General features: G+C 64.5%; 50 protein-coding genes (1 of these 50 only partly in view). 31 read left to right on the top strand and 19 right to left on the bottom strand.

Going from position 1 to position 57,232, the window contains the following annotated elements; genetic code table 11:
- Positions 1–3 precede the first annotated feature (3 nt).
- Positions 4–1,506, bottom strand: coding sequence for an exopolyphosphatase (gene ppx, locus AC0MAZ_RS02520; protein WP_475861380.1), 1,503 nt, complete (start codon positions 1,504–1,506; stop codon positions 4–6).
- Positions 1,507–1,750: 244 nt separating this feature from the next.
- On the opposite strand from ppx, the gene trxA reads away from it, so the two are divergent.
- The 5 genes from trxA (at position 1,751) to AC0MAZ_RS02495 (ending at position 7,283) form a co-directional block, all read left to right on the top strand.
- Positions 1,751–2,080, top strand: coding sequence for a thioredoxin TrxA (gene trxA / locus AC0MAZ_RS02515; RefSeq protein WP_203649511.1), 330 nt, complete (start codon positions 1,751–1,753; stop codon positions 2,078–2,080).
- Between the two features lie 309 nt (positions 2,081–2,389).
- Positions 2,390–3,649 (top strand): transcription termination factor Rho, encoded by a 1,260-nt coding sequence (rho, locus tag AC0MAZ_RS02510; RefSeq protein WP_011536308.1) that lies wholly within the window; start codon positions 2,390–2,392, stop codon positions 3,647–3,649.
- 204 nt (positions 3,650–3,853) lie between these two features.
- A complete protein-coding gene (gene ubiD, locus AC0MAZ_RS02505; protein WP_186660587.1) occupies positions 3,854–5,320 on the top strand; it encodes a 4-hydroxy-3-polyprenylbenzoate decarboxylase in 1,467 nt (488 codons plus the stop codon).
- Positions 5,320–6,288: a CDP-6-deoxy-delta-3,4-glucoseen reductase gene (locus tag AC0MAZ_RS02500; RefSeq protein ID WP_203649512.1), complete on the top strand. Its 969-nt coding sequence runs from the start codon at positions 5,320–5,322 to the stop codon at positions 6,286–6,288. The genes ubiD and AC0MAZ_RS02500 overlap by 1 nt, the downstream gene beginning before the upstream one ends.
- A gap of 344 nt (positions 6,289–6,632) precedes the next feature.
- Positions 6,633–7,283 carry a gamma-glutamylcyclotransferase gene (locus AC0MAZ_RS02495; protein WP_203649520.1) on the top strand — a complete coding sequence of 217 codons (651 nt, stop codon included), beginning with the start codon at positions 6,633–6,635 and terminating at the stop codon, positions 7,281–7,283.
- A gap of 16 nt (positions 7,284–7,299) precedes the next feature.
- Here the strand turns inward: AC0MAZ_RS02495 and tcyN are convergent, their stop codons facing one another.
- From tcyN to tcyJ, 3 genes are read right to left on the bottom strand one after another with little or no spacing between them, the layout of a single operon-like run.
- Positions 7,300–8,061, bottom strand: a complete 762-nt coding sequence (gene tcyN / locus AC0MAZ_RS02490; RefSeq protein WP_203649522.1) for an L-cystine ABC transporter ATP-binding protein TcyN — start codon at positions 8,059–8,061, stop codon at positions 7,300–7,302.
- A 1-nt stretch (position 8,062) separates the two neighbouring features.
- Complete coding sequence (gene tcyL, locus AC0MAZ_RS02485; protein WP_203649523.1) at positions 8,063–8,731, bottom strand: cystine ABC transporter permease; 669 nt, start codon at positions 8,729–8,731, stop codon at positions 8,063–8,065.
- A complete protein-coding gene (gene tcyJ, locus AC0MAZ_RS02480; RefSeq protein ID WP_203649525.1) occupies positions 8,728–9,534 on the bottom strand; it encodes a cystine ABC transporter substrate-binding protein in 807 nt (268 codons plus the stop codon). The genes tcyL and tcyJ overlap by 4 nt, the downstream gene beginning before the upstream one ends.
- Before the next feature lie 346 nt (positions 9,535–9,880).
- On the opposite strand from tcyJ, the gene epsC reads away from it, so the two are divergent.
- A complete protein-coding gene (epsC, locus tag AC0MAZ_RS02475) occupies positions 9,881–10,813 on the top strand; it encodes a serine O-acetyltransferase EpsC (protein WP_475860063.1) in 933 nt (310 codons plus the stop codon).
- A 317-nt stretch (positions 10,814–11,130) separates the two neighbouring features.
- Positions 11,131–13,092 (top strand): choline transporter BetT, encoded by a 1,962-nt coding sequence (gene betT / locus AC0MAZ_RS02470; RefSeq protein ID WP_162232990.1) that lies wholly within the window; start codon positions 11,131–11,133, stop codon positions 13,090–13,092.
- Positions 13,093–13,209: 117 nt separating this feature from the next.
- Here betT and tauD read toward each other — a convergent pair whose 3' ends face one another.
- From tauD to tauA, 4 genes are all read right to left on the bottom strand, one after another.
- Positions 13,210–14,043 carry a taurine dioxygenase gene (gene tauD, locus AC0MAZ_RS02465; RefSeq protein ID WP_203649536.1) on the bottom strand — a complete coding sequence of 278 codons (834 nt, stop codon included), beginning with the start codon at positions 14,041–14,043 and terminating at the stop codon, positions 13,210–13,212.
- A 124-nt stretch (positions 14,044–14,167) separates the two neighbouring features.
- On the bottom strand, positions 14,168–15,007 hold the full coding sequence (gene tauC, locus AC0MAZ_RS02460; RefSeq protein WP_475860060.1) for a taurine ABC transporter permease TauC: 840 nt from the start codon (positions 15,005–15,007) through the stop codon (positions 14,168–14,170).
- Positions 15,004–15,783 carry a taurine ABC transporter ATP-binding subunit gene (gene tauB / locus AC0MAZ_RS02455; RefSeq protein WP_475860058.1) on the bottom strand — a complete coding sequence of 260 codons (780 nt, stop codon included), beginning with the start codon at positions 15,781–15,783 and terminating at the stop codon, positions 15,004–15,006. The genes tauC and tauB overlap by 4 nt, the downstream gene beginning before the upstream one ends.
- 13 nt (positions 15,784–15,796) lie before the next feature.
- Positions 15,797–16,768 (bottom strand): taurine ABC transporter substrate-binding protein, encoded by a 972-nt coding sequence (gene tauA, locus AC0MAZ_RS02450; RefSeq protein ID WP_050707457.1) that lies wholly within the window; start codon positions 16,766–16,768, stop codon positions 15,797–15,799.
- 516 nt (positions 16,769–17,284) lie between these two features.
- Between tauA and AC0MAZ_RS02445 the strand changes: the two genes are divergently transcribed.
- The 8 genes from AC0MAZ_RS02445 to AC0MAZ_RS02410 all read left to right on the top strand — a co-directional run bounded on the left by AC0MAZ_RS02445 (position 17,285) and on the right by AC0MAZ_RS02410 (position 24,527).
- Positions 17,285–18,649, top strand: coding sequence for an OprD family porin (locus tag AC0MAZ_RS02445; RefSeq protein WP_203649544.1), 1,365 nt, complete (start codon positions 17,285–17,287; stop codon positions 18,647–18,649).
- A 164-nt stretch (positions 18,650–18,813) separates the two neighbouring features.
- On the top strand, positions 18,814–19,452 hold the full coding sequence (locus AC0MAZ_RS02440) for a peroxiredoxin (protein WP_028689219.1): 639 nt from the start codon (positions 18,814–18,816) through the stop codon (positions 19,450–19,452).
- A 344-nt stretch (positions 19,453–19,796) separates the two neighbouring features.
- Positions 19,797–20,390: an NADPH-dependent FMN reductase gene (gene ssuE / locus AC0MAZ_RS02435; protein WP_475860056.1), complete on the top strand. Its 594-nt coding sequence runs from the start codon at positions 19,797–19,799 to the stop codon at positions 20,388–20,390.
- A gap of 95 nt (positions 20,391–20,485) precedes the next feature.
- A complete protein-coding gene (locus AC0MAZ_RS02430) occupies positions 20,486–21,451 on the top strand; it encodes a sulfonate ABC transporter substrate-binding protein (protein WP_475860054.1) in 966 nt (321 codons plus the stop codon).
- Positions 21,452–21,511: 60 nt separating this feature from the next.
- Positions 21,512–22,660: an FMNH2-dependent alkanesulfonate monooxygenase gene (gene ssuD / locus AC0MAZ_RS02425; protein WP_203649551.1), complete on the top strand. Its 1,149-nt coding sequence runs from the start codon at positions 21,512–21,514 to the stop codon at positions 22,658–22,660.
- Between the two features lie 11 nt (positions 22,661–22,671).
- Entirely contained in the window at positions 22,672–23,469 is a 798-nt protein-coding gene (gene ssuC / locus AC0MAZ_RS02420) for an aliphatic sulfonate ABC transporter permease SsuC (protein ID WP_232854976.1), read from the top strand.
- The gene (gene ssuB, locus AC0MAZ_RS02415; protein ID WP_203652577.1) at positions 23,469–24,281 is read left to right on the top strand and encodes an aliphatic sulfonates ABC transporter ATP-binding protein; all 813 of its coding nucleotides are present in this window, start codon (positions 23,469–23,471) and stop codon (positions 24,279–24,281) included. The genes ssuC and ssuB overlap by 1 nt, the downstream gene beginning before the upstream one ends.
- Positions 24,282–24,311: 30 nt before the next feature.
- The gene (locus AC0MAZ_RS02410) at positions 24,312–24,527 is read left to right on the top strand and encodes a TOBE domain-containing protein (RefSeq protein WP_008095172.1); all 216 of its coding nucleotides are present in this window, start codon (positions 24,312–24,314) and stop codon (positions 24,525–24,527) included.
- A gap of 124 nt (positions 24,528–24,651) precedes the next feature.
- Here the strand turns inward: AC0MAZ_RS02410 and AC0MAZ_RS02405 are convergent, their stop codons facing one another.
- The 4 genes from AC0MAZ_RS02405 to AC0MAZ_RS02390 form a co-directional block, all read right to left on the bottom strand.
- Positions 24,652–25,284 (bottom strand): TetR/AcrR family transcriptional regulator, encoded by a 633-nt coding sequence (locus AC0MAZ_RS02405; RefSeq protein WP_232854977.1) that lies wholly within the window; start codon positions 25,282–25,284, stop codon positions 24,652–24,654.
- Entirely contained in the window at positions 25,284–26,861 is a 1,578-nt protein-coding gene (gene gshA / locus AC0MAZ_RS02400) for a glutamate--cysteine ligase (protein WP_475860051.1), read from the bottom strand. Before gshA ends, AC0MAZ_RS02405 begins: the two co-directional genes overlap by 1 nt.
- Before the next feature lie 229 nt (positions 26,862–27,090).
- Positions 27,091–27,474, bottom strand: coding sequence for a PaaI family thioesterase (locus tag AC0MAZ_RS02395; protein ID WP_110735521.1), 384 nt, complete (start codon positions 27,472–27,474; stop codon positions 27,091–27,093).
- Positions 27,474–29,801 carry a Tex family protein gene (locus tag AC0MAZ_RS02390; protein WP_475860049.1) on the bottom strand — a complete coding sequence of 776 codons (2,328 nt, stop codon included), beginning with the start codon at positions 29,799–29,801 and terminating at the stop codon, positions 27,474–27,476. Before AC0MAZ_RS02390 ends, AC0MAZ_RS02395 begins: the two co-directional genes overlap by 1 nt.
- Before the next feature lie 226 nt (positions 29,802–30,027).
- Here AC0MAZ_RS02390 and ompR point away from each other — a divergent pair, with 226 nt between their 5' ends.
- Both ompR and AC0MAZ_RS02380 read left to right on the top strand, forming a co-directional pair.
- Complete coding sequence (gene ompR, locus AC0MAZ_RS02385; protein ID WP_028689209.1) at positions 30,028–30,768, top strand: osmolarity response regulator transcription factor OmpR; 741 nt, start codon at positions 30,028–30,030, stop codon at positions 30,766–30,768.
- Between the two features lie 94 nt (positions 30,769–30,862).
- Entirely contained in the window at positions 30,863–32,176 is a 1,314-nt protein-coding gene (locus tag AC0MAZ_RS02380; RefSeq protein WP_232854980.1) for an ATP-binding protein, read from the top strand.
- 107 nt (positions 32,177–32,283) lie between these two features.
- Here the strand turns inward: AC0MAZ_RS02380 and rimK are convergent, their stop codons facing one another.
- Positions 32,284–33,189 (bottom strand): 30S ribosomal protein S6--L-glutamate ligase, encoded by a 906-nt coding sequence (rimK, locus tag AC0MAZ_RS02375; protein WP_203649560.1) that lies wholly within the window; start codon positions 33,187–33,189, stop codon positions 32,284–32,286.
- Positions 33,186–33,668 carry a retropepsin-like aspartic endopeptidase RimB gene (gene rimB, locus AC0MAZ_RS02370; RefSeq protein WP_028689207.1) on the bottom strand — a complete coding sequence of 161 codons (483 nt, stop codon included), beginning with the start codon at positions 33,666–33,668 and terminating at the stop codon, positions 33,186–33,188. Before rimB ends, rimK begins: the two co-directional genes overlap by 4 nt.
- A gap of 109 nt (positions 33,669–33,777) precedes the next feature.
- On the opposite strand from rimB, the gene AC0MAZ_RS02365 reads away from it, so the two are divergent.
- The 6 genes from AC0MAZ_RS02365 (at position 33,778) to gcvP (ending at position 41,777) form a co-directional block, all read left to right on the top strand.
- Entirely contained in the window at positions 33,778–34,179 is a 402-nt protein-coding gene (locus tag AC0MAZ_RS02365) for an RNA-binding S4 domain-containing protein (RefSeq protein WP_203649562.1), read from the top strand.
- Between the two features lie 123 nt (positions 34,180–34,302).
- On the top strand, positions 34,303–35,304 hold the full coding sequence (locus AC0MAZ_RS02360; RefSeq protein ID WP_203649564.1) for an extracellular solute-binding protein: 1,002 nt from the start codon (positions 34,303–34,305) through the stop codon (positions 35,302–35,304).
- A 161-nt stretch (positions 35,305–35,465) separates the two neighbouring features.
- Positions 35,466–37,088: an ABC transporter permease gene (locus AC0MAZ_RS02355; protein ID WP_203649566.1), complete on the top strand. Its 1,623-nt coding sequence runs from the start codon at positions 35,466–35,468 to the stop codon at positions 37,086–37,088.
- 124 nt (positions 37,089–37,212) lie between these two features.
- A complete protein-coding gene (gcvT, locus tag AC0MAZ_RS02350) occupies positions 37,213–38,295 on the top strand; it encodes a glycine cleavage system aminomethyltransferase GcvT (RefSeq protein ID WP_475860045.1) in 1,083 nt (360 codons plus the stop codon).
- A gap of 49 nt (positions 38,296–38,344) precedes the next feature.
- A complete protein-coding gene (gcvH, locus tag AC0MAZ_RS02345) occupies positions 38,345–38,728 on the top strand; it encodes a glycine cleavage system protein GcvH (protein ID WP_203649571.1) in 384 nt (127 codons plus the stop codon).
- Between the two features lie 175 nt (positions 38,729–38,903).
- The gene (gene gcvP / locus AC0MAZ_RS02340; protein WP_475860043.1) at positions 38,904–41,777 is read left to right on the top strand and encodes an aminomethyl-transferring glycine dehydrogenase; all 2,874 of its coding nucleotides are present in this window, start codon (positions 38,904–38,906) and stop codon (positions 41,775–41,777) included.
- A 157-nt stretch (positions 41,778–41,934) separates the two neighbouring features.
- Here the strand turns inward: gcvP and AC0MAZ_RS02335 are convergent, their stop codons facing one another.
- From AC0MAZ_RS02335 to AC0MAZ_RS02325, 3 genes are all read right to left on the bottom strand, one after another.
- Positions 41,935–42,249, bottom strand: a complete 315-nt coding sequence (locus AC0MAZ_RS02335) for a DUF2388 domain-containing protein (RefSeq protein WP_028688550.1) — start codon at positions 42,247–42,249, stop codon at positions 41,935–41,937.
- Between the two features lie 92 nt (positions 42,250–42,341).
- Complete coding sequence (locus AC0MAZ_RS02330; protein ID WP_254464440.1) at positions 42,342–44,024, bottom strand: GspE/PulE family protein; 1,683 nt, start codon at positions 44,022–44,024, stop codon at positions 42,342–42,344.
- Between the two features lie 99 nt (positions 44,025–44,123).
- Complete coding sequence (locus AC0MAZ_RS02325) at positions 44,124–44,438, bottom strand: hypothetical protein (protein WP_203649577.1); 315 nt, start codon at positions 44,436–44,438, stop codon at positions 44,124–44,126.
- Between the two features lie 126 nt (positions 44,439–44,564).
- Between AC0MAZ_RS02325 and AC0MAZ_RS02320 the strand changes: the two genes are divergently transcribed.
- Positions 44,565–45,035: an Lrp/AsnC family transcriptional regulator gene (locus AC0MAZ_RS02320; RefSeq protein ID WP_050707492.1), complete on the top strand. Its 471-nt coding sequence runs from the start codon at positions 44,565–44,567 to the stop codon at positions 45,033–45,035.
- A 57-nt stretch (positions 45,036–45,092) separates the two neighbouring features.
- Here AC0MAZ_RS02320 and AC0MAZ_RS02315 read toward each other — a convergent pair whose 3' ends face one another.
- Positions 45,093–46,472 (bottom strand): CYTH domain-containing protein, encoded by a 1,380-nt coding sequence (locus AC0MAZ_RS02315; protein ID WP_234560605.1) that lies wholly within the window; start codon positions 46,470–46,472, stop codon positions 45,093–45,095.
- A 230-nt stretch (positions 46,473–46,702) separates the two neighbouring features.
- Between AC0MAZ_RS02315 and argE the strand changes: the two genes are divergently transcribed.
- Both argE and argA read left to right on the top strand, forming a co-directional pair.
- Complete coding sequence (gene argE / locus AC0MAZ_RS02310) at positions 46,703–47,848, top strand: acetylornithine deacetylase (protein ID WP_232854988.1); 1,146 nt, start codon at positions 46,703–46,705, stop codon at positions 47,846–47,848.
- Between the two features lie 109 nt (positions 47,849–47,957).
- The gene (gene argA, locus AC0MAZ_RS02305) at positions 47,958–49,256 is read left to right on the top strand and encodes an amino-acid N-acetyltransferase (RefSeq protein ID WP_254464437.1); all 1,299 of its coding nucleotides are present in this window, start codon (positions 47,958–47,960) and stop codon (positions 49,254–49,256) included.
- Between the two features lie 207 nt (positions 49,257–49,463).
- Here the strand turns inward: argA and AC0MAZ_RS02300 are convergent, their stop codons facing one another.
- A complete protein-coding gene (locus AC0MAZ_RS02300) occupies positions 49,464–50,840 on the bottom strand; it encodes a glutamine synthetase family protein (RefSeq protein ID WP_110734219.1) in 1,377 nt (458 codons plus the stop codon).
- A gap of 667 nt (positions 50,841–51,507) precedes the next feature.
- Between AC0MAZ_RS02300 and AC0MAZ_RS02295 the strand changes: the two genes are divergently transcribed.
- From AC0MAZ_RS02295 to potA, 5 genes are all read left to right on the top strand, one after another.
- Positions 51,508–52,866, top strand: a complete 1,359-nt coding sequence (locus tag AC0MAZ_RS02295; protein ID WP_028688542.1) for a glutamine synthetase family protein — start codon at positions 51,508–51,510, stop codon at positions 52,864–52,866.
- A gap of 48 nt (positions 52,867–52,914) precedes the next feature.
- Positions 52,915–54,276, top strand: a complete 1,362-nt coding sequence (locus AC0MAZ_RS02290; protein WP_203649584.1) for an aspartate aminotransferase family protein — start codon at positions 52,915–52,917, stop codon at positions 54,274–54,276.
- A gap of 169 nt (positions 54,277–54,445) precedes the next feature.
- Complete coding sequence (locus tag AC0MAZ_RS02285; RefSeq protein WP_475860038.1) at positions 54,446–55,543, top strand: polyamine ABC transporter substrate-binding protein; 1,098 nt, start codon at positions 54,446–54,448, stop codon at positions 55,541–55,543.
- Between the two features lie 161 nt (positions 55,544–55,704).
- Positions 55,705–56,799, top strand: coding sequence for a polyamine ABC transporter substrate-binding protein (locus AC0MAZ_RS02280; protein ID WP_234560607.1), 1,095 nt, complete (start codon positions 55,705–55,707; stop codon positions 56,797–56,799).
- 57 nt (positions 56,800–56,856) lie between these two features.
- On the top strand, positions 56,857–57,232 hold the start of the coding sequence (gene potA, locus AC0MAZ_RS02275; RefSeq protein ID WP_110734228.1) for a polyamine ABC transporter ATP-binding protein. The gene runs 767 nt beyond the window's last position; only the first 376 of its 1,143 coding nucleotides appear in the window; it begins with the start codon at positions 56,857–56,859; the stop codon falls past the right edge of the window.

Raw genomic sequence — 57,232 nt, 5'->3', positions numbered from 1 at the left:
GGTTTACCGGACGCTGAGAACAAAATTGACCCGCGCCAGCCACTCCGCCTCGTTGGCAAAGTCAGCCTGGGTCAGCTGGTTCTGCTCCAGCCAGCCACTCGGGAATACCACCTCCAGGCTGTTGTCGCCTGCCTGCAACTCCACCTTGGGCATCTGCTGGGTGCCGCGGATATGGTGGAACAGGATGGCGAAGCGCAGCAGCACGCACAGGCGGATCAGCTTGACGCCTTCGTCGCCGAACTCGGCAAACTTGTCCTTGGGAATGTTGCGGCGGTGGCCGCGCACCAGCAGGGCCATCATCTGCTGGTCCTCGCGGGAGAACCCTGACAGGTCGGAGTGCTCGATCAGGTAGGCGCCGTGCTTGTGGTAGTGATAGTGGGCGATATCCAGTCCTATTTCATGGATTTTCGCCGCCCAACCCAGCAGATCGCGCCAATTTCCACCATCCAGATCCCACGCCTTGGCCACCTGGTCGAAGGCATGCAGCGCCTTGCGCTCCACGCGCGCGGCCTGGCCCTGGTCGACGTGGTAGCGCTCCATCAGCGAGTTCAGGGTGCGTTCGCGCACGTCCTCGTGGTGATGGCGGCCCAGCAGGTCGAACAGCACGCCTTCGCGCAGGGCGCCGTCGCAGTGGTCCATGCGCTGCAGCTCCAGGGCGTCGAAGATCGCCTCGAGGATGGCCAGGCCCGCCGGGAAGATGGTCCGCCGATCGGGCTTGACCCCTTCGAAGTCGATCTTGTCGGTCTCGCCGAGCTTGAACAGCTTGCGCTTGACCGCCGCCAGGCCCTCGGCGTTGACCTCGCCGCTGCCCTGGCCGATGGCCTTGATCGCCGCGGCGATGGCGCGGATGGTCCCGGACGAGCCGATGGCCTCGTCCCAGGTCAGGCGGTGCAGGGCGTTCTCGATGCTCATCAGTTCCAGGCGCGCGGCGGTGTAGGCCTGGGCGTAGCGCGCCGGGGTGATCTTGCCGTCACGGAAGTAGCGCTGGGTGAAGCTCACGCAGCCCATCTGCAGGCTTTCGCGCAGCAGCGGCTCGAAACGCTGGCCGATGATGAACTCGGTGCTGCCGCCGCCGATGTCGGCAACCAGGCGCTTGCCGGGGGTGTCGGCCAGGGTGTGGGACACGCCCAGGTAGATCAGGCGCGCCTCTTCACGGCCGGAGATGACCTCGACCGGGTGGCCGAGAATGGCTTCGGCGCGCAGGATGAATTCATTGCGGTTGCGCGCTTCGCGCAGGGCGTTGGTGCCGACGATGCGCACCGAACCCTGGGGCATGCCGTTGATCAGCTGGGCGAAGCGCTTGAGGCATTCCAGGCCGCGCTCCATGGCTTCTTCGCTGAGCTTGCGCTCATCGTCGATACCGGCGGCGAGCTGAACCTTTTCTCCAAGCCTTTCGAGGATGCGGATTTCCGTGTGATGGGCCTTGGCCACGACCATGTGGAAGCTGTTGGAGCCCAGGTCGATGGCGGCGATCAGAGACAGGTTCTTCGCGGTGGTGTGCGGCATGGTCTGGAGGTTCTCGGTCGTTAACCCGGCAATCGTGCCACGATCGCGGGCATACGCCAACGAGCGGCACGGCAAGGCTTGATGCATGGCAATGTCATAGCAATGTTATGACCGTGACATGACGGTTTCGATTCGTGGCGTCTTGCACAACTATAGTTACACTCAATCAGCTGTGGCTTCCTGTCGCGCCAGGGTGCGGCTATGATGGGCAACGTTTTTTTATGCTTACGACCTGGAGATATCCATGAGCAGCGATCTTATCAAACATGTCACCGACGCCAGCTTCGAAGCCGACGTACTCAAGGCTGAAGGCGCGGTGCTGGTCGACTACTGGGCTGAATGGTGCGGCCCATGCAAGATGATCGCTCCGGTGCTGGACGACATCGCCTCTGAATACCAGGGCAAGGTGACCATCGCCAAGCTGAACATCGACGAAAACGCCGAAACCCCCGCCAAGCACGGCGTGCGTGGCATCCCGACGCTGATGCTGTTCAAGAACGGCAACGTCGAGGCCACCAAGGTCGGCGCGCTGTCCAAGTCGCAGCTCAAGGCGTTCCTCGACGCCAACGTGTGATGTGACAAAGCCCCGCAAATGCGGGGCTTTTCTTTATCTGTTGTAGGCATTTTCCCTGAGGGCTGGCGAGCCCCGCTATCGCGCCCATCCAGACGGATAGCCCCGGAAAACGGTGGTCAAAACCACTAGACGTCGAAAAAAGCAAGTGTTACATTCGGCCTCGCACTGCTTCTCCAGTGCCCTCTGCACGCCGTCGCCGAAGCATCCCTAATTCGAATCAGTACGCGATCCTGTCGCCATCTAGCGGCGCGGCCTCATTAAGCCAACGCTTAATTTCTCCCTTCCTTACATGATTACGTCACTCCCCTTATGAACCTGACAGAACTCAAGCAAAAGCCGATTACCGATCTTTTGGAAATGGCCGAACAGATGGGCATCGAAAACATGGCCCGTTCGCGCAAACAGGACGTGATTTTCGCCCTGCTGAAAAAGCATGCGAAAAGCGGCGAAGAGATCTCCGGTGACGGCGTGCTGGAGATTCTCCAGGATGGTTTCGGTTTCCTGCGCTCGGCGGATGCCTCCTACCTGGCCGGCCCTGACGACATCTATGTCTCGCCCAGCCAGATCCGTCGTTTCAACCTGCGCACCGGCGACACCATCGTCGGCAAGATCCGTCCACCGAAGGAAGGCGAGCGTTACTTCGCACTGCTGAAGGTCGACACCATCAACTTCGACCGTCCGGAAAACGCGAAGAACAAGATTCTCTTCGAAAACCTGACGCCGCTGTTCCCCAACAAGCGCCTGAAGATGGAAGCCGGCAACGGTTCCACCGAAGACCTCACCGGTCGCGTCATCGACCTGTGCGCCCCGATCGGCAAGGGCCAGCGCGGCCTGATCGTCGCCCCGCCGAAAGCGGGCAAGACCATCATGCTGCAGAACATCGCGGCCAACATCACCCGTAACAACCCCGAGTGCCACCTGATCGTCCTGCTGATCGACGAGCGCCCGGAAGAAGTGACCGAGATGCAGCGCACCGTGCGCGGCGAAGTGGTTGCCTCGACCTTCGACGAGCCGCCGACCCGCCACGTGCAGGTCGCCGAGATGGTCATCGAGAAGGCCAAGCGCCTGGTCGAGCACAAGAAGGACGTGGTCATCCTGCTCGACTCGATCACCCGTCTGGCCCGTGCCTACAACACCGTGATCCCGAGCTCCGGCAAGGTACTGACCGGTGGTGTCGACGCCCACGCCCTGGAGAAACCGAAGCGTTTCTTCGGTGCCGCGCGTAACATCGAGGAAGGCGGCTCGCTGACCATCATCGCCACCGCGCTGGTCGAGACCGGCTCGAAGATGGACGAAGTGATCTACGAAGAGTTCAAGGGTACCGGCAACATGGAGCTGCCCCTGGACCGTCGTATCGCCGAGAAGCGTGTGTTCCCGGCCATCAACATCAACAAGTCCGGTACCCGCCGCGAAGAGCTGCTGACCGCCGACGACGAACTGCAGCGCATGTGGATCCTGCGCAAGCTGCTGCACCCGATGGACGAGATCGCCGCCATCGAGTTCCTGGTCGACAAGCTCAAGCAGACCAAGACCAACGACGAGTTCTTCCTGTCGATGAAGCGCAAGTAAGCGCTGCCAACCAGGAAGTAATTGGGGCCGCTTCGCGCCCCTTCGCGGGTAAACCCGCTCCCACAGGGATCACTCGAAACCTGTGGGAGCGGGTTTACCCGCGAAGGGGCGCGAAGCGGCCCCAACGTATTTTTGCCCCCAATGAACGGCCGAACGGCGCTACACTCTGCACCCCGACCGATACGCCCAACACGAGGCCCTTGCATGCAGTATCGCGATCTGCGCGACTTCATCCGTGGTCTGGAACAGCGCGGTGAACTCAAGCGCATCCAGGTTCCCATCTCCCCTGTACTGGAAATGACCGAAGTCTGCGACCGCACCCTGCGCGCCAAGGGCCCGGCGTTGCTGTTCGAAAAGCCCACCGGCTTCGACATCCCGGTGCTGGGCAATCTGTTCGGCACTCCCGAGCGGGTGGCCATGGGCATGGGCGCCGAATCGACCGAGGAACTGCGCGAGATCGGCAAGCTGCTGGCGTTCCTCAAGGAGCCCGAGCCGCCGAAGGGGCTGAAGGACGCCTGGTCGAAACTGCCGATCTTCAAGAAGGTCGTGTCCATGGCGCCGAAGGTGGTCAAGGACGCGGTGTGCCAGGAAATCGTGGTCGAAGGCGACGACGTCGACCTGGGCCAGTTGCCCATCCAGCACTGCTGGCCGGGCGACGTGGCGCCGCTGATCACCTGGGGCCTGACCGTCACCCGCGGGCCGAACAAGGACCGCCAGAACCTGGGTATCTATCGCCAGCAGGTGATCGGCCGCAACAAAGTGATCATGCGCTGGCTGAGCCACCGTGGCGGCGCGCTGGACTACCGCGAATGGTGCGAGAAACACCCAGGCCAGCCGTTCCCCGTGGCCGTGGCCCTGGGCGCAGACCCTGCGACCATCCTCGGCGCCGTGACCCCTGTCCCCGATACCCTTTCCGAATACGCCTTTGCCGGCCTGTTGCGCGGCAACCGTACCGAACTGGTCAAATGCCGTGGCAACGACCTGCAGGTGCCGGCCACTGCCGAGATCATCCTCGAAGGTGTGATCCACCCGGGCGAAATGGCCCCGGAAGGCCCGTACGGCGACCACACCGGTTACTACAACGAAGTGGACAGCTTCCCGGTGTTCACCGTCGAGCGCATCACCCACCGGCAGAAACCGATCTACCACAGCACCTACACCGGCCGGCCGCCGGATGAGCCGGCAATTCTCGGGGTGGCGCTGAACGAAGTGTTCGTGCCGATCCTGCAGAAGCAGTTCCCCGAGATCACCGACTTCTACCTGCCGCCGGAAGGCTGCTCGTACCGCATGGCGGTGGTGACCATGAAGAAGCAGTATCCAGGCCACGCCAAGCGCGTCATGCTGGGTGTGTGGTCGTTCCTGCGACAGTTCATGTACACCAAGTTCGTTATCGTCACCGACGACGATATCAACGCCCGCGACTGGAACGATGTGATCTGGGCCATCACCACGCGCATGGACCCCAAGCGTGATACGGTGATGATCGACAACACCCCGATCGACTACCTCGACTTTGCGTCGCCGGTGTCGGGCCTGGGGTCGAAGATGGGCCTGGACGCCACCCACAAGTGGCCGGGCGAGACTACACGCGAATGGGGCCGGGTCATCGTCAAGGACGAGGCCGTCACCCGCCGTATCGATGAGCTGTGGGACCAGTTGGGAATAGATTGATGCAGGTAACCTTGCAGCCTTCCGGGGCGGTACTGGCGGTCGAACCGGGTGAAAGGATTCTGGATGCGGCGCGGCGCCTGGGCTACGACTGCCCAAGCAGCTGCCGCAACGGCAACTGCCATGTGTGTGCCGCGCTGCTGGTGGAAGGCAGTGTTCGCCAGGAAGGCCAAGTCCGCGATCACGGTGAACTGTTCACCTGCATCGCCGAGCCGCTGGAGGACTGCGTGTTGCTGTGGGATGGTGTGCTGGCCCTGGGCGAGCTGCCGGTGCGCAAGCTGGCCTGTACCGTGAGCGAATGCGTCGAGGTCGGTGGCGACGTCTGGCGCGTGCGCCTGCGCGCGCCTGCCGGCAAGCCGCCGCGCTATCACGCGGGGCAGTACCTGATGATCGAGCGTGAGGGCATGGACAAGGCGGCCTTCTCCCTCGCCTCGGCGCCCCATGGTGGGCGCGACCTCGAGCTGCACGTGCTGGCGCGGGAAAGCAGCGCGGTGCAGTTGATCCAGCAGTTGCAGCGCAATGGACTGGCACGCATCGAACTGCCGTTCGGCGACGCCCACCTGGCGGAGCTGCCCGATGGCCCTCTGGTACTGATTGCCGCCGGCACCGGCATGGGCCAGATGCACAGCCTGCTCGAGCACTGCCGCGCCCAGGGCTTCAAGCATCCGGTGCACCTGTACTGGGGCGTGCGCCGGCCTGAAGATTTCTACGAGATCGAGCACTGGGACGAGTGGCAGCGCCTGCCCAACCTGTTCCTGCACAAGGTGGTCAGCGACCTGTGCGGCTGGGAAGGACGCTGTGGGCTGCTGCACGAGGCGGTGTGCGAGGACATCGGCGACCTGAACCAGGTGCATGTCTATGCCAGCGGCTCGCCGAACATGGTCTATGCCACCCTCGATGCGTTGGTCGAGGCCGGCATGGATGCCCACCGCATGCGCGCCGACGTGTTTGCCTACGCGCCGCGCGGCTGAAACAACCCGCACGCTGCAAGGGCGTGCCGGGTTTAATAACCAAGTATTTTCCTGTTGATTATAGGGCGGGGATTATTACCGGTGCGGGTAATAAGTTTCGCTATACTCGGATTATTAGTTTCCGTTCAGCGGAAGGTTGAATGAAATTGTGTCTTCCGGCTTGAGTCGCAAGTGTCTTATCCCTTACGTTAAGCGCCAGGGCCTTCGCGGGTAAACCCGCTCCCACAAGCCCTGCACACCTCCTGTGGGAGCGGGTTTACCCGCGAAGACGTAGGGTCAGGCCCTGCATCAACAGCAGTGGAACGCGCAACTTTGTAGTTCACAGGAATTAATGGCGGCAGCTCATGTCGACACTTGAAAGTTTATCCTGGCAAATAGCCTATCCGCCGTCACTCGACTTCGGGCAACAGTTGTCCCGCGAACAACTGCAGCGCTCGATGCAGGAAACCATGTCCCTGCACGAAGGCGGCCCGGTCTGGCTGTTTGCCTACGGCTCGCTGATCTGGCGCCCCGAATGCAACTCGGTCGAGCGCCAGCGGGCACGGGTGCATGGCTACCACCGCGGCTTGTACCTGTGGTCCCACGAGCACCGTGGCACCCCGGAGTGCCCGGGCCTGGTGTTCGGCCTGGACCGTGGCGGTTCCTGCAGCGGTTTCGCCTACCGTCTGGACGAAAGCAACCTTGACGATTCGCTGATGGCCCTGTGGATGCGCGAAATGCCGTTCCCGGCCTATCGCCCGCACTGGCTCAGCTGCCGTCTGGGCGACGGCAGCAAGGTCCAGGCCCTGGGCTTCGTGCTGGAACGGCACCTGCCATGCTACGCGGGCAACCTGCCGGACACCTTGCTCAGCCAGATCCTCGCCAGCGCCAAGGGGCGCTATGGCACGACACGCGATTACGTGGAGCAGACCCTCAACGCCCTGCGCAGCCACCAGATGCCCGATCGCAACCTGGAAGCCCGTTTCAGGCGTTGCCACAACCTGCGCGAGGTGTGAGCCCCGCGCATCGGGCTCATTCCTGGCCGGCGGCGGTGCCGAGGAACTTGCGCAGGAACTGGCGGGTGCGCTCTTCCCGCGGATTGGCGAACAGCGCCTTGGCCTCGCCTTGCTCGACGATCACCCCCTTGTCGAAGAAGATCACCCGGTTGGCGACATCGCGGGCGAAGCTCATCTCGTGGGTGACGATGATCATGGTGCGCTTTTCCTCGGCCAGGCCGCGGATGGTTTCCAGCACCTCGCCCACCAGCTCCGGGTCGAGCGCCGAGGTAGGCTCGTCGAACAGGATCACCTCGGGTTCCATGGCCAGGGCGCGGGCGATGGCCACCCGCTGCTGCTGGCCACCGGACAGGCGGCGCGGGTAGGCGTCTTCCTTGCCCGCCAGGCCGACCTTGGCCAGCAGGCGCCTGGCCAGCTCGATGGCCTTGTCGCGGGGCGTCTTCTTGACGATCACCGGCCCCTCGATGACGTTCTCCAGGGCGGTGCGGTGGGGAAACAGGTTGAAGTTCTGGAACACGAATCCGGCCTGCTGGCGCAGGCGGCGGATCGCACCCTGCTGGCCGCCCAGCGGGCGATTGGCATCGATGCTGATGTCGCCGATCTGGATGCGTCCGGCATCGGGGGTTTCCAGCAGGTTCAGGCAACGCAGGAACGTGGTCTTGCCCGAGCCGCTGGGGCCGATGATGGCGACCACCTCGCCGGGTTGCACGGTCAGGTCGATGCCGTTGAGCACGGTATGGCCCTTGAACTGCTTGGTCAGGCCTTGTACTACGATCATCTCATTGCTCCTGGTCGTGCTGGTTGACCCGCGCTTCCATGCGGTTCTGGAAGTGCGCCAGGATGCTGCAGAGGATCCAGTAGACCACCGCGACAGCCAGGTACATGGTGAAGACCTCGAAGGTCCGGGCGGTGATCAGCTGTGCCTGGCGGAACAGCTCGGGCACCTGGATGGTCGCCGCCAGGGCGGTGTCCTTGACCAGCGAGATGAAGCTGTTGCCCAGCGGCGGCAGTGCGGTGCGCAGGGCCTGCGGCAGGATCGCCCGGCGCATGGCCTGGGTGCGGGTCATGCCGATGCTGGCCGCCGCTTCCCACTGACCACGGTCGATCGAAGAGATCGCCGCGCGGAGGATTTCGCAGATATACGCCGCCATGTTCAGCGACAGGCCGATCAGCGATGCCGGGATCGGATCAAGCTCGATGCCGATCTGCGGCAGGCCGAAGTAGATCACGAACAGCTGCACCAGCAGCGGCGTGCCGCGGAAGAACGACACGTAGATGCGGGCGAGCCAGTCCAGCGGCAGGATCTTCGACAGGCGCATCAGTGCCAGGGCGAAACCCAGCACCAGGCCGAAGAACATGCCGCCGACACTGAGCAGCACGGTATAGCCCGCGCCCTTGAGCAGGAAGGGCGCGGAATCGACAACGAGTTGCAGGCTTTCAGCGATCATTTGGTGACATCGGCACCGAAGTATTTCTCGGACAGCTTGGCCAGCGTGCCGTCGGCCTTGAGCTTGTCGATGGCCTTGTTCAGCGCCGCGAGCAGTTCAGGCTCGCCCTTGCGCAGGGCCACGCCCGATTCCAGCTTGGAGAATTTCTCGCCGGCCAGCGCGGTGGGTTTCTTGTCCTTGGCGGTTTTCTGCACGTACTCGAGTGCGGCCAGGCGGTCGATCAGGATGGCGTCGATACGGCCGTTGCGCAGGTCGGCGAACTTGGTCGGGTCATCTTCGTAGGTGCGGACATCGGCCGTTGGCACGTCCTGTTTCACCCATTGTTCATAGTTGGTGCCCAGGCCGACACCGACCTTCTTGCCACCAAGGTCGGCGGCGGTCTTGATGTTCTTCTCGTTGTCGCTGCCCTTGAGCACCAGGGCCTGGATACCGGAAACGGTGTAGGGCTCGGAGAAGTCGTACTTCTTCTTGCGCTCTTCGGAGATGGTCACCTGGTTGATCACCACGTCCAGGCGCTTGGACTCCAGGGCGGCGAGGATACCGTCCCACTTGGTCGGCTGGACCTTGGCCTTGACCCCCAGTTCCTTGGCCAGCAGTTCGGACAGTTCGACCTCGAAGCCGGCCAGCTTGCCGTTCTCGTCCTGGAAGCTGAACGGTGGGTAGGTGCCTTCCAGGCCGACGTTGATCACGCCCTTCTCCTGGATGGTCTTCAACTGCTCGCCGGCGAAGGCCTGGCCGAGCAGGCCGGCACCGAGCAGGAGCGCCAGGCTGGCGTTGAGAAGGGGTTTGGCGAATTTGGTCATGGCAGGCCCCGCGCTTGTTGTGGAAGTAGTGAGGTGGCGACTATAGAGGTGGGCTTCATAGGCCGGGAAATAATAAAAAATCATGTTGTTATTCCCGTTTCTGCATTTTGCAGCCGCTTATGCCCGACTTAGCTCAGGATGGAATAAAGCGTTGTTTTTTCCAAGAGGCAGATTTGACGTATCGTTGATCGCATCCATCCAATGCTGGCCTCTTCGCGGGTAAACCCGCTCCCACAGGTCCAGCGCAAGCCTCAAGGGCAATACGGTCCCTGTGGGAGCGGGTTTACCCGCGAAGGGGCCCTACCCGGCGATAAAAACAGTTGGCCTATCCGGCAGGAGAAACACCGTGAGCGAACAACCATCAACCGGGCACTGGCAACTGCAGGGCATCGTCAGTGGCCTGCGCAGCGCCCGTGAGCAGTGGCGCAGCAACAACGGCCGCAGCAGCGGCGAGCAGGGCGGGCGCGAGCTGCCGTCGCGCGAGGCGCTGCGGCAGATTCTCGAGCAGCTGTGCGGCGCGCTGTTCCCCATGCGCCTGGGCCCGGTGGACCTGCGTGAAGAGAGCGAAGACTTCTACGTCGGCCACACCCTCGACGCCGCGCTCACCGCGCTGCTGGCCCAGGCCCGCCTGGAGCTGCGCTACGCGGCGCGCCATGGCAAGACCGATGTGGTCGATGTCGATGGCCATGCCCTGCGCCTGATCCAGGACTTCGCCGCGGCCCTGCCGGCCCTGCGCGTGCTGCTGGACACCGACGTGCTCGCGGCCTTCCACGGCGACCCGGCGGCGCGCAGCGTCGACGAGGTGCTGCTGTGCTACCCGGGCATCCTGGCGATCATCCACCACCGCCTGGCCCACCACCTGTACCAGGCCGGCCTGCCGCTGCTGGCGCGGATCAGCTCGGAGCTGGCGCACTCGGCCACCGGCATCGACATCCACCCCGGCGCGCAGATCGGCCCGAGCTTCTTCATCGACCACGGCACCGGCGTGGTGATCGGCGAGACCGCGATCATCGGTGAGCGGGTGCGTATCTACCAGGCCGTGACCCTGGGCGCCAAGCGCTTCCCCAGCGACGAGTCGGGCAACTTGCACAAGGGCCTGGCACGCCACCCGATCGTCGAGGACGACGTCGTCATCTACGCGGGTGCGACCATCCTCGGGCGGATCACCATCGGCAAGGGTTCGACCATCGGCGGCAACGTCTGGCTGACTCGCAGCGTGCCGGCTGACAGCAATATTACCCAGGCTAACCTGCAGTTGGATTGCCAGGACAAGGGCTGAGCCTGCCCCGGCCTTTTCGCGGGTAAACCCGCTCCCACAGGTACGGCGCTGAACTGACTGACAGCGCGACCCTGTGGGAGCGGGTTTACCCGCGAAGGGGCCGCCGCCGATGCCCCGCCCAGCGGCATCGGGTCGCATTGAAACTCGATCCATGTTTAACTTGAACGCTTGTTCAACGAAAAACGCTGGTCCATTGCCGGTGTTCAAAAGGAGGAATCGCCTTTGCTGAACCCGTTCAATCCGAACCTCACGTCCTTCGACGAGGTGCCTGTTCAATGAGTGCACCGACCCCCGACCTTGCCAACGGCAAGATCCGCATGAACCCCCCCGTGTTCTACTTCGCGGCAAGCTTCATCCTCCTCTTCGGCCTGGTCGTCATCGCCCAGCCCCAGGCGGCCGGCGACTGGCTGCTGGCGGCGCAGAACTGGGCGGCCAACACCGTCGGCTGGTACTACATGCTGGCCATGACCCTGTACCTGGTCTTCGTGGTGGTTACCGCCCTGTCCGGCTACGGCAAGATCAAGCTTGGCGCCGACCACGACGAGCCCGAGTTCAGCTACCTGTCCTGGGCCGGCATGCTGTTCGCCGCCGGCATCAGCATCACCCTGTTCTTCTTCTGCGTCTCCGAGCCGCTGACCCACATGCTCCAGCCGCCGCAGGGCGAGGCCGGCACGGCCGAGGCCGGGCGCCAGGCGATGCAGATCCTGTTCCTGCACTGGGGCCTGCACGGCTGGGGCGTGTTCGCCTTCGTCGGCATGGCGCTGGCCTACTTCGCCTACCGGCACAACCTGCCGCTGGCCCTGCGCTCGGCGCTTTACCCGCTGATAGGCAAACGCATCAACGGCCCGATCGGCTACGCGGTGGACGGCTTCGGCATCATCGCCACGGTGTTTGGCCTGGGGGCCGACATGGGCTTCGGCGTGCTGCACCTGAACGCCGGCCTCGACTACCTGTTCGGCATCAGCCACAGCCAGTGGGTGCAGGTGATCCTCATCACCCTGATGATGGGCGCGGCGGTGGCCGTGGCGGTCGCCGGGGTGGAGAAGGGCGTGCGGGTGATGAGCGACATCAACCTGTTCCTGGCCTGCGCGCTGCTGCTGTTCGTGCTGTTCGCCGGGCCCACCCAGCACCTGTTCAATACCCTGATCCAGAACCTCGGTGACTACCTGGGCGCCTTGCCGCGCAAGAGCTTTGATGTGTACGCCTACGGCGAGCAACGCGACTGGCTGGGTGGCTGGACGGTGTTCTATTGGGCCTGGTGGATTGCCTGGGCGCCGTTCGTGGGGCTGTTCATCGCGCGGATTTCGCGCGGGCGCACCATCCGTGAGTTCGTCTTCGGCGTGTTGCTGATCCCGCTGGGCTTCACCCTGGCGTGGATGTCGATCTTCGGCAACAGCGCCCTGGACCAGGTGATCAACCACGGCATGACCGCCCTCGGCCAGTCGGCCATCGACAACCCGTCGATGAGCCTGTACCTGCTGCTGGAAACCTACCCGTGGAGCAAGACGGTGATCGCCGTGACGGTGTTCATCAGCTTCGTGTTCTTCGTCACCTCGGCCGACTCCGGCACGGTGGTGCTGTCGACGCTGTCTGCCAAGGGCGGTGGCGCCGACGAGGACGGCCCGAACTGGCTGCGCATCTTCTGGGGCGCGATGACCGCGCTGATCACCAGCGCGCTGCTGTTCGCCGGCAGCATCGATTCGCTGAAGTCGGCGGTGGTGCTGACCTCGCTGCCGTTCTCGCTGATCCTGCTGTGCATGATGTGGGGGCTGCACAAGGCCTTCTACCTGGAAAGCCAGCGGCAGATCGCGCAGATGCATTCGCTGGCACCCTTCGCCCAGTCCCGGCGTGGGCGTGGCGGCTGGCGCCAGCGCCTGAGCCAGGCCGTGCACTTCCCGTCGCGGGACGAGGTGTATCGCTTCATGGACGACGTGGTGCGCCCGGCGATCGCCGAGGTGCGCGAGGTGTTCGAGCAGAAGGGGCTGGTGCTGATCACCCAGGACGATCCGAGCCATGACAACGTCAGCCTGAAGATCGGCCATGGCGAGGAGCAGCCGTTCATCTACCAGGTGCAGATGCGTGGCTACTTCACGCCGTCGTTCGCGTTGGGTGGGTTGGGTACCCAGGAGTTGAAGAACCGTCGCTACTACCGGGCGGAGGTGCACTTGAGCGAAGGTAGCCAGAACTATGATCTGGTGGGCTACAGCAAGGAGCAGATCATCAACGACATCCTCGACCAGTACGAGCGGCACATGCAGTACCTGCATCTGGTCAGGTAGATCGCTGGGGCCGCTTTGCGGCCCTTATCGCGGCACAAGGCCGCTCCTACAGGGGAATGTGATCTCCTGTAGGAGCGGCCTTGCGCCGCGAAAGGAGGCCAAAGGCCTCCCAGGGGCTCAGAACGGCGCATCCCCCAGGATGGTCGCCCGGTGCATCACCCGCCGATTGGGTCGGTAATCATCCACAGCAAAATGCTGCGTGACGCGGTTGTCCCAGAACGCCACGTCATTTTCCTGCCATCGCCAGCGAATGCTGAACTCCGGCCGCGTCGCATGGGCGAACAGCAGCTTGAGCAGCGCCTCGCTCTCCTGCTCGTTCAGCTCGTTGATCCGCGTGGTGAACCCCTCGTTGACGAACAATGCCTTGCGCCCGCTGACCGGATGGGTGCGCACCACCGGGTGCGACAGCGGCGGGTTGTTGCGTCGGGTAGCTTCCCAGCGCGCCAGGTCCTCTGGGGTGGTGCCGAAGCGCTCCAGCGGGAACGACTTGGTGAAGTCGTGGGTGGCGGTCAGGCCGTCGAGCATCGTGCGCAGCGGCGCCGACAGCGCCTCGAACGCGGCGATCCCGCTGGCCCACAGGGTGTCGCCGCCAAAGGCCGGCAACTGCTTGGCGCTGAGCACCGCGCCCAGCGCGGGAGTCGGCAGGAAGGTCACGTCGGTGTGCCAGACGGCGTTGTCGCGCACGTCGGTGACCGCGGTGTCGAGGATCAGTACCTGCGGCGTCTGCGGCACATTGGGGTAGATCGGGTGGATGTGCAGGTCGCCGAAGCGCGCGGCGAAACGGGCCTGTTGCTCGGGTGTGATCGGCTGGTCGCGGAAGAACAGCACCTGGTGTTCGAGCAGCGCCTGCTCGATGGCATCACGCTGTTCGAGGGTGATATCGCGGCTGATGTCCACGCCGCTGATCTGCGCGCCAAGGGCCGGGCTGAGAGGGGTGATGGTCAGGCTCATGTCGGTCTCGCTTGAAGGTTCGTTTCTCGTGCAGGCCGAGAAGTTCTATCGCGGGGCAAGCCCGCTCCCACGAGGTGAGACGGCTGCGTGGGAGCGGGCTTGCCCCGCGAATGGTCGTGACGGATCAGTGGCTCTGGCCATGCCAGGGCACCAGCTTGCGCTGCAGGGCGCGCAGGCCCATTTCCAGGGTGAAGGCGATCAGGGCGATCAGCAGGATCCCCAGCACCACCACGTCGGTGACCAGGAACTGCGCCGCCGACTGCACCATGAAGCCCAGGCCGCTGGTGGCGGCGATCAGCTCGGCGGCGACCAGGGTCGACCAGCCCACGCCAAGGCCGATGCGGATGCCGGTGAGGATGTCGGGCAGGGCGCTGGGCAGGATCACATGGCGGATCAGTTGCGCCCGGGTGGCCCCCAGCGACTGCGCGGCGCGCAGCTTGGCCGGGTCGACGGTGCGCACGCCGGTGGCGGTGGCGATGGCGATCGGGGCGAAGATCGCCAGGTAGATCAGCAGCACCTTCGACAGCTCGCCGATGCCGCACCAGATGACGATCAACGGCAGGTAGGCCAGCGGCGGGATCGGCCGGTAGAACTCGATCAGCGGGTCGAGGATGCCACGGGCCACGCGGTTGTAGCCGATGGCCAGGCCGACGGGGATGGCGGTCAGGGTCGCCGCCACCAGCGCCAGGCCGATACGGCCCAGGCTCGCGCCCAGGTGCTGCCACAGGCTGGCGTCCATGTAGCCCTGGGTGAGCAGCGTCCAGCCCTTGGCCAGGATGTCGGCGGGCGAGGGCAGGAACAGGGGTTCGATCCAGCCGGCGGCGGTCACCAGCCACCACGCCAGCAGCAGGGCGGCCAGGGTGAGGGCGCTGATCCAGCGGGTCGACAAGGGCTTGCGGGTCTTCACGACAGGAGGCGTGCGTTGTGCCTGCTTGGCGGCGGCCGGCAATTCGATGCTGCTCATGCGGACTCCTGGCGTTGCGAGAATACCCGCGCCAGCACGTGCTCGCGGGTTTCGATGAAACGGGGATCGGACTTGATCGCCCGGGCCGACTCGCCAGCGGCGTAGCGCTGGCCGAAGTCCAGTTGCAGACGCTCGACCACACGCCCCGGATTGGGCGCCAGCAGCACCAGCTCGGTGGCGAGGAACACCGCCTCTTCGATGTCGTGGGTGATCAGGAACACCGGTTTGGCGGTGCGCTGCCAGACCTGCAACAGCAGCTCCTGCATCTGTTCGCGGGTAAAGGCATCGAGGGCGCCGAACGGCTCGTCCATCAACAGCACCCGCGGGTCGGCGGCCAGCGCCCGGGCCAGGCCCACGCGCTGCTTCTGCCCGCCGGACAATTGCCAGATACGCCGCTCGCCGAAGCCGGCGAGGTCGACCAGCGCCAGCATCTCGCGGGCCTTGGCTTCACGCTGGACACGGGGCACGCCGGCCAGCTCGAGGCCGAAGGCAATGTTGCCGAGCACGTCCTGCCAGGGCAGCAGGGCATCGTCCTGGAACACCACGCCGCGATCGGCGCCAGGGCCTTGCACTGGCGCGCCGTCGAGGCTGATGCGCCCGCCGCAGGGGGCAACGAAGCCGGCGATCAGGTTGAGCAACGAGGTCTTGCCGCTGCCGGACGGCCCGAGGGCCACCAGCAGCTGGCGCGGGCCCAGGCTCAGGCTGATGTCGGCCAGCACCGGGGTAGCGGCGCCGGGGTACTGTGCGCTGATGCGCTCCAGTTCGAGCAAGGCCATGACGGGCTCCGGATCAGTTGGGCAGGTATTGGGCGCTGACGTAGGGCGAGTAGTCAGGCAGCACGGCGTCGACCTTGCCTTGTTGCTTGAGGAAGGTGGCGGTGTCGGTCAGTGCCTGGGTGGTCGGCGCGCCCAGTGCGCTGGCCTGGTCGGCGGCCAGCGGATAGACGTTGCCCTGCAGCAGCACCGGGATATCGGCCGGCTTGGCGCCGGACAGCTTGACCAGCTTGGCGACGTTGTCCTTGTCGGCCAGCCAGGCTTTCGGGTCCTTGCGGTAGTCGGCGTAGGCGTCGAGGGTGACCTTGGCGAACGACTTGACGATCTCCGGGTGCTTGGCGGCGAAGTCCTTGCGCACGATCCAGGCATCGAAGGTCGGCGCGCCTTTCTCGGCCAGCTCGCCCGAGGTGATCAGCACCTTGCCGTTTTCCTTGGCCACGCCCAGGGCCGGGTCCCAGACGTAGGTGGCGTCGATGTCGCCGCGTTTCCAGGCAGCGATGATCGCCGGCGGGGCGAGGTTGAGGATCTGCACCTTCGACGGGTCGATGTTCCAGCTCTTGAGTGCGGCCAGCAGGCTGTAATGGCCGGTGGAAACGAACGGCACGGCGACTTTCTTGCCCACCAGGTCCTGTGGGGTCTTGATGCTGTCACGGGCGACCAGGGCCTCGCCGGCGCCGATCTGGGTGGCGATCAGGAAGGTCTCGACCGGCAGCTTGCGAGTGGCGGCGGCGGCCAGCGGGCTGGAGCCGAGGTAGCCGATCTGCACGTCGCCCGAGGCGACGGCGGTGATCACATCGGCGCCATTATCGAACTTGCGCCAGTCGATGCTGGCCTTGCTGTCCTTTTCATAGGTGCCATCGACCTGGGCCACCTTGGCCGGGTCGACGGTGGTCTGGTAGGCGACGGTCAGGTCGGCGGCCTGGGCCAGCCAGCTGGCACTGGCGAGGGTCAGGGCGGCGAACAGGCGCAGTGGAGCATGCGGGATCATGGTTGAACCTCTCGTCAGGCATTCTGGGATGGATGGCGAGAAGACTAGATGATCTAAGAAATAGTAAATAAATAACTTTTTAGAATTAGCTTAAAAGCCAAACGCTCTGAACCTGCGCGGTTTACGGGCTCGCTCCCACACGAGGTGGGAAGCTGGCGGAATCGCTCAAGACGGCTAGTCTTGTTCGGTTCCTGCGGGGGTACCATCGGTCGACAGCTCGGCAAACGTTTGCACATAACCTAAAGGTATGATTGACGGCGTCGATACAGCGTTTCGTAGGAATGGTTCCGATGTTATTCCGTAAAAATCTTACAGATTCATAAAACGGTCATTTTGGATTTATAGGATTGTCATTATCCTGTAGCGCAGGTCGGCGGGTTAGACCAAAGTCGCAGATCGACCGTTAGCGATTGACTTGGCGGTCACGCATTGGTGCTAAATCGCCAATCCGGGTGAGTGGGGCAGCAGACTCCGCCGCTTGAGACGCACAAAAATTAGAACGTAGAGGAGCAAAACATGTACAAGTCCAGCCTGGCCCTGGCCGTGGCACTGGGGGTTCTCGCCCAACAAGCAGGCGCTGCCGGTTTCATCGAAGACAGCAAGCTGTCCCTGAGCTCGCGCACCATGTACTTCGACAACAACAACCGCGAAGCGCACGCCACTCCGGCAACCGCGACTCGTCCGGCCGGCAAGCGTCCGGATCAGCGTGAAACCGGTCAAGGTTTCAAGCTCGACTACATCTCCGGCTTCACTGAAGGCACCGTAGGCTTCGGTGTCGATGCCCAGGCCGTGTGGGGTATCCACCTCGATGGTGGCAAGGGCTACCACAAGTCCGGCTTCCTTCCGGACGATACCGACGGCTCTTCGGTAAGCCAGTGGGCACGCGTTGGCGCCAACGCCAAGGCCCGCTTCTCCAAGACCGAAGCGCACTTCGGTAGCGCCCTGGCACCGATGCTGCCGATCCTGGTCTCCAACGACGGTCGTCTGCTGCCGCAGACCTTCGAAGGTGCAACCATCACCTCGAAGGAAATCGACAACCTGACCATCAACGCCGGTCAGCTGACCCACGCAATGGGTCGTGCCTCGAGCAACCGTACCGGCCTGTCGGTCAACGGCGCGACCGCTGACAGCAACAAGTTCCGCTACGGTGGCCTGGACTACAAGCTCACTCCAGACCTGACCCTGCAGTACTACTACTCGAACCTGGAAGACTTCTACAAGCAGAGCTTCCTGGGCGCCACCCACGTCTTCAAGATCGCTGACGACCAGTCGTTCAAGACCGACCTGCGCTACTTCGACAGCAGCAGCGATGGCAAGAACGGCCACGGTGGCGGCTACAACTTCAACAACAACGGCGGTTATGCCAAGGAAACCGGCAAGGTCGACAACAAGACCTGGTCCGCCATGTTCACCTATACCCTCGGTGGCCACGCGCTGATGCTCGGCCATCAGCAGGTCAACGATGATGGTGGCTTCGTCTGGCTGAACCAGGGCGGTGTCGTTGATGGCAACGGCCGTGCCGAAGGTGCGGGCGGTGCCAGCTTCTACCTGTTCACCGACAGCATGATCAACCAGTTCGCCAAGGCCGGTGAAAACACCACCTTCGGTCAGTACTCCTACGACTTCGCCCGCCTGGGCGTGCCGGGCCTGAAGGCTTCGGTAGCCTACCTGCGCGGTCAGGATGGTCGTAACACCGACGGCCACGGTACCTTCAGCGAGTGGGAGCGTGACGCTCGCGTCGACTACGTTCTGCAGGAAGGCACCCTCAAGGGCCTGGGCTTCAGCCTGCGCCAGGGCGTCTACCGTGGCACCGGTTCGGGCGCTGCGAACGACCAGGATCAGACTCGCTTCATCGTCAACTACACTTACGCCTTCATGTAAGTCGTAGCTGCAACGAGAAAGCCTCGCCTAGTGCGAGGCTTTTTTGTGTCTGCGAATCCCTATGCTTAATGGTTATAAATAAATCGATATTTATTCTTTTTATTTTTATTCGGAAGCAGGCACATTGAACCCACAAGGCCAGACACAGCACAGGAGCCGCTTTCATGAGCCTCAAACTCGGCGATATCGCCCCCGATTTCGAACAGGATTCCAGCGCCGGCAAGATCCGTTTCCACGAATGGCTGGGCGACAGCTGGGGCGTGCTGTTCTCCCACCCGGCCGACTTCACCCCGGTGTGCACCACCGAGCTGGGCCTGACCGCCAAGCTCAAGGAAGACTTCGCCAAGCGTGGCGTGAAAGCCATCGCCCTGTCGGTGGACCCGGTCGACTCGCACCACAAGTGGATCGATGACATCAACGAGACCCAGAACACCGTGGTCAACTTCCCGATCATCGCCGACGCCGACCGCAAGGTCTCCGACCTGTACGACCTGATCCACCCCAACGCCAGCGACACCCTGACCGTGCGCTCGCTGTTCGTCATCGACCCGAACAAGAAGGTGCGCCTGACCATTACCTATCCGGCCAGTACCGGGCGCAACTTCAACGAGATCCTGCGGGTGATCGACTCGCTGCAGCTGACCGACAACTACAAGGTCGCCACGCCAGGCAACTGGCAGGACGGCGACGAAGTAGTGATCGTGCCGTCGCTCAAGGACGAGGACGAAATCAAGCGGCGCTTCCCGAAAGGGTACCGGGCGGTGAAACCCTATCTGCGACTGACCCCGCAACCAAATCGATGAGGTATTGCTCGTTGCATTGCTCTTAGCCAAGCAGGGATCTTCGGGCCGTTTCGACGGCCCTTTTTTATGTCTACCGAAAGCCTGTAGGAGCGGCCTTGTGCCGCGAAAGGGGGGCGCAGCACCCCCAGGATTTTCAGCGTCAATGCACTTATCGCCGGGGCCGCTTTGCGGCCCTTTCGCGGCACAAGGCCGCTCCTACAGAGATAAATCTGAATATCTCTATATGGAATAAATAAATACGAAAATATGATTTCTAGATATATATGACTAACTGTTAATGTCACTTCCATCCAGCGGGGACAACCCCTCGCGGCCCTGCAATCGAATCGAAGGAAGCGCTTTCAATGCTGGTTGTTTCTGTCGGTGGTAGCCCCAGTCTTCGTTCACGCTCCGGCGTGCTGCTAGAGCGCTCGCGCGACTGGCTGCAGGAGCGCGGCGTCGAGGTGGTGACCTTCCAGGTGCGGGAATTCCCCGCCGAGGACCTGCTCCACGCGCGCTTCGACAGCCCGCAGGTGCGTCACTTCAATGAACTGGTGGCCCAGGCCGATGGCCTGGTGGTCGCCACCCCGGTGTACAAGGCGTCGTTCGCTGGCGCCCTGAAAACCTTGCTCGACCTGCTGCCCGAACGCGCCCTGGAGCACAAGGTAGTCCTGCCGATCGCCACCGGCGGCAGCATCGCCCATATGCTGGCCGTGGACTACGCCCTCAAGCCGGTGCTGTCGGCCCTCAAGGCGCAGGAGACCCTGCAGGGGATCTTCGCCGACGACAGCCAGGTCGCCTACGGCGAAGGCACCCGCCCCGCGCAACTGGCTACTGCCCTGGAGCAGCGTCTGCAGGATTCGCTGGAAACGTTCCACAGCGCCCTGGCGCGCCGGCCTCGGCCGGTGGTGCCGGGCGAGCTCAACGAACGCCTGATCAGTGCCCGTTGGAGCATCTGACCGCCCGCTATACCGCTTGACCGTTTTTCCCACCTTACTCGCCCGTCAACGAGGCAAGCAGGTGCTACCCGAACCCACTCGCACAGGAGAGCGCCATGCGCACAGTCTTCTTGCGTCGCGGTCTGGTCGCCCTGTTTGCGGCGGCTGTGTCCTTCGGCGCCATCACCCAAGCCCAGGCCGAGAGCCTGCGCATCGGTTACCAGAAATACGGCACCCTGGTGCTGCTCAAGGCCAAGGGCTCGCTGGAAAAGCGCCTGAAGGAACAGGGCATCGACGTGCAATGGACCGAGTTCCCCGGCGGCCCGCAACTGCTCGAAGGCCTCAACGTCGGTTCCATCGATTTCGGCGTGACCGGCGAAACACCGCCGGTGTTCGCTCAGGCCGCGGGGGCCGACCTGCTGTATGTCGCCTATGAGCCGCCAGCTCCGCACAGCGAGGCGATCCTGGTACCGAAGGGATCGACGATCCAGTCGGTGAAGGAACTCAAGGGCAAGAAAGTCGCCCTCAACAAGGGCTCCAACGTGCACTACCTGCTGGTGCGCGCCCTGGAGGACGCCGGCCTCAAGTACACCGATATCCAGCCCGTCTACCTGCCGCCGGCCGACGCCCGCGCCGCCTTCGAGCGCGGCAGTGTCGACGCCTGGGTGATCTGGGACCCGTACCAGGCCGCCGCCGAACAACAGCTGCAGGCACGCACCCTGCGTGACGGCGAGGACCTGGTCGACAACCACCAGTTCTACCTCGCCACCCGCAGCTATGCCACCCAGCACCCGGCGGTGATCAACACCCTGGTCGAGGAAGTGCGCGCCGTGGGCGAGTGGTCCCGGGCCAACCCGCAGCAGGTCACCGACCAGGTCGCGCCGCTGCTCGGCCTGCCCGCCGACATCACCCTGACCTCGGTGAAACGCCAGGGTTACGGCGCCGCGCCGCTGACCCCGGACGTGATCGCCGCGCAGCAGAAGATCGCCGACACCTTCCAGGCCCTGAAGCTGATTCCCAAGCCCTTGAGCATCAAGGATGTGATCTGGACACCCCCGGCCAAGGTCGCCAGCGCGCCTTGAACGATTCGCCTGCGCCGGGGCGTCGCCCCGGCTTGAGCCACCCTTGAGGAGACAACTCCAATGAGCCTTAACATCTTCTGGTTCCTCCCCACCCACGGTGACGGCAAGTACCTGGGCACCAGCGAAGGCGCCCGCGCCGTCGACCACGGCTACCTGAGCCAGATCGCCCAGGCCGCCGACCGCCTGGGCTTTGGCGGCGTGCTGATCCCCACCGGACGTTCCTGCGAGGACTCCTGGCTGGTGGCGGCCTCGCTGATTCCGGTGACCGAGCGCCTGAAGTTCCTGGTGGCCCTGCGTCCGGGAATCATTTCGCCGACCGTGGCCGCCCGTCAGGCCGCCACCCTGGATCGCCTGTCCAACGGCCGTGCGCTGTTCAACCTGGTGACCGGCGGTGATCCGGACGAACTGGCCGGCGATGGCCTGCACCTGAACCACCAGGAGCGATACGAGGCGTCGGTGGAATTCACCCGCATCTGGCGCAAGGTGCTCGAAGGCGAAACGGTCGACTATGACGGCAAGCATATCCAGGTGAAGGGCGCCAAGCTGCTCTACCCGCCGATCCAGCAACCGCGCCCGCCGCTGTACTTCGGTGGTTCCTCCGAGGCCGCCCAGGACCTGGCCGCCGAGCAGGTCGAGCTATACCTGACCTGGGGCGAGCCACCGGCGGCCGTCGCCGAGAAGATCGCCCAGGTGCGCGAGAAGGCTGCGGCCCAAGGCCGCGAAGTGCGCTTCGGCATCCGCCTGCACGTGATCGTGCGGGAAACCAATGAAGAGGCCTGGGCCGCCGCCGACAGGCTCATCTCGCACCTGGACGACGACACCATCGCCCGTGCCCAGGCGTCGCTGGCGCGCTTCGACTCGGTCGGCCAGCAACGCATGGCCGCCCTGCATGGCGGCAAGCGCGACAAGCTGGAAGTGGCGCCGAACCTGTGGGCCGGTGTCGGCCTGGTGCGTGGCGGTGCCGGCACCGCGCTGGTGGGCGATGGCCCGACCGTCGCGGCGCGGGTCAAGGAATACGCCGATCTTGGCATCGACACCTTCATCTTCTCCGGTTATCCACACCTGGAAGAGTCGTACCGCGTCGCCGAGCTGCTGTTCCCGCACCTGGACGTGCAGCGCCCGGAACAACCGAAGACCGGTGGCTACGTGAGCCCGTTCGGTGAAATGGTCGCCAACGACATCCTGCCCAAGTCCGTGTCGCAGAGCTGAGGACCGGGGCCATGAGTCGAGCATCCCCCACCACCTGGTCGAAGCGCCTGGCGCCCTGGGCCCTGCCGATCCTGCTGCTGGCGGTATGGCAGCTGGCGGTCAGCGCGGGCTGGCTGTCGACCCGCATCCTGCCGGCGCCGAGCGCGGTGGTCAGTGCCGGTGTCGAGCTGGTGCGCAGCGGCCAGCTCTGGACCCACCTGGCCATCAGCGGCTGGCGTGCCGGCCTGGGCTTCGTGATCGGCGGCAGCCTCGGCCTGTTGCTGGGCTTCGTCACCGGCCTGTCGAACTGGGGCGAGCGCCTGCTCGACAGCTCGGTGCAGATGATCCGCAACGTGCCGCACCTGGCGCTGATCCCGCTGGTGATCCTGTGGTTCGGCATCGACGAGTCGGCAAAGATATTCCTGGTGGCGCTGGGGACGCTGTTCCCCATCTACCTGAACACCTACCACGGGATCCGCAACGTCGATCCGGCGCTGGTGGAGATGGCGCGCAGCTATGGGCTGTCGGGCTTTGCGTTGTTCCGCCAGGTGATCCTGCCGGGGGCGCTGCCCTCGATCCTGGTCGGCGTGCGCTTTGCCCTGGGCTTCATGTGGCTGACGCTGATCGTCGCCGAGACCATTTCGGCCAACGCCGGCATCGGCTACCTGGCGATGAACGCCCGCGAGTTCCTGCAGACCGATGTGGTGGTGCTGGCCATCGTCCTGTACGCGGTGCTCGGCAAGCTGGCCGACCTGGCCGCCCGTGGCCTGGAGCGGGTGTGGCTGCGCTGGCACCCGGCGTACCAGGTGGCGAAGAAGGAGGGCGCATGATGACCGTGCTCAAGGAACAGCCGCCACGCCTGCTGCGTGGCATCCCCCTGGCGGCCCGGGACCTGCGTCGCACCTTCGGCCAGCGTGAAGTGCTGCGCGGCATCGACCTGCACATTCCGGCCGGCCAGTTCGTCGCCATCGTCGGCCGCAGTGGCTGCGGCAAGAGCACCTTGTTGCGGCTGCTGGCCGGGCTCGACCAACCCAGCGCCGGCCAACTGTTGGCGGGGGCCGCGCCGCTGGCCGAGGCCCGCGAGGATACCCGCCTGATGTTCCAGGACGCGCGCCTGCTGCCCTGGAAGAAAGTGATCGACAACGTCGGCCTGGGCTTGTCCGGAAACTGGCGGCCCCGCGCCCTGGAGGCATTGGCGGCGGTCGGCCTGGTCGATCGCGCCAACGACTGGCCGGCGGCGTTGTCCGGCGGCCAGAAACAGCGGGTGGCCCTGGCCCGGGCGCTGATCCACCAGCCGCGCCTGCTGCTGCTGGACGAGCCATTGGGCGCGCTGGATGCCCTGACCCGTATCGAAATGCAGCAACTGATCGAGCGCCTGTGGCGCCAGCACGGTTTCACCGTGCTGCTGGTCACCCACGACGTCAGCGAAGCCGTCGCCGTGGCCGACCGGGTGATCCTGATCGAAGACGGCGCCGTCGGCCTGGACCTGGTCGTCGACCTGCCCCGGCCACGGGTGCGGGGTTCGCACCGCCTGGCGGCGCTGGAAAGCGAAGTGCTCAACCGTGTTCTGTCCGTCCCGGGCACGCCGCCCGAGCCGGAGCCTGTAGCCCCCTTGCCCACGCAGTTGCGTTGGGCTCATTGAATCCTCGAAGCCGCAAAAAGGAATGACGCCATGACCATCAAAGCCATCAACGTTCGCAACCAGTTCAAAGGCACCGTGAAGGAAATCCTCGAAGGCCCGGTACTGTCGGAAATCGACGTGCAGACCGCCTCCGGTATCGTCACTTCGGTGATCACCACCCGTTCTGTGAAGGAGCTGGAATTGCAGGTGGGCAGTGAGGTGATCGCCTTCGTGAAATCGACCGAGGTGTCCATCGCCAAGTTGTGATGGTCTGGATAGAGGGCGCTGTGCGCCCTTTTCGCGGCACGAGGCCGCTCCTACAGGGGATCGCATAACCCCTGTAGGAGCGGCCTCGTGCCGCGAAAAGGGCCGCAAAGCGGTCCCAGGGATCTCAAGCCGAACGCTTGGCCAGAAACGGCGGCAGATACAGCCCCAGATACGCCTCGAACACCCGCATCCCCTCTTCCGCCATGCGCGGCGTGATCGCTTCATGCAACTGCATCGAGCGGGCATACACCCGGTCGCTCAGCTCCATCGCCAACGCGAACACATCCACATCTCGAGGCATCGTAGGCAGCTGGAAATGCCGATCGAACAGCCTGTGCATCAGCTCGCCCAGCTCCAGGTCGTGCTGACGATCAGCCTGCACCACTTCGCTCAGCCCATGCTGGGCCAGGATCAGTTGCCGCGCCGCGGCATCTTCGGTGTAGATGTCGAGCATGCGCTGCTCGATCAGCCTCGACAGTTGCGGCCAGGTACTGAATGCAGTGCTGTCGATGGGTGCGTTCAGGGCCTCGCGAAAAGCCCGATGCACGTCGGCGGTCAGTGCCTCCAGCAAGGCCGGCACGCTGGCGAAGAAGTGATACACCGACGACGGCGGAATCTGCGCCCGTTCGGCCACGCTGTAGATCGACAGCGCCGCCACCCCTTGCCCGGCCAGCAGCTCGCGGGCCGCAGCGAGGATCGCTTCGATCCTGGCCTGGCTGCTGGCGCGTGGCTTGCGCGGGGTGGCGGGGCGGGTCATCAGTTGCTGATCGCCAGGATGCTGGCCTGGTAGGCACCGACGAACAGGTCGAAGTCACCCACCTCCTGCTGCTCCAGGCGCGACTGCTCGGCCAGGGATTCGCGGGCGAGGGTCTCGAAGGCCTGCTGGCGCTCGGTGGGCAGCGGCTGCTCGCGGAAGGTCTCGGCGTGGTTCTGGCTTTGGCGCAGGGAGAACTTGATGAAGCTTTCGTTGTGTTCGGCCATGCGTGCCAGCACCTGGGCGGATGGCGTCAGCGAGGCGTCATCGACCTTGGCCTGTTGCGCTTCCAGAGCCTTGGCATGTTCGTCGCCACCTTGGGCATGGTCGAGCAACTCGGCCAACTGCCCGATGCGGCCGATCAATTCGCTGGCCCACACTTTCAGCTCGATCGGCTGGCCGTCACGGTGCAGTTCCAGGCCAGGCCGGCGGCCTTCCTTGACCACGGTGAGGAAGTTGTCGGTGCACTGGCCGCACTCGCCGTTGTCCAGTTGCGGGCTCTCTTCCAGCGCGCAGAACAGCAGGAAGGCGTCGAGGAACCGCGCTTCGGTCAGGTCGATACCCACCGGCAGGAACGGGTTGATGTCCAGGCAGCGCACTTCCACGTACTGCACGCCGCGGGAGGTCAGGGCCTGGATAGGCCGCTCGCCGGTATAGGTGACGCGCTTGGGGCGGATGTTCGAGTAGTACTCGTTCTCGATCTGCAGGATGTTGGTGTTCAACTGCACCCACTCGCCATCCTTGTGCGTGCCGACCTCGACATAGGCCGGGTAGGGCGTGCCCACCGCCTTGCGCAGGCTGTCGGTGTAGCTGGCGAGGTTGTTGTAGCAGGGCGTCAGGCCTGCCTGGGCGTTGCTCTGGTAGCCCAGGTCGCTCATGCGCAGGCTGGTGGCGTAGGGCAGGTAGAGCGTCTCGGCATCCAGCTCTTCGAGCTGGTGCGCACGACCGCGCAGGAAGCCTTTGTCCAGGGCCGGGGACGCGCCGAACAGGTACATCAGCAGCCAGCTGTAGCGGCGGAAGTTGCGGATCAGCGCGATATAGGCCGAGGACTGGTAGTCGCGGTCGTCCTGCTCGCCGCCTTCGGCATCGCGCAGCAACGGCCACAGCGCTTCGGGCAGGGAGAAGTTGTAGTGGATGCCGGCGATGCACTGCATGGTACGGCCGTAACGCAGGGCCAGGCCCTTGCGATAGACGTGCTTGAGCTTGCCGATGTTCGAGCTGCCATATTCGGCGATCGGGATGTCTTCCTCGGCCGGCAGCGCGCAGGGCATCGACGGGCTCCACAGGTATTCGTCGCCCAGCTTGGTGTAGACGAAACGGTGGATCTGGTCGAGGCTCTCGAGCACCTTGGCCGGGTCGGCCAGGGCCGGGGTGATGAACTCCAGCAGCGACTCGGAATAGTCGGTGGTGATCTGCTCGTTGGTCAGCGCCGAACCCAGGGCTTCGGGGTGCGGGGTCTGGGCCAGGCGACCGTCGTTGGTCACCCGCAGGCATTCGCGCTCAATGCCGTGCAGGCACTGCTTGAGCAGGTCGATATTGTCGCCGAGCAGGCTCAGGCGGCGGTTGAGGAGGTCGCTCAAGATGGATTCCTTCACGCGTCAGTCGCCCCAATATGGGGGTAGGGATGACGGTCTACAAGGGTAGTTGGGAAAGGAACTGGCGTTGTCGCCTGGTTTGCTCGGTTCCGGTGCATCCGATCGCGGGGCAAGCCCGCTCCCACGAAGTCTGTGAACGTTCGTGGGAGCGGGCTTGCCCCGCGATCAGGTGTACAGCAATGCGCCGAAAATACCGCAGATGGGGGCCTGTCAGCTAGAGAACCGCGAAGGTTCCCTGCGCCTTGGCCACCAGCTTGTCGTCCTGAAGCACGTCGGCGTCGACCACCAGCGTGCGCCGCCCGGCGTGCAGCACCCGGGCGGTGCACAGCACCTCGCCCTCGCTGACGGCGCGCATGTAGTTGATCTTGCACTCGATGGTCACGCTCTGCTGGTCGAAGCCATGGCTGGCCGAGCAGGCCAGGCCCATGGCGATGTCCACCAGGCTGAAGATCGCCCCGCCGTGCAGCTTCTGGCCGCGGTTGCGCAGGTGCGGCTCGAGCGCCAGGGCCACCTCTGCAACACCCGTGTCCAGGCGTTGCAGGCGGCAACCCAGCAATTGGCTGAAGGCGCTCTCGACGTACGCTTTCGGTACGTCCATCACTTCTTCTTCAGCTGCTTGGCGTTGGCGAACAGTGCCGCCATGGCGTTGTTGGCCGGTGCGGTGGCGGCGCTGGTCTCGCGCTGGCGCGGCGCCTGCTGCTGGCGGTTGCCGCCGTTGCCACGGTTGCCGCCGCGGTTGCCCTCGACTTTCTCGCCGGGGGTGTCGCTCATGCGCATGGACAGGCCGACGCGCTTGCGCGGGATGTCCACTTCCATGACCTTGACCTTGACCACGTCGCCGGCCTTGACCGCTTCACGCGGGTCCTTGACGAACTTCTCGGACAGCGCCGAGATGTGCACCAGGCCGTCCTGGTGCACGCCGATGTCGACGAAGGCACCGAAGTTGGTGACGTTGGTCACCACGCCTTCGAGGATCATGCCCGGCTCCAGGTCCTTGAGGTCCTCGACGCCGTCCTGGAAGGTGGCGGTCTTGAACTCCGGGCGCGGGTCGCGGCCCGGCTTGTCCAGCTCCTGGAGAATGTCGGTGACGGTCGGCAGGCCGAAGCTTTCGTCGGTGAACTTCTTCGGGTCCAGGCGCTTGAGGAAGCCGCTGTCGCCGATCAGCGAGCGGATATCGCGGTCGGTGTCGGCGGCGATGCGCTGCACCAGCGGGTAGGCTTCCGGGTGCACCGCCGAGGCGTCCAGCGGGTTGTCGCCGTTCATCACGCGCAGGAAGCCGGCGGCCTGTTCGAAGGTCTTTTCGCCCAGGCGGCTGACTTTTTTCAGCGCGGCGCGGGTGGCGAACGGGCCGTTGGCGTCGCGGTGGCTGACGATGTTCTGCGCCAGGGTCGCGTTGAGGCCGGAAATGCGCGTCAGCAGCGCCACGGAAGCGGTGTTGACGTCGACGCCCACGGCGTTCACGCAGTCCTCGACCACGGCGTCCAGGCCACGGGCCAGCTTCAGCTGCGACACGTCATGCTGGTACTGGCCGACGCCGATGGATTTCGGGTCGATCTTCACCAGTTCCGCCAGTGGGTCCTGCAGGCGGCGGGCGATGGACACGGCACCCCGGATCGACACGTCCAGGTCCGGGAACTCGCGGGCAGCCAGCTCCGACGCGGAGTACACCGAAGCGCCGGCCTCGGAGACCATGATCTTGGTGATCTTCAGGGCCGGGTATTTCTTGACCAGCTCGGCCACCAGCTTGTCGCTCTCGCGGCTGGCGGTGCCGTTGCCGATGGCGACCAGCTCGACCGAGTGCTTGGCGCACAGCGCGGCCATGATGGAGATGGTGCGGTCCCAGTCGTTCTTCGGCGCGTGCGGGTAGACCGTGGTGTGGTCCAGCAGCTTGCCGGTGGCGTCGACCACGGCGATCTTGCAGCCGGTGCGCAGGCCCGGGTCGAAGCCGAGCGTTGCGCGTGGACCGGCCGGGGCGGCCAGCAGCAGGTCGTGCAGGTTGTGGGCGAAGACGTTGATCGCCTCGCCTTCGGCGTTGTCGCGCAGCTCGCCGAACAGGTCGGTTTCCAGGTGGGTGTACAGCTTGACCTTCCAGGTCCAGCGCACCACTTCGCCCAGCCACTTGTCGGCCGGGCGGTTGCGGTTCTCGATGCCGACCTGCTGGCCGATCATCAGCTCGCACGGGTGCAGGGTGCCCGGCAGCTCTTCGCCGACTTTCAGCGAGGCGCTCAGCACACCTTCGTTGCGTCCGCGGAAGATCGCCAGGGCGCGGTGCGACGGCGCGGTGCGCAGCAGCTCGTCGTGGGCGAAGTAGTCGCGGAACTTGGCGCCTTCTTCTTCTTTACCGGGAACCACGCGGGCGGTCAGCACCGCTTCCTGCTTGAGGAAGCTGCGCAGCTTGTCGAGCAGGGCGGCGTCTTCGGCGAAGCGCTCCATGAGGATGTACTTGGCGCCTTCCAGGGCAGCCTTGACGTCGGCCACGCCTTTTTCGGCGTCGACGAAACGTGCCGCTTCGCTTTCCGGGTTCAGCTGCGGATCGTTGAACAGGCCGTCGGCCAACTCGCCCAGGCCCGCTTCCAGGGCGATCTGGCCCTTGGTGCGGCGCTTCTGCTTGTACGGCAGGTACAGGTCTTCGAGGCGGGTCTTGGTGTCGGCCAGCTTGATCTCGCGGGCCAGCTCCGGGGTCAGCTTGCCCTGCTCCTCGATGCTGGCCAGGATGCTGGCGCGACGATCGTCGAGCTCGCGCAGGTAGCGCAGGCGTTCTTCCAGGTGGCGCAGTTGGGTGTCATCCAGGCTGCCGGTCACTTCCTTGCGGTAACGGGCGATGAAGGGCACGGTCGATCCTTCGTCCAACAGGCCCACGGCCGCTTCGACCTGTTGTGGGCGCACGCCCAGTTCCTCGGCGATACGGCTGTTGATGCTGTCCATGAAAACCACCTGGCAAGGATTTAAAGCGGCGCATTATACCGATGTGGGAGCGGGTTTACCCGCGAACAGGGTCAAGTCCTTGTCAGGCACCGTGCTGGTTTCTTCGCGGGTAAACCCGCTCCCACAAGCCTGGAAGTGGCGCCGGGGGAAAAATCTGCTAACAATGCACACGGCACGCGCTGCAATGGCTACGCCATAATGCGCGGCGATATCAGAGGAGTTATTCATGACCAGCACCGCAAACGCCGCAGAAGGCGACAAGATTCTCATCGTCGACGACGACCCGGGCCTGAGCAGCCTGCTGGACCGTTTCTTCACCAGCAAGGGCTTCCGTGTCCGCACCGTGCCCAACGTCGAACAGATGGACCGCCTGCTGGCCCGTGAAGTGTTCAACCTGGTGGTCCTCGACCTGATGCTGCCGGGCGAGGACGGCCTGTCCGCGTGCAAGCGCCTGCGCGCGTCGAACAACCAGATCCCGATCATCATGCTCACCGCCAAGGGCGACGAGCTCAGCCGTATCAAGGGCCTGGAGCTGGGCGCCGACGACTACCTGGCCAAGCCGTTCAACCCCGACGAACTGGTGGCCCGGGTCAAGGCCGTGCTGCGCCGCCAGTCCCCGAGCGTGCCGGGCGCGCCGGGCAGCGAGGAAGAGACCGTCACCTTCGGCGACTACGAACTGTCGCTGGCCACCCGCGAACTCAAGCGCGGCGAAGAGACACACATGCTCACCACCGGTGAGTTCGCCGTGCTCAAGGCCCTGGTGATGCACGCCCGCGAGCCGCTGACCCGCGACAAGCTGATGAACCTGGCCCGTGGCCGCGAGTGGGACGCCCTGGAGCGCTCCATCGACGTGCAGATCTCGCGCCTGCGCCGGATGATCGAGCCCGATCCGTCCAAACCACGCTACATCCAGACCGTATGGGGTGTGGGCTACGTCTTCGTGCCGGACGGAAACGCCGGCAAATGAGCCTGTCGGCTCGTCAGGGTGCAGCAGGGCGACCCACGCGGGTCGCCCTGTTTGCGTCTGTGGCGGCCGGCCCTTTCAGTACAGTAGTTGATCGATGAAAACGCCTCTCTGGTTCCCGCAAAGCTTCTTCGCCCGCACCCTCTGGCTGGTGCTGATCGTCGTGCTGTTTTCCAAGGCACTGACGCTCGTGTACCTGCTGATGAACGAGGACGTGCTGGTCGACCGCCAGTACAGCCACGGCGTGGCCCTGACGCTGCGCGCCTACTGGGCTGCGGATGAAGAGAACCGTGACCAGATCGCCGAGGCGGCCGGGCTGATCCGGGTGACCGGCGCCGGCGTGCCGGAGGGCGAGCAGCACTGGCCGTATAGCGAGATCTACCAGCGCCAGATGCAGGCCGAACTGGGCGATGACACCGAGGTGCGGCTGCGCATCCACGCGCCGCCCGCGCTGTGGGTGAATGCCCCGAGCCTGGGCCCGGGCTGGCTCAAGGTGCCGCTGTATCCGCACCCGCTGCGTGGGCAGAAGATCTGGAACGTACTTGGCTGGTTCCTGGCCATCGGCCTGTTGTCCACGGCATCGGCGTGGATCTTTGTGCGTCAGCTCAACCAGCCGCTCAAGCGCCTGGTGTTCGCTGCCCGCCAGCTGGGCCAGGGGCGCAGCGTGCGCCTGCCGATCAGCGACACCCCCAGCGAGATGACCGAGGTGTACCGCGCGTTCAACCAGATGGCCGAGGATGTCGAGCAGGCCGGGCGTGAGCGCGAGCTGATGCTGGCCGGAGTGTCCCATGACCTGCGCACGCCGCTGACCCGGCTGCGCCTGTCGCTGTCGCTGATGGACAACGACAGCGACCTCAGCGAGGACATGGTCCGTGACATCGAAGACATGGACGCGATCCTCGACCAGTTCCTGGCGTTCATTCGTGACGGGCGCGACGAACCGGTGGAGGAGGTCGACCTCAACGACCTGATCTACGAAGTGGTGGCGCCCTACAACCAACACAAGGAGCAGGTACGGCTGTGCCTGGAGCCGATCCCGCCGTTCCCGCTGCGCCGGGTGTCGCTCAAGCGCATGCTGGGCAACCTGATCGGCAACGCCCTGCATCACGCCGGCAAGGGCGTGGAGGTGGCGGCCTATGTGTCGGGCGAGCAGAGCGCGCCGTATGTGGTGCTCAGCGTGCTGGACCGAGGCGCGGGCATCGACGAGTCGGAGCTGGAGACCATCTTCAACCCGTTCATCCGTGGCGACCGGGCACGGGGCGGCAAGGGCACCGGGTTGGGGCTGGCGATCGTCAAGCGCATCGCCGCGCAGCATGGCGGCAATGTGGAGTTGCGCAATCGCTCCGGTGGCGGGATCGAGGCGCGGGTGAGGTTGCCGCTGGGGTTGTTGTTGCCGCGTAACGCTGTCTGATCGTTGTTGTTTGTACGGGCCTCTTCGCGGCTAATGCCGCTCCCACAGAGAACATGCAAAAACCTGTGGGAGCGGCTTCAGCCGCGAAGAGGCCGGTAAAGGCACCATCAACCCTTGCCCTTGGTCCGTGTCTGATTCGGCCCGCTGTTCTTCTCCAGGTGCTCGATGATCATCCCGGCCACGTCCTTGCCGGTGGTCACCTCGATACCCTCAAGCCCCGGCGATGAATTCACCTCCATCACCAGCGGCCCGTGATTGGATCGCAGGATATCCACCCCCGCCACGCTCAGGCCCATGACCTTCGCCGCGCGAATCGCGGTCATGCGCTCTTCCGGGGTGATCTTGATCAGGCTGGCCACGCCACCACGGTGCAGGTTGGAGCGGAACTCGCCCGGCTTGGCCTGGCGCTTCATCGAGGCGATCACCTTGTCGCCCACCACGAAGCAGCGGATATCGGCGCCCCCGGCCTCCTTGATGTATTCCTGGACCATGATGTTCTGCTTCAGGCCCATGAACGCCTCGATCACCGACTCGGCGGCCTTGGCGGTTTCGCACAGCACCACGCCGATGCCCTGGGTACCTTCGAGCACCTTGATCACCAGTGGCGCGCCGTTGACCATCTGGATCAGGTCGGGGATATCGTCCGGCGAGTGGGCGAAACCGGTGATCGGCAGGCCGATACCGCGCCGAGACAGCAGTTGCAGCGAGCGCAGCTTGTCCCGCGAACGGGCGATGGCCACCGACTCGTTGAGCGGGTAGACGCCCATCATCTCGAACTGGCGCAGCACCGCGCAGCCATAGAAGGTGACCGATGCGCCGATGCGCGGGATCACCGCATCGAACCCCTCCAGCGGCTTGCCGCGGTAATGGATCTGCGGCTTGTGGCTGGCAATGTTCATATAGGCCCGGAGCGTGTCGATCACCACCACTTCGTGGCCCCGCTGGATACCGGCCTCGACCAGGCGGCGGGTGGAATACAGACGCGGATTGCGCGACAGCACAGCGATCTTCATGCAGCACCTGTGACAGGGGAAAGGGTGGCCGGGAAGGCCGGTTTGTCCTGGACGTACTTCAGACCTGGGTTGACCACCAACTGACCATGGATGAGCGCTTTCGAGCCGAGCAGCAGCCGATAGCGCATGCTCTTGCGGCAGGCCAGGGTGAATTCGACTTCCCAGACCCGGTCACCGAGCGCCAGGGCCGTGCGGATCACATAGCGGATCTGGGCCTGGCCGTTGGAGCTCTTGATGGTCTTCATGGTCACCAGCGGCGCCTCGCAACGCCGGTGACGCAACTGCACCACCGAGCCCAGGTGCGCGGTGAAGCGCACCCATGGCTGGCCATCGCGCTCGAACGGTTCGACCTCGGTGGCGTGCAGGCTGGAGGTGCTGGCACCGGTGTCGATCTTGGCGCGCAGGCCGGCGACACCCAGCTCGGGCAGGGCGACCCACTCGCGCAGGCCGATCACAGTCAGGTGGTCAAATGTCTTCACGAAGCGTGCCCTGGGGATATGGAGGTGAACTGTAATGACGGCACGGACTTTTTGCATCCGTCAGTCACGGTAGTACAGTTCCGTGAAAGACAGAATTCGAGGAAAGACCATGGCACAAAAGCCTGAAGACGACGACAAGGTACGCCTGGACAAATGGCTGTGGGCGGCGCGCTTCTACAAGACCCGCGCCTTGGCCAAGGCGGCGATCGAAAGCGGCAAGGTGCACTGCCGGGGCGAGCGCTGCAAGCCGGGCAAGGAGCCACGGGTGGGCGACGAGTTCGTGCTGCGCACCGGTTTCGACGAGCGCACCGTGGTGGTCAGGGCATTGTCGGTGGTGCGCCGCGGAGCGCCTGAGGCGCAGACGCTCTACGAGGAAACGGCCGAGAGCGTGAAACGTCGCGAACAGGCGGCCGAGATGCGCAAGGCGGGCGCGCTGGGCATGACCAGCGATGGGCGACCGAACAAGAAGCAGCGGCGGCAGATCCACCAGTTGCAGGGCAATTTCGAATGATCGGTGCTGCTATGCAGCCCTCGCAACCAGCCCCTTGCAACATCCAGTAACTCCTCGACAGATGAGCAGGAAAATGGGATTCACTACCATTTACACTTCTCAATCCAGCGAGGAGTACCCCCGATGTTGCCCCGCAAGCCCCTACTGGCCGCCCTGGCCCTCACTCTGTTCGGCGGCACCGCCCAGGCGGCGGATGAAGTGGTGGTGTACTCCTCGCGCATCGACGAGCTGATCAAGCCGGTGTTCGACGCCTATACCGCCAAGACCGGCGTCAAGATCAAGTTCATCACCGACAAGGAAGCCCCGCTGATGCAGCGCATCAAGGCCGAGGGCGAGAACGGCGTGGCCGACCTGCTGCTCACCGTCGATGCCGGCAACCTCTGGCAGGCCGAGCAGATGGGCATCCTGCAGCCGATCAAGTCGGCGGTCATCGACCAGAACATCCCGCCGCAGTACCGCGCCTCGTCCCATGACTGGACCGGCCTGAGCCTGCGCGCGCGGACCATCGCCTACTCCACCGACCGGGTCAAACCGGGTGAGCTCAGCACCTACGAGGCCCTGGCCGACAAGAACTGGGAGGGCCGCCTGTGCCTGCGCACGGCGAAGAAGGTCTACAACCAGTCGCTGACCGCCACGCTGATCGAGAACCACGGCGAGGCCGAGACCGAGAAGCTGATCAAGGGCTGGGTCAACAACCTGTCCACCGATGTGTTCTCCGACGACACCGCGGTGCTCCAGGCCATCGCCGCCGGGCAGTGCGACGTGGGCATCGTCAACACCTACTACTACGGGCGCCTGCACAAGGAGAAGCCCGACCTGCCGGTGAAGCTGTTCTGGCCCAACCAGGCTGATCGCGGCGTGCACGTCAACCTGTCGGGCATCGGCCTGACCAAGCATGCACCGCATCCGGAAGCGGCGAAGAAACTGGTGGAGTGGATGACCGGCGAGGAGGCGCAGAAGCTGTTCGCCGACATCAACCAGGAGTTCCCGGCCAACCCGAAGGTCAAGCCATCGACGGAAGTCGCGGCCTGGGGCAGCTTCAAGGCCGACAGCATTCCGGTGGAAGTCGCCGGCAAGCGTCAGGCCGAAGCCATTCGCTTGATGGATCGGGCTGGCTGGAACTGAGTTTCAGCGCTTATCCTTGCGGGGCCTTCAAGGGCCCCTTCGCGGCTAAAGCCGCTCCCACAGGTTCTGCGCTGCCTGGCAGGTTTGCGCGATCCCTGTGGGAGCGGCTTTAGCCGCGAACGACCGCGCAGCGGTCGCCACCTGCAACCGAGACTCCTGCATTGCCCCACACCCCCCAACGCCGCTGGTACCTGCCGGTCTCCCTGACCGCCGCCCTGGTTCTGCTACCGCTGAGCGTCCTGCTGCTGTCCTGGCAATCGGTCGACATGCAGATCTGGTCGCACCTGCTCGACACCCAGATGAGCCGCCTGCTGGGCAACACCCTGACCCTGGTGCTGGGGGTGGGCCTCGGCGTGACCGTGCTGGGGGTGAGCCTGGCCTGGCTCACCAGCCTCTGCGAATTCCCCGGTCGGCGCTGGCTGGACTGGGCGCTGATGCTGCCGTTCGCGATTCCGGCCTATGTCCTGGCGTTCGTCTTCGTCGGCCTGCTCGACTTCGCAGGCCCGGTGCAGACGGCCCTGCGCGAGGTGTTCGGGCCCATGCGCCTGCCGCGGGTGCGCTCCACGGGCGGCGTGATCACGGTGCTGGTGCTGGTGTTCTATCCCTATGTCTACCTGCTGGCGCGCACCGCGTTCATGGCCCAGGGCAAGGGCCTGATGGAGGCGGCGCGGGTACTCGGGCTGTCGCCGCTGCAGGCGTTCTGGCGGGTGGCCTTGCCGATGGCGCGCCCGGCCATCGGCGCCGGCATCGCCCTGGCGCTGATGGAGACCCTGGCCGACTTCGGCGCGGTGGCGGTGTTCAACTTCGACACCTTCACCACGGCCATCTACAAGACCTGGTACGGCTTCTTCAGCCTGTCCAGCGCGGCGCAGCTGGCCAGCCTGCTGCTGCTGGCGGTGATGCTGGTGCTGTATGGCGAGCGCCGCGCCCGTGGTGCCAGCCGCAGCGGCAATGAGCGGCCGCGAGGCCAGGCGCTGTACCACCTGCGGGGGATCAAGGCATTGGCCGCCAGCGGCTGGTGCCTGCTGGTGTTCGCCTGCGCTTTCGTCATTCCGATGCTGCAGTTGCTGGCGTGGTTCTGGCAGCGCGGCCGACACGATCTGGATGAGCGGTATGTCGGGTTGGTCCTGCACACTTTGTACCTGGGCGCCATGGCGGCGCTGATCACGGTCAGTGTGGCCATGCTGATGGCCTTCGCCCGGCGCCAGGCGCCGACCACGGCCATCCGCGCCGGGGTCGGCCTGGCCAACCTCGGCTATGCCTTGCCGGGCTCGGTGCTGGCTGTATCGATCATGCTGGCGTTCAGCTACCTGGACAACCAACTGGTGGTGCCGCTGTCGCAATGGTTGGGCGGGGCGGGCAAGCCGTTGCTGCTGGGCAGCCTGTCGGCCCTGCTGCTGGCCTACCTGGTGCGCTTCATCGCCGTGGCCTATGGCCCGTTGGAAAGCAGCCTGGAGCGGATCCGTCCGTCGTTGCCGGAGGCGTCGCGCAGCCTCGGGGTCGCCGGGCCGGGATTGTTTTTCAAGGTGTATCTGCCGTTGCTGGTGCCCGGTGCGCTCAGCGCCGCCCTGCTGGTGTTCGTCGACGTGTTGAAAGAGATGCCGGCGACCCTGCTGATGCGCCCGTTCGGCTGGGACACCCTGGCCGTGCGGGTGTTCGAGATGACCAGCGAGGGCGAATGGGCACGCGCCTCGCTGCCGGCCCTGACCCTGGTGCTGGTCGGCCTGCTGCCGGTGATCGGCCTGATCCGTCGCTCGGCCCATCGTCCGGGCCACCCGCGCTGAGGGTGCCACGCAGCTTCCTTGCGGCTACAATGCGCGGCATTCGCAGCGACGGGTCCTACAAGAACAGGTGATGATTGAACATCGCCGACCGCCGCCGCCTCGCCACGCCCGGAAGGAGAAACCCATGGGACAGCGTACGCCTCTGTATGACCTGCACCTGGCGCTCGGCGCCAAGACGGTCGATTTCGGCGGATGGGACATGCCCCTGCATTACGGCTCGCAAGTCGAGGAGCACCACCAGGTGCGCAGTGACTGCGGGGTCTTCGATGTCTCCCACATGACCGTCATCGATATCGACGGTTGCGCCGCCACACCCTGGCTGCAACACCTGCTGGCCAATGACGTGACGCGTCTGGAAAGCCCCGGCAAGGCCCTCTACAGCCCCCTGCTCAACGCCGACGGCGGGGTGATCGACGACCTGATCGCCTACCGCACCGAGGACGGCTACCGTCTGGTGGCCAATGCCGCCACCCGCGACAAGGTACTGGCCTGGCTGCAAGCGCGTAGCGAAGGTTTCAAGGTCAGTTTCAAGGTGCGCCCTGACCTGGCCATTCTCGCCATCCAGGGCCCCCATGCCCGGGAAAAGGTCGCCGCCTTGCTCAGCGCCTCGCGTGCCGCGCTGATCCGCGAACTGCGCCCGTTCGAAGGCCTCGCCGACGGTGACTGGTTCATCGCCCGCACCGGTTATACCGGTGAGGACGGCCTGGAGATCATCCTTCCCGGCGCACAGGCCCCGGCGTTCTTCAACGACCTGGTCGGCGCCGGCATCGCCCCGAGCGGCCTGGGCGCGCGCGATACGCTGCGCCTGGAAGCCGGCATGAACCTGTATGGCCAGGACATCGACGAAGCCCACACCCCGCTGACCTCCAACCTGGGTTGGAGCGTCGCCTGGGAGCCGGCGGGGCGCGAATTCATTGGCCGTGCCGGCCTGCTGGCGGAAATCGAGCAGGGCGTGAAGGAAAAACTGGTCGGCCTGGTGCTCGAGGAGCGGGGTGTACTGCGTGCCCACCAGGTGGTCCGTGTATCCGGGATTGGCGAAGGAGAGATAACCAGTGGTAGTTTCTCGCCTACGCTGAGCAAATCCATTGCCTTGGCCCGCGTGCCGATGGCCACCGGCGACCGCGCCGAGGTGGAGATCCGCGGCAAGTGGTACCCGGTGCGGGTGGTCAAGCCGACCTTCGTGCGCCATGGCAAGATCCTGATCTGATTATTCAAATGGCGGGCCGACCGCTGACCCTAACGAGGAATACAAGACAATGAGCCAAATCCCCGCCGACCTGCGTTTTGCCGAAAGCCATGAATGGGCCCGCCTGGAAGCCGATGGCACAGTGACCGTGGGTATCAGCGATCACGCCCAGGAAGCCCTGGGTGACGTGGTGTTCGTCGAGCTGGCCGAAGTCGGCAAGGTGTTCGCTGCTGGCGACGCCGCTGGCGTGGTCGAGTCGGTCAAGGCAGCTTCGGACATCTACGCGCCGGTGGGTGGCGAGGTGATCGCGGTCAACGAAGAACTGGCCGACAGCCCGGAACTGCTCAACGAATCGCCGTACGATTCGTGGATCTTCAAGCTCAAGCCGAGCGACAAGTCCGAGCTGGACAAGCTGCTGGATGCCGCTGGTTACGCAGCCCTGATCGGCGAGTGACAGGACCGGCCTCATCGCGGGGCAAGCCCGCTCCCACGCATGGTACACATCGTGGGAGCGGGCTTGCCCCGCGATGAGGCCGGTATTGTAAAAGCAAGTTTTCCCGCAACATCGCCGATCCCTTCCTAGACTTGTAAGTCTCCCTTGAGAACTGGTCCAGGAAGAGATCGTCGCCATGTCCCAGTCGCCATCCCTGCATCAACTGCAAGAGCCCAACCCTTTCCTGCGTCGCCACCTGGGGCCCGATGCCCAGGAGCAGCAGGCCATGCTCGACGCCCTTGGCGTTGCCAGCCGCAGCGAACTGATCGAGCAGACGGTACCGCCGGGCATCCGCTTCAACCGCCCGCTCGACCTGCCGCCGGCTCTCGACGAGCAGGCCGCGCTGGCCAGGCTGGCGAGCCATGCCGCGCAGAACCAGCTGTGGACCAGCCTGATCGGCATGGGCTACCACGCGACCATCACCCCTACGGTCATCCTGCGCAACGTGCTGGAGAATCCCGGCTGGTACACCGCCTACACGCCCTATCAGCCGGAAATCGCCCAAGGGCGGCTGGAGGCGCTGCTGAACTACCAGCAGATGGTCATCGACCTCACCGGCCTGGCCCTGGCCAATGCCTCGTTGCTCGACGAGGCCACCGCCGCCGCCGAGGCCATGGCCATGGCCAAGCGTGTGGCACGCAGCAAGAGCAATGCCTTTTTCGCCGACGAGCACTGCCACCCGCAGACCCTGTCGGTGCTCAAGACCCGCGCCGAGGGCTTCGGCTTCGAGCTGATCATCGATTCTGTGGATAACCTGGCCAAGCACAAGGTGTTCGGCGCGTTGCTGCAATACCCGGACACCCACGGCGAGGTGCGCGACCTGCGTCCGCTGGTCGAGCAACTGCACGCCCAGCAGGCCCTGGCCTGCGTCGCCGCCGACATTCTCAGCCTGGTGGTGCTGACGCCGCCGGGCGAGCTGGGGGCCGACGTGGTGCTCGGCTCGACCCAGCGCTTTGGCGTGCCCATGGGCTACGGCGGGCCGCATGCGGCCTATTTCGCCTGTCGCGACGATTACAAGCGGGCCATGCCCGGGCGCATCATCGGCGTGTCCCGCGATGCCCGTGGCAACACCGCGCTGCGCATGGCCCTGCAAACCCGCGAGCAACACATCCGCCGGGAGAAGGCCAACTCCAATATCTGCACGGCCCAGGTGCTGCTGGCCAATATCGCCGGCTTCTACGCCGTCTACCACGGCCCCGAAGGCCTGCAGCGCATCGCCCAGCGGGTGCACCGGCTGACCTTCATCCTCGCTGCCGGCCTCGAAGCCAAGGGCATCAAGCGCCTCAACCAGCACTTCTTCGACACCCTGACCCTGGACGTCGGCGGCACCCAGGCGGCGATCATCGAGAGCGCCGAGGCCGCGCGCATCAACCTGCGCATCCTCGGGCGCGGGCACCTGGGGGTGAGCCTGGACGAAACCTGTAACGAAGCCACGGTGCTCAAGCTGCTGGATATCTTTCTCGGCGTCGACCACGGCCTGGACATCGCCACGCTCGACCAGCAGGCGCTGCCCGAAGGCATCCCCGGCGCGCTGGTGCGCCGTACGCCGATCCTCGGGCACCCGGTGTTCAACCTGCACCACAGCGAAACCGAGATGCTGCGCTACCTCAAGCAGCTGGAGAACAAGGACCTGGCACTGAACCAGTCAATGATCCCGCTGGGCTCGTGCACCATGAAGCTCAATGCCAGCAGCGAGATGATCCCCATCACCTGGTCGGAGTTCGCCCAGCCGCATCCCTTTGCCCCGGCCGCCCAGGTGCAAGGCTACAAGGCGATGATCGACGAGCTGGAAAGCTGGTTGTGCGCGATCACCGGCTTCGACGCCATCTGCATGCAGCCCAACTCCGGTGCCCAGGGCGAATACGCCGGGCTCATGGCGATCACCCGTTACCACCGCAGTCGTCACCAGCCCGGGCGCACCTTGTGCCTGATCCCGTCCTCGGCCCATGGCACCAACCCGGCATCGGCGCAGATGGCCGGCATGGAAGTGGTGATCGTCGAGTGCGACGAAGACGGCAACGTCGATCTCGATGATCTCAAGGCCAAGGCCCACGCCGCCGGCGAGCGGCTGTCATGCCTCATGGTGACCTACCCCTCCACCCATGGCGTGTACGAGGAGGGGATCCGCGAGATCTGCGAAGTGGTGCACCAGTACGGTGGGCAGGTGTACATGGACGGCGCCAACCTCAATGCCCAGGTGGGGCTGGCGCGACCGGCGGACATCGGTGCCGATGTCTCGCACATGAACCTGCACAAGACCTTCTGCATTCCCCATGGCGGTGGCGGTCCGGGCATGGGCCCGATCGGCATCCGCGCCCACCTCAAGCCGTTCGTCGCCAGCCACCCGGTGGTGCCGGTGCCGGGCTTGGAGCCGACCAACAGCGCGGTGAGCGCGGCGCCCTGGGGCAGTGCCAGCATCCTGCCGATCAGCTGGATGTACATCGCCATGATGGGGCCGCAACTGGCCGACGCCAGCGAGGTGGCGATCCTGTCCGCCAACTACCTGGCCAGCCAGCTGCGCGATGCCTTCCCGGTGCTCTACCGTGGGCGCAACCAACGGGTGGCCCATGAGTGCATCTTTGACCTGCGGCCGCTCAAGGCGCTGACCGGCATCACCGAGGAGGATGTGGCCAAGCGCCTGATGGACTACGGCTTCCATGCGCCGACCATGTCGTTCCCGGTGCCGGGCACGCTGATGGTCGAGCCCACCGAAAGCGAGTCGAAGGCCGAACTGGACCGTTTCGTCGAGGCGATGCTGGCGATCAGGGCGGAAATCGCCGAAGTACAGGAGGGTAACTGGCCGGCCGAGGACAATCCGCTCAAGCATGCGCCGCATACCCTGGCCGACGTGCTGGCGCCGTGGAACCGGCCATACAGCATCGAGCAGGGCATCGCCCCCAGCGCTCACGCGCGCCAGCATAAGTACTGGCCGGCGGTGAACCGGGTCGACAACGTGTATGGAGACAGGAACCTGTTCTGTGCGTGCGTGCCGGTGGAGGCATATCGCTGAGAGGGGAACCATCCCCTGTAGGAGCGGCCTTGTGCCGCGAAAAGGGGTGCGAAGCACCCCCGGCGATTCGTGGACCAAGCTGATATCGCCGGAGCCGCTTTCGGCCCTTTCGCGGCACAAGGCCGCTCCTACAGAAGGGAGCGTTTGTTTTGAATGATTACTCGGCCACGGCGTTCTTGGCCAGGATCGCGTTGGCCAGCTCCATGTCGCTGGCCTGGACGCCCGGGTTGTCCGCGCGCACCTGGCGGATCGCGGCTTCCAGGAACGGCCCGCGGATGGCGCCTTCGCTGGCGACGAAGCTGCCGGCGTCGTCCTGGGCGGCGACGATCAGCTTGTGATCCTTGAAGGTCAGGTAGGTCGAGGCAGTGGTGGCACCGGAGGAGATGATGTTGCGCCAGAACGTGTCGGCCATGGCGGAGCCAAGGGGCAGCGAGCAGAGGACGGTGGCTGCGATGGCTGTTTTGAAACGCATGATGAATCACCTCGGTCGATGAGGGCTGTCGGAATGCCGGTTTGATCCGGTTTTCCGCTGCCAAGTTCCCGACCACACAGGGGATTTCTTACTTATCCACAGACCCGCAGCACTTCCTCGAGGGAGGTCAGCCGTTGCTCGGCCAGCCGGCGCCCGCAGCGGCGCAGGTCGTGCAGGCCATCGGCGGCCGCCTGCTGGCGCAGCGCCTCCAGATCGGCGCCCGGGGTAATGCGCTGGCGCAGCGCGCTGCCGACCCGGAGCAGCTCGAACAGCCCGGTGCGGCCATGAAAGCCGCTGCCCCGGCAGGTCTGGCAGGCGGGGCGATCAGTGTGCTCCATGCCTTGGCAGGATGGGCACAGGGTGCGCACCAGGCGCTGGGCCATGACCCCGAGCAGCGTGGCCCTGATCAGATAGTCGGCCACCTTCAGCTCCTGCAGGCGGGTGATCGCCGCGCAGGCATCGTCGGTGTGCAGGGTGGACAGCACCAGGTGGCCGGTCAGGGCCGCTTGTACTGCCACCTGGGCGGTTTCCTGATCGCGGATCTCGCCGATCATGATGATGTCCGGGTCCTGCCGCAGCAGGGCGCGCACGCCATCGGCGAAGCCCAGGCCCAGGCCTGGTTGCACCTGCAGCTGGTTGATCGCAGGCTCCAGTCGCTCGATGGGGTCTTCGATGCTGCACAGGTTGACCTGGGGCGTGGCCAGGTGGCGCAGGCTGGCGTACAGGGTACTGGTCTTGCCCGAGCCGGTGGGCCCGGTCACCAGCAGGATACCCTGGCGTCGCTGCAGCAGGGCTTTCCACTGGGTGAGCAAGGGCGCCTCCAGGCCAAGGTGTTCGAGGGTTTCGTGGCGTAGCTGCGGATCGAACAGGCGCAGCACCAGCTTTTCGCCGAATGGCGTGGGCAGCGTGGACAGGCGCAGTTCGATCTGCGCGCCATCCGCCAGGCGGCTTTTCAGGCGGCCGTCCTGTGGCCGGCGTTTCTCCGCCACGTTCATCCGGCCCAGGTGCTTGAGGCGGCTGACCATGGCCAGGGCGACGCCGGCCGGGAAGGCATAGACGGGGTACAGCAGGCCATCGATGCGCAGGCGCAGGTGACCCAGTTCACGGCGCGGTTCCAGGTGGATATCGCTGGCGCGCTGTTCGATGGCGTATTGCAGTATCCAGTCGACGATGCGCACCACATGCTGATCGTCGGCGTCCGCCTGCGCTTGGCTAGCGCCGAGCTCCAGCAGTTGCTCCAGCTCGCCGAGCCCGGGTGTAGGGGGCTGTCCGGCACCGCGCAGCGAATGCGCCAGGCCGAAGAAGGTGGGCGTCAGCTGGCGGATCTGCCGTGGACTGGCCAGCACCCGTTGCACGCGCTTGCCCAGGGCTTGGCTCAGGTCGGCTTCCCAGTCACGTCGATAGGGTTGGGCGCTGGCCACGGTGACGCTGCTGTCGTCCACTGCCACGGCGAGAATGCCGTGGCGTTCGGCGAAGGCCGCGGACATCAGGTTGGCGATCTGTGTCAGGTCGACCCGCAGCGGGTCGATGTGCAGGAACGGTTGGCCCACCACGCCCGCCAGCCAGTGGCAGAGCGCGTCGAGGCTCAGGTGCTGGCCAGGGTGCAACGGGTCTGCCAGGGCCAGCTCGGCAATCAGCTCCAGGGGATGCTTGTCAGGGTGCTGCCTGGCCCGTTCGAGCGCCTTGAGCGCGTCGCAGGCGGCGATCCGCTGTTCGGCGAGCAAGGCGTCGAGCAGGCGGTTCAGGTCCAGGTCTTGGCTAGCGTTGGCGAACATGGCGATATCCCTGCCAGGTGATCCATGACGCTGGCAAGGCTAGCCAGAGGGCGCGGCGGTCGGGTGAATAAAGGGTTTCGGAATCTTGCCGGAGCGCGATCAGGCCGAGGCGGCCTGCGCCAGGCGTGGCCGGCACTCCAGGCTGACATCGGCCACGCAGACCAGGTTGCGCAGCTTCTGCGCGATGACTTCGGCGCGGTGCCAGCTCAGGCCGCCGATGCCGATTTCCATGTCCAGCAGGTCATCGCACTGGCTGACCTGCACGCTGTGCGGCGTGAGGAACTGCAGGGCGAACAGGTTGAGCACCCGGCACAGGCTGTCCGGTTCCGCCTCGGCCTGCAGGCGGTAGTGGACGGTGCTGTGGGCGGTGTTGGCGGCCCAGGCATCGATCCTGGGGTGTTCGGCTGCGTGCATGGCGTTTCTCCGCGAAAGTGGAGAAATTCTTGCACGTTGGCGGTGGTATTTTTTCGCTATGATTTGAGTGTTTTGTATTGTTTGCGAATAATTCAATTCGCAAAGTTAAATTTTGGAGAATTGATAATGCATGGCGAGCTGGATGCCTATGATCGGCGCATCCTCGAATTGCTGCAGGAGGACGCGTCACTGTCCAGTGCGCAGATCGCCGAGCGTGTGGGCCTGTCGCAGTCGCCGTGCTGGCGGCGCATCCAGCGCTTGAAGGAGGAGGGCGTGATCCGCGGGCAGGTGACCCTGCTGGATCGCAAGAAGGTAGGGCTGAACACGCAGATCTTTGCCGAAGTGAAGCTCAACGCCCACGGGCGTTCGAACTTCGCCGAGTTCACCGAGGCCATCCGCGGTTTTCCCGAAGTGCTGGAATGCTACGTGCTGATGGGGGCGGTGGACTTCCTGCTGCGCATCGTCACCTCGGATATCGAGGCATATGAGCGGTTCTTCTTCGAAAAGCTGTCGAACGTGCCGGGTATCCAGGAGGTGAACTCGATCGTGGCCTTGTCGGAGATCAAGTCGACCACCAGCTTGCCGTTGAGACCCTGAAGCGTCGATCGTGGAACAAGCCCGCTCCCACGCAGTGCAGGAGCGGGCGGCGCGGACTCAGGCCTTGAGCAGATGCTTCCAGGCGCGGTTCTGCTCGATGGCGCGGGCCTGCTCGATGCGGTCTTCGAGCAGTTCTTCCTTGCCTTCTTCGACCAGCGGCAGCTCGGCCAGCTCGTGCAGTTTGTTCAGCTCGCCGTAGAGACGGTCCTGCTGCGGCAGGTCCAGCACCTGGCGGGCGTGGTGCAGCCACGCCTGCACGCATTCGATGCGCGGCAGCTGCTCGGCCAGGTCTTCCGGGCGCTGCACGTACAGCGGCAGCTTCAGGGCGCGGGACTCCTCGCCCAGCAGGTGCTGCAGCCAGCTGGCCAGCTGCGCGTTGCCCTGGCGCTCGCCACGGCCCTTGCGCTCGGCGGTCCAGGCGCGGGCAGTCAGCCAGCGCGCGGTCTCCAGGGAGAACTGGCCCCAGCGCGGGTCTTCCAGCTCTTCGGCGAACTGCTCGGGGGCGGCGCGGCGAATGTCCTCGTCATCGTTGCCGGCCAGCACCAGCGGGCGCCAGTCTTCCAGCAGCGCGTCGAGGCTGGCGCGCAGGGCGCGGGTGGTCGGGCGCGGCGCGGCCTGGCCGAGGCTGGCAGTGAGGGCGCGCAGTTCGGCCAGGCAGCGAACCCAGTCCTGCAGCAGGCGCCAGTGGCCATTGTGGCGATACTGCTCGGCCAGGCGCTGGCTGCTGCCCAGCAGTTGCCAGGCGAGGGCGGCGTAGGCGTCGTCCAGCGGCATCTCGGCCTGCAGTTCGGTCACCGGCAGGCCCAGCTCGTAGCTGTCCGGATCGAGCAGGCGGTAGCCGCGCTCGGCCTTGCTGATGTCGCAGGGCATCAGGGCCAGGCTGGCGGACAGCTCGGCGGCCAGCTCCAGCAGCGCTTCCGGAGCCCCTTCACGCAGCTCCAGCTCCAGCTCGCAGATCTCTTCCTTGCGCTTGCCGGCGATGACGAAACCCTGGTCCAGCGCAGCCTCGATCACCACCTTCGCCTTGCCGCGGCCCCAGGAGATCTCGGCGTACTCGCGGGTGAAGTCGGTGGTGAACAGCGGCTTGATGGTCTTCTTGTCCAGCTCGGCCAGTTGCTCGGGCCAGCAGGCGGCGTCGAGCTTCTTCAGGTCGAGCTTGGCCTTGTCCAGGTGCCACTCGTGCTCGTTGCGCTCGGACAGCCCGGCGACGCTCTGGCCACGGCACTTGAGGGTCTGGATGATGACCTCGCCATCGCGACGCAGGCGCAGGGCAACACGGGCGGCGGACAGGTCGCGCTCCGGGGTGTCGAAGTACTGGTTGAGCAGTTCGCGGGTCTGCCAGCCGGACTTGTTGCGCTTCTTCAGCAGGGGGTGCTCGCGCAGCGCGGCAAGGGTCTCGCGGCTGGCGCGGAGTTTGAGTTCGGTTTCTTTGTGCATCGCGGGCTCGGAAGGAGGGGCATCGTTGTCGAGCAGTCTACAGGAGTCAGGGGATGACTGTCGGTCCGTGCCGCCCCCTTCGCGGGTAAACCCGCTCCCACAGGGTTTGCATTGTACTTGTGGGAGCGGGTTTACCCACGAAATGCGCGCACCTCGGTCCCGGCAATGGCTTGCTCTACTTAGGGATTGCATTGTTATGATGACCTTCGATGCCGTCTAGGAGTCCGCGCATGCCGTTGCCGTCGCTGAAAGACCAGTTCGCCGCCCTGATCGCCGCGCCCTCGGTCAGTTGCACTCAACCCGCGCTGGACCAGTCCAACCGCGCGGTCATCGACCTGCTGGCCGGCTGGCTGGATGACCTGGGCTTCACCTGCGAGATCCAGCAGGTCAGCCCCGGCAAGTTCAACCTCCTGGCCAGCCGCGGCACCGGCCCGGGCGGCCTGGTGCTGGCCGGGCACAGCGATACCGTGCCCTTTGACCCGCAGCTGTGGAGCAGCGATCCACTCAAGCTGACCGAGGTCGATGGCCGTTGGGTCGGGCTGGGTAGCTGCGACATGAAAGGCTTCTTCGCCCTGGTCATCGACGCGGTGATCCCGCTGCTCGAACACGACTTCACGCAACCGCTGCTGATCCTCGCCACCTGCGACGAGGAAAGCTCGATGTCCGGCGCCCGCGCCCTGGCCGAGGCCGGCCAGCCGCTCGGACGGGCGGCGGTGATCGGCGAACCCACCGGGCTCAAGCCGATCAGGATGCACAAGGGCATCCTCATGGACCGCATCGATATCCTTGGCCGCAGTGGCCATTCGTCGGATCCGAGCCTGGGCCGCAGCGCCATGGAAGCCATGCACGCGGTGATGGGTGAGCTGATGGGCCTGCGTCGCACCTGGCAGGAGCAGTACCGCAACCCGCAGTTCACGGTGCCGACGCCGACCCTGAACTTCGGCTGCATCCACGGTGGCGACAACCCCAACCGCATCTGTGGCCAGTGCGCCCTGGAGTTCGACCTGCGCCCGCTGCCGGGCATGGATGTCGAGCAGCTGCGCGCGGCGATCCGCGGCAAGCTCGCGCCATTGGCCGAGCGCCATGAAGTGCGTATCGACTATGCGCCGCTGTTCCCCGAAGTGCCGCCGTTCGAGCAGAACGCCGACAGCGAACTGGTGCGGGTGGCCGAGCGTCTGACCGGCCACCGAGCCGAAGCGGTGGCCTTTGGCACCGAAGCACCTTATCTTCAGCAGCTCGGTTGCCAGACCATCGTGCTCGGCCCGGGTGACATCGCCTGTGCCCACCAGCCCGGCGAATACCTTGAAATGTCACGAATCGAGCCTACCGTGCGTCTATTGCGTGACCTGATCCGGCACTATTGCCTGAGCCATTGATCTTTCCCTGACCAGAGGAGACCGCGCGTGACCGCAAGCCTGTTCCGACGATGACTTTCGAACGTTGTGCGCCTTTTCGTTCTCCGTTCACTTATCCACAGGCCCTGTCATGCCCGATTACGTCAACTGGCTGCGTCATGCGTCTCCCTACATCAACGCCCACCGCGACTGCACCTTCGTGGTCATGCTCCCCGGTGACGGCGTCGAACACCCGAACTTCGGCAACATCGTCCACGACCTGGTGCTGCTGCACAGCCTCGGCGTGCGCCTGGTGCTGGTCCATGGTTCGCGCCCGCAGATCGAAAGTCGCCTGGCCGCGCGCGGCCTGACCCCGCACTACCATCACGGCATGCGCATTACCGACGCGGCGACGCTCGACTGCGTGATCGATGCGGTCGGCGCCCTGCGCCTGGCCATCGAGGCGCGCCTGTCGATGGACATGGCGGCCTCGCCGATGCAGGGCTCGCGCCTGCGGGTGGCCTCCGGCAACCTGGTCACGGCACGGCCGATCGGTGTGCTCGAGGGGGTCGACTACCACCACACCGGCGAAGTGCGCCGGGTCGACCGCAAGGGGATCAACCGCCTGCTCGACGAGCGCTCCATCGTGCTGCTGTCGCCGCTGGGCTATTCGCCGACCGGCGAGATCTTCAACCTCGCCTGCGAGGACGTGGCCACCCGCGCCGCCATCGAGCTGGGTGCCGACAAGCTGCTGCTGTTCGGCGCCGAGCCGGGCCTGCTGGACGCCCATGGCCAGCTGGTGCGCGAACTGCGGCCACAACACATTGCGCCGCACCTGCAGCGCCTGGGCAGCGACTACCAGGCCGAGCTGCTGGATGCCGCCGCCGAGGCCTGCAAGGGCGGCGTGGCGCGCAGCCATATCGTCAGCTATGCCGAGGACGGCGCGCTGCTGACCGAGCTGTTCACCCGTGGCGGTGGCGGCACGCTGGTGTCCCAGGAGCAGTTCGAGGTGGTGCGCGAGGCGACCATCGAGGATGTCGGCGGCCTGCTGGAGCTGATCAGCCCGCTGGAAGAGCAGGGCATTCTGGTGCGCCGTTCGCGCGAGGTGCTGGAGCGGGAGATCGAGCAGTTCAGCGTGGTCGAGCGCGAGGGCATGATTATCGCCTGCGCGGCGCTGTACCCGATTGCCGACTCCGAGGCCGGGGAGCTGGCGTGCCTGGCGGTGAACCCGGAGTACCGGCATGGCGGGCGTGGCGACGAACTGCTCGAGCGCATCGAGGAGCGGGCGCGCAAGCTGGGGCTCAATACCCTGTTCGTGTTGACGACCCGGACTGCGCACTGGTTCCGTGAGCGCGGCTTCGCACCCAGTGGCGTGGAACGGCTGCCGGCGGCGCGGGCGTCGCTGTACAACTACCAGCGTAATTCGAAGATTTTCGAGAAGTCGCTCTGACAGCAAATACGGCCCCTGTAGGAGCGGCCTTGCCGAGGCGTCGGACCGGCCGGAAAGGGCCGCGCAGCGGCCCCGGCAATTTCAGAATTGATGCACAAATCTTGGGGGCGCTTCGCACCCCTTTCGCGGCGCAAGGCCGCTCCTACACATGGATGGGTGTATCTGCGGGCCAAAGAAAAACGCCGCCCTTGTGGGCGGCGTTTTCGTTTACACGGTGTGCAGGTACCAGTTGTACTCGAGGTCGGAGATCGAATGCTCGAACTCCTCCAGCTCGCTCTCCTTGCACGCGACGAAGATGTCGATGTACTTCGGATCGATGTACTTGTTGAGGATCTCGCTGTCGTCCAGCTCGCGCAGGGCATCACGCAGGTTGTTCGGCAGGCTCTGCTCCAGCTGCTCGTACGAGTTGCCTTCGATCGGCTCGCCCGGTTCGATCTTGTTGGTCAGACCATGGTGCACGCCGGCCAGCACGGCCGCCATCATCAGGTACGGGTTGGCGTCGGCGCCGGCCACCCGGTGCTCGATGCGCACGGCATCAGGCGAGCCGGTCGGCACGCGCAGGGCCACGGTACGGTTGTCCAGGCCCCAGCTCGGTGCGTTGGGCACGTAGAACTGCGCACCGAAACGGCGGTACGAGTTGACGTTCGGGCAGAGGAACGCCATCGAAGCGGGCAGGGTCTCGAGCACACCGCCGACAGCGTGACGTAGCGCGGCGTTCTGCTCGGGATCCTCGCTGGTGAAGATGTTGTTGCCATCCTTGTCCAGCACGGAAATGTGTACATGCAGGCCGTTGCCTGCCTGGCCCGGGTAGGGCTTGGCCATGAAGGTGGTGTCCATTTCATGGTCGTAGGCGATGTTCTTGATCAGGCGCTTGAGCAGTACTGCGTAGTCACAGGCCTTGAGCGGGTCGGCGACGTGGTGCAGGTTGACTTCGAACTGCGCCGGGGCGCTTTCCTTGACGATGGCGTCGGCCGGGATGCCTTGTTCTTTCGCGCCTTCGAGGATGTCCTGCAGGCAGTCGGCGTATTCGTCGAGGTCGTCGATCAGGTACACCTGGGTCGACTGCGGGCGCTTGCCCGAGATTGGCGAGCGCGGCGGCTGTGGACGGCCGTTCACGTTCTCCTGGTCGATCAGGTAGAACTCCAGCTCGAACGCGGCGCAGATGGTCAGGCCCATGTCGGTGAACTTGCTCACCACCTGGCGCAGCACTTCACGCGGGTCGGCGAAGAACGGCTCGCCTTCGATTTCGTGCATGGTCATCAGCAGCTGCGCGGTCGGGCGCTTCTGCCAGGGTTCGTTGGAGAGGGTGCCGGGGATGGGGTAGCAGATGCGGTCGGCGTCGCCGATGTCCAGGCCAAGGCCGGTGCTTTCGACGGTCGAACCGTTGATATCCAGGGCGAAGAGGGAGGCAGGCAGGTTGATGCCTTTCTCGTAAACCTTGTGGAGGCTGGTGCGCTCTATGCGCTTGCCGCGCACCACACCATTCATATCTGCAATCAGAAGGTCAACGTAGAGAACCTCAGGATGTTCCTTAAGGAACGCGTTCGCTTCGTTAAGCTGAACGGCACGCGGGGGTACCGACATGATGCAACACCTTTGTTGTTAAAAATATCAATCAAGGGGGGCTTGCAACCCCAGTCAATCGGAAAGACCAGGTGAAGTCAAGCCAAGCCCATGATGCCCTTAAATGGCACATCTACGGCAGATTTGCTGCATATCGGGGCGTGCCATTATCCGCTATTTTCGCCCTGAAGGGTTATCCCGAGCGGGGCGTGTTTTATTTTTTACGGAGAGGTTGTGTAAAAAAATGAACGAGGATAAGCTCGGTCACAACCCAGAACACAATAATACGAGGGTCACATGGTCCGCTTGCCGAGACCTGTCAGCGCCGCATGCACGGTGCGTTCAGGTACATCTCCCGGTTGCCGTCCGGTCATCGCACGCCTGCATCGAAAGGGCGCCGCGCTGGCCGCAATAATTGACGGTTCGCGTAAAAAAGCCATACCTCGTAACGCTTTACCGCTACACCTCCTTTCCTTCTGCCCTTCGCTTTCTGCTCGGACACGCGCTCGCGGTGTGTATCCGCTGTGGTCCCGCGCGTGGGTTTTTGCTTTAGCCATGCACAGCATCCAGAATCAAGGCGCGGGCCTTTCCAGGCCCCTCGGCGCCCTGCGCGCCGACTTTGCCCGACGCCTGGCGTCAGTGGCCGCCGGTTGCCTGCAACCGCGCCACATTACCTCCTGAGGTATTTATGAGTCACAACCTCGACCAGCTCACCGATTGGTTGAAAGAGCACAAGATCACCGAAGTGGAATGCCTGATCAGCGACCTGACCGGCATCACCCGCGGCAAGATCTCGCCCACCAACAAATTCATCGCCGAGAAAGGCATGCGCCTGCCCGAGAGCGTGCTGCTGCAGACCGTGACCGGCGACTACGTCGACGACGACATCTATTACGAACTGCTCGACCCGGCCGACATCGACATGATCTGCCGCCCCGACGAGAACGCGGTGTTTCTCGTGCCATGGGCCATCGAGCCGACCGCCCAGGTGATCCACGACACCTACGACAAGAAGGGCAACCCGGTCGAGCTGTCGCCGCGCAACGTATTGAAGAAGGTCCTGAAACTCTATGCCGACAAGGGCTGGCAGCCGATCGTCGCGCCCGAGATGGAGTTCTACCTCACCAAGCGTAGCGAAGACCCGGACTTTCCGCTGCAGCCGCCGGTGGGCCGTTCCGGCCGTCCGGAAACCGGGCGGCAGTCGTTCTCCATCGAGGCGGCCAACGAATTCGACCCGCTGTTCGAGGATGTCTACGACTGGTGCGAACTGCAGCAGCTGGACCTCGACACGCTGATCCACGAAGACGGCACCGCGCAGATGGAAATCAACTTCCGTCATGGCGATGCCCTGCACCTGGCCGACCAGATCCTGGTGTTCAAGCGCACCATGCGCGAGGCCGCGCTCAAGCACAACGTGGCCGCCACCTTCATGGCCAAGCCCATGACCGGCGAGCCGGGCAGCGCGATGCACCTGCACCAGAGCGTGGTCGACGTGGCCACCGGCAAGAACATCTTTTCCAACGCCGACGGCAGCATGAGCGAGCTGTTCCTGCACCATATCGGCGGCCTGCAGAAGTTCATCCCCGAGGCGCTGCCGCTGTTCGCCCCCAACGTCAACTCGTTCCGCCGCTTCCTGCCGGACACCTCGGCGCCGGTGAACGTCGAGTGGGGCGAAGAGAACCGTACCGTCGGCCTGCGCGTGCCGGATGCCGGCCCGCAGAACCGCCGGGTCGAGAACCGCTTGCCGGGCGCCGACGCCAACCCCTACCTGGCCATCGCCGCCAGCCTGCTGTGCGGCTACATCGGCATGGTCGAGGGCATCGAGGCCAGCGCGCCGGTGCAGGGCCGTGGCTATGAGCGGCGCAACCTGCGCCTGCCGCTGACCATCGAGGACGCCCTGGAGCGCATGGAGAACAGCCGCGCGCTGGTGCAGTACCTGGGCAAGAAATTCATCACCGGCTACGTCGCCACCAAGCGCGCCGAGCATGAGAACTTCAAGCGCGTCATCAGCTCCTGGGAGCGTGAGTTCCTGCTGTTTGCTGTGTGATCAACCCTGAGGCCGCCTGTGGGCGGCCACCGGAAAATGGAGAGGCACATGAGCGTCAACAACCCGCAAACCCGTGAATGGCAAACCCTGAGCGGCGAGCACCACCTTGCACCCTTCAGTGACTACAAGCAGCTGAAGGAGAAGGGGCCGCGCATCATCACCAAGGCGCAGGGCGTGCATTTGTGGGACAGCGAGGGGCACAAGATCCTCGACGGCATGGCCGGCCTGTGGTGCGTGGCGGTCGGCTATGGCCGCGAAGAGCTGGTACAGGCGGCAGAAAAGCAGATGCGCGAACTGCCGTACTACAACCTGTTCTTCCAGACCGCCCACCCGCCGGCGCTGGAGCTGGCCAAGGCGATCACCGACGTGGCGCCCGAGGGCATGACCCATGTGTTCTTCACCGGTTCCGGTTCCGAGGGCAACGACACCGTGCTGCGCATGGTTCGCCACTACTGGGCGCTCAAGGGTAAACCGCACAAGCAGACCATCATCGGCCGCATCAACGGCTACCACGGCTCCACCTTCGCAGGTGCGTGCCTGGGCGGCATGAGCGGCATGCACGAGCAGGGCGGCCTGCCGATCCCGGGCATCGTGCATATCCCGCAGCCGTACTGGTTCGGCGAGGGTGGCGACATGACCCCGGACGAGTTCGGCGTGTGGGCGGCCGAACAGCTGGAGAAGAAAATTCTCGAAGTCGGCGAGGACAACGTCGCCGCGTTCATCGCCGAGCCGATCCAGGGCGCGGGTGGGGTGATCATTCCGCCGGACACCTACTGGCCGAAGGTCAAGGAGATCCTCGCCAAGTACGACATCCTGTTCGTCGCCGACGAAGTGATCTGCGGTTTTGGTCGCACCGGCGAGTGGTTCGGCTCCGACTACTACGACCTTGCGCCCGACCTGATGACCATCGCCAAGGGCCTGACTTCCGGTTACATCCCCATGGGCGGTGTGATCGTGCGTGACAAAGTGGCCAAGGTGATCAGCGAAGGCGGCGATTTCAACCACGGCTTCACCTACTCCGGCCACCCGGTGGCGGCGGCGGTGGGCCTGGAAAACCTGCGCATCCTGCGTGACGAGAAGATTGTCGAGCGTGCCCGCACCGAAACGGCACCGTATTTGCAAAAACGACTGCGTGAGCTGCAGGACCACCCGCTGGTGGGCGAGGTACGCGGCCTGGGCCTGCTCGGCGCGATCGAGCTGGTCAAGGACAAGGCCACCCGCAGCCGCTACGAGGGCAAGGGCGTCGGCATGATCTGCCGCACCCACTGCTTCGAGAACGGCCTGGTGATGCGCGCGGTGGGCGACACCATGATCATCGCGCCGCCGCTGGTGATCAGTCGCGAAGAGATCGACGAACTGGTGGAAAAGGCGCGCAAGTGCCTGGATCTGACCTACGAAGCGGTGAAATGACAGTCTGCTAGGCTGGCGAGGTGACATTAATGTCGTTGCAAGGCCCTGCTTCTGTTGAAACAGCGCCTTGTAACTTGCCAGACTAACGGCTGTTTAGTCGCCCAACGCGCGTCCCGTGGTACCTGGCTGCTGAACAGATGGCTTGATAATAAATTCTGGAGCATTACGCATGAAGAAATTGGGCAAGACGCTGCTGGCCGCCGCCCTGATGGGTGCCATGGCCACCGCTGTTCAGGCTGAGGACAAGGTGCTGCACGTCTACAACTGGTCGGACTACATCGCACCAGAAACCGTGGCCAAGTTTGAGAAGCAGACCGGTATCAAGGTGGTCTACGACGTCTTTGACAGCAACGAGACCCTGGAAGCCAAGCTGCTGGCGGGCAAGTCGGGTTACGACATCGTCGTGCCGTCCAACAACTTCCTGGCCAAGCAGATCAAGGCCGGCGTATATCAGGAACTGGACAAGAGCAAACTGCCGAACTGGAAGAACCTTGACGAAGACTTGCTCAAGGCCGTCGGCGACGCCAGCGACCCAGGCAACAAGCACGCCTTCCCGTACATGTGGGGCTCCATCGGTATTGGCTACAACCCGGAGAAGGTCAAGGCCGCGTTGGGCGTGGACAAGATCGACTCGTGGGACGTCGTGTTCAAGCCCGAGAACATCGCCAAGCTCAAGAGCTGCGGCGTGAGCTTCCTGGATGCGCCGACCGAAATGATTCCGGCCGCCCTGCACTACCTGGGCAAACCGACCGCCAGCAAGGACAAGGCTGATCTGAAAGCCGCTGAAGATCTGTTCCTGAAGATCCGTCCTTCGATTACCTACTTCCACTCGTCCAAGTACATTTCCGACCTGGCCAACGGCAATATTTGCGTAGCCGTCGGCTACTCGGGCGATCTGGAGCAATCCAAGGCCCGTGCTCATGAGGCCGGTGACAAGGTCAAGCTGGCCTACACCATTCCGAAAGAAGGTGCCGGTACCTTCTACGACATGGTTGCGATTCCGAAAGATGCCGAGAACGTCGACGCCGCCTATCAATGGATGAACTTCCTGCTGCAGCCGGAAGTCATGGCCGAGATCACCAATGCTGTGCGCTTCCCCAACGGTAACAAGGCGGCCACGCCGCTGGTGGACAAGGACATCACCAGCGACCCGGCCATTTACCCGTCGGCTGAAGTGAAGAAGCAGCTGTATGCGATCTCTGACCAGGATGCAGGCACCCTGCGCCTGATCACCCGCAGCTGGACCAAGATCAAGTCGGGCAAGTAAGCCCGATGCAAGGCCCTCTGGGCCGGGGTTTCCCGGCCCAGAGGCAGGTAACGGCAAATAAGTTTGCGGCATCCACGCCGTGAAGGTAAGTTGCGCGCCGGTTTTGCGTGTGCGGCCGAGTTTTTCCGCCACTTGAGGCACTGATTGTGAGGACCACCCACTTGTCTATTTCTGTTTTTCGCAAGGCCTTGATGGCTGGAGCGGGTCTGACGCTGGCTTGCAGCGTCCAAGCGGCGCCCACGGTGCACATCTACAACTGGTCCGACTACGTCGGCCCGAATACCCTCGCCGAGTTCCAGAAGGAAACCGGCATCACCCCGAAATACGACGTCTTCGACAGCAACGAGACGCTGGAAGGCAAGCTGCTGGCCGGACGTACCGGCTATGACGTGGTCGTGCCGTCCAACCATTTCCTCGGCAAGCAGATCAAGGCGGGCGCGTTCCAGAAGCTCGACCGCAACCTGCTGCCCAACTACGCGAACCTCGACCCGGCGCTGATGAAGCGCCTGGAAAAGAACGATCCGGGCAACCTGTACGCCGTCCCCTACCTGTGGGGCACCAATGGCATCGGCTACAACGTCGAGAAGGTCAAGGCGGTACTGGGCACCGACAAGATCGACTCCTGGGCGGTGCTGTTCGAGCCCGAGAACATGAAGAAGCTCAGCAAATGCGGCGTGGCCTTCCTCGACTCGGCCGACGAGATGCTTCCGGCGGTGCTCAACTACATGGGCCTGGACCCGAACAGCAGCAACCCCAAGGACTACCAGAAGGCGGAAGAGAAACTGCTGGCCGTGCGCCCGTACGTGACCTACTTCCACTCCTCGAAGTACATCTCCGATCTCGCCAACGGCGATATCTGCGTGGCCGCCGGTTTCTCCGGCGACGTGTTCCAGGCCAAAGCCCGCGCCGAAGAGGCGAAAAAGGGCGTGAAACTGGCCTACGCCATTCCCAAGGAAGGCGGCAACCTCTGGTTCGATGTGCTGGCGATTCCCAAGGACGCCCGCAACGTCAAGGAGGCCCACGCCTTCATCAACTATTTGCTGAAACCTGAGGTGATCGCCCAGGTCAGTGATTACGTCGGTTACGCCAACCCGAACCCCAAGGCTGGCGACCTGATGGACCAGGCCGTGAGGACTGACGCCGCGGTTTACCCACCGCAGGAAGTGCTGGACAAGATGTTCGTCAACGCCGAGTTGCCACCCAAGGTGCAACGTTTGATGACCCGCAGCTGGACCAAGGTCAAGTCGGGCAAGTAACAATCCAGGCCCGCCAGCGCAGTGGCGGGCACATAAATCTTGTTGGGAGTTTCACTCATGGCAGTTGCCTCCGGTGCCTATAAGAAAGCCCTCGAGGGTGGCCAGCAACCCAAGCAGGTGCTGGTCAAGATCGACCGGGTCACGAAAAAATTCGACGAAACGGTAGCCGTGGACGATGTGTCCCTGGAAATCCGCAAGGGTGAGATCTTCGCCCTGCTGGGCGGCTCCGGGTCCGGCAAATCGACCTTGCTGCGCATGCTGGCCGGCTTCGAGCGTCCGACCGAAGGGCGGATCTTCCTCGATGGCGTCGACATCACCGACATGCCGCCCTACGAGCGGCCGATCAACATGATGTTCCAGTCCTACGCGCTGTTCCCGCACATGACCGTGGCGCAGAACATCGCCTTCGGCCTGCAGCAGGACAAGATGCCCA

This window comes from Pseudomonas sp. A (genome assembly GCF_056270345.1).
The sequence above is the reverse complement of the archived record's forward strand: the minus strand, read 5'-3'. Positions and strand labels throughout refer to the sequence as shown.

Bases quoted from the DNA above. Each gene is read 5' to 3' on its own strand.
- ppx (WP_475861380.1), bottom strand. From the start codon at position 1,506: ATGCCGCACACCACCGCGAAGAACCTGTCTCTGATCGCCGCCATCGAC.
- trxA (WP_203649511.1), top strand. From the start codon at position 1,751: ATGAGCAGCGATCTTATCAAACATGTCACCGACGCCAGCTTCGAAGCC.
- rho (WP_011536308.1), top strand. From the start codon at position 2,390: ATGAACCTGACAGAACTCAAGCAAAAGCCGATTACCGATCTTTTGGAA.
- ubiD (WP_186660587.1), top strand. From the start codon at position 3,854: ATGCAGTATCGCGATCTGCGCGACTTCATCCGTGGTCTGGAACAGCGC.
- AC0MAZ_RS02500 (WP_203649512.1), top strand. From the start codon at position 5,320: ATGCAGGTAACCTTGCAGCCTTCCGGGGCGGTACTGGCGGTCGAACCG.
- AC0MAZ_RS02495 (WP_203649520.1), top strand. From the start codon at position 6,633: ATGTCGACACTTGAAAGTTTATCCTGGCAAATAGCCTATCCGCCGTCA.
- tcyN (WP_203649522.1), bottom strand. From the start codon at position 8,061: ATGATCGTAGTACAAGGCCTGACCAAGCAGTTCAAGGGCCATACCGTG.
- tcyL (WP_203649523.1), bottom strand. From the start codon at position 8,731: ATGATCGCTGAAAGCCTGCAACTCGTTGTCGATTCCGCGCCCTTCCTG.
- tcyJ (WP_203649525.1), bottom strand. From the start codon at position 9,534: ATGACCAAATTCGCCAAACCCCTTCTCAACGCCAGCCTGGCGCTCCTG.
- betT (WP_162232990.1), top strand. From the start codon at position 11,131: ATGAACCCCCCCGTGTTCTACTTCGCGGCAAGCTTCATCCTCCTCTTC.
- tauD (WP_203649536.1), bottom strand. From the start codon at position 14,043: ATGAGCCTGACCATCACCCCTCTCAGCCCGGCCCTTGGCGCGCAGATC.
- tauC (WP_475860060.1), bottom strand. From the start codon at position 15,007: ATGAGCAGCATCGAATTGCCGGCCGCCGCCAAGCAGGCACAACGCACG.
- tauB (WP_475860058.1), bottom strand. From the start codon at position 15,783: ATGGCCTTGCTCGAACTGGAGCGCATCAGCGCACAGTACCCCGGCGCC.
- tauA (WP_050707457.1), bottom strand. From the start codon at position 16,768: ATGATCCCGCATGCTCCACTGCGCCTGTTCGCCGCCCTGACCCTCGCC.
- AC0MAZ_RS02445 (WP_203649544.1), top strand. From the start codon at position 17,285: ATGTACAAGTCCAGCCTGGCCCTGGCCGTGGCACTGGGGGTTCTCGCC.
- AC0MAZ_RS02440 (WP_028689219.1), top strand. From the start codon at position 18,814: ATGAGCCTCAAACTCGGCGATATCGCCCCCGATTTCGAACAGGATTCC.
- ssuE (WP_475860056.1), top strand. From the start codon at position 19,797: ATGCTGGTTGTTTCTGTCGGTGGTAGCCCCAGTCTTCGTTCACGCTCC.
- AC0MAZ_RS02430 (WP_475860054.1), top strand. From the start codon at position 20,486: ATGCGCACAGTCTTCTTGCGTCGCGGTCTGGTCGCCCTGTTTGCGGCG.
- ssuD (WP_203649551.1), top strand. From the start codon at position 21,512: ATGAGCCTTAACATCTTCTGGTTCCTCCCCACCCACGGTGACGGCAAG.
- ssuC (WP_232854976.1), top strand. From the start codon at position 22,672: ATGAGTCGAGCATCCCCCACCACCTGGTCGAAGCGCCTGGCGCCCTGG.
- ssuB (WP_203652577.1), top strand. From the start codon at position 23,469: ATGACCGTGCTCAAGGAACAGCCGCCACGCCTGCTGCGTGGCATCCCC.
- AC0MAZ_RS02410 (WP_008095172.1), top strand. From the start codon at position 24,312: ATGACCATCAAAGCCATCAACGTTCGCAACCAGTTCAAAGGCACCGTG.
- AC0MAZ_RS02405 (WP_232854977.1), bottom strand. From the start codon at position 25,284: ATGACCCGCCCCGCCACCCCGCGCAAGCCACGCGCCAGCAGCCAGGCC.
- AC0MAZ_RS02395 (WP_110735521.1), bottom strand. From the start codon at position 27,474: ATGGACGTACCGAAAGCGTACGTCGAGAGCGCCTTCAGCCAATTGCTG.
- AC0MAZ_RS02390 (WP_475860049.1), bottom strand. From the start codon at position 29,801: ATGGACAGCATCAACAGCCGTATCGCCGAGGAACTGGGCGTGCGCCCA.
- ompR (WP_028689209.1), top strand. From the start codon at position 30,028: ATGACCAGCACCGCAAACGCCGCAGAAGGCGACAAGATTCTCATCGTC.
- AC0MAZ_RS02380 (WP_232854980.1), top strand. From the start codon at position 30,863: ATGAAAACGCCTCTCTGGTTCCCGCAAAGCTTCTTCGCCCGCACCCTC.
- rimK (WP_203649560.1), bottom strand. From the start codon at position 33,189: ATGAAGATCGCTGTGCTGTCGCGCAATCCGCGTCTGTATTCCACCCGC.
- AC0MAZ_RS02365 (WP_203649562.1), top strand. From the start codon at position 33,778: ATGGCACAAAAGCCTGAAGACGACGACAAGGTACGCCTGGACAAATGG.
- AC0MAZ_RS02360 (WP_203649564.1), top strand. From the start codon at position 34,303: ATGTTGCCCCGCAAGCCCCTACTGGCCGCCCTGGCCCTCACTCTGTTC.
- gcvT (WP_475860045.1), top strand. From the start codon at position 37,213: ATGGGACAGCGTACGCCTCTGTATGACCTGCACCTGGCGCTCGGCGCC.
- gcvH (WP_203649571.1), top strand. From the start codon at position 38,345: ATGAGCCAAATCCCCGCCGACCTGCGTTTTGCCGAAAGCCATGAATGG.
- gcvP (WP_475860043.1), top strand. From the start codon at position 38,904: ATGTCCCAGTCGCCATCCCTGCATCAACTGCAAGAGCCCAACCCTTTC.
- AC0MAZ_RS02335 (WP_028688550.1), bottom strand. From the start codon at position 42,249: ATGCGTTTCAAAACAGCCATCGCAGCCACCGTCCTCTGCTCGCTGCCC.
- AC0MAZ_RS02330 (WP_254464440.1), bottom strand. From the start codon at position 44,024: ATGTTCGCCAACGCTAGCCAAGACCTGGACCTGAACCGCCTGCTCGAC.
- AC0MAZ_RS02325 (WP_203649577.1), bottom strand. From the start codon at position 44,438: ATGCACGCAGCCGAACACCCCAGGATCGATGCCTGGGCCGCCAACACC.
- AC0MAZ_RS02320 (WP_050707492.1), top strand. From the start codon at position 44,565: ATGCATGGCGAGCTGGATGCCTATGATCGGCGCATCCTCGAATTGCTG.
- AC0MAZ_RS02315 (WP_234560605.1), bottom strand. From the start codon at position 46,472: ATGCACAAAGAAACCGAACTCAAACTCCGCGCCAGCCGCGAGACCCTT.
- argE (WP_232854988.1), top strand. From the start codon at position 46,703: ATGCCGTTGCCGTCGCTGAAAGACCAGTTCGCCGCCCTGATCGCCGCG.
- argA (WP_254464437.1), top strand. From the start codon at position 47,958: ATGCCCGATTACGTCAACTGGCTGCGTCATGCGTCTCCCTACATCAAC.
- AC0MAZ_RS02300 (WP_110734219.1), bottom strand. From the start codon at position 50,840: ATGTCGGTACCCCCGCGTGCCGTTCAGCTTAACGAAGCGAACGCGTTC.
- AC0MAZ_RS02295 (WP_028688542.1), top strand. From the start codon at position 51,508: ATGAGTCACAACCTCGACCAGCTCACCGATTGGTTGAAAGAGCACAAG.
- AC0MAZ_RS02290 (WP_203649584.1), top strand. From the start codon at position 52,915: ATGAGCGTCAACAACCCGCAAACCCGTGAATGGCAAACCCTGAGCGGC.
- AC0MAZ_RS02285 (WP_475860038.1), top strand. From the start codon at position 54,446: ATGAAGAAATTGGGCAAGACGCTGCTGGCCGCCGCCCTGATGGGTGCC.